Origin of the sequence: Peptostreptococcus canis (assembly GCF_014229965.1) — a bacterium.
GTDB classification, from domain to species: Bacteria; Bacillota; Clostridia; order Peptostreptococcales; family Peptostreptococcaceae; genus Peptostreptococcus; species Peptostreptococcus canis.
Genome location: NZ_JABGBW010000008.1, coordinates 1 through 56,632 on the forward strand (window position 1 = coordinate 1; position 56,632 = coordinate 56,632).

The following is a 56,632-nucleotide window of genomic DNA, read 5'->3' on the forward strand; positions in this document are numbered from 1 at the left end:
TGTCTGAGGCATTGGACCGTCTGTTGCTGCAACAACTAGTATAGCTCCGTCCATCTGAGCTGCTCCTGTTATCATGTTCTTTACATAGTCGGCATGTCCTGGGCAGTCAACGTGAGCGTAGTGTCTTTTTGGTGTTTCATATTCAACGTGAGCTGTTGATATTGTGATACCTCTTTCTCTTTCTTCTGGTGCCTTATCGATATTTGCGAAGTCTACCGCTTCTCCTAGCTTATACTTTTCATATAATGTCTTTGTTATAGCCGCTGTTAATGTTGTCTTACCGTGGTCAACGTGTCCTATTGTACCGATATTAACATGTGGCTTACTTCTTTCAAATTTAGCTTTTGCCATTTTAAATTTCCTCCCTATAAGAATATAAATATGTTTATTTATCGGGGAGATGATTGACATCTCCCTATTTTTACAAAAATTGTAAATCCTTTATTAGTATATCACTTTTTTATGTGTATTTCAACGTTTCATAGAAAAACAATACATTTTATAAAAAACTTTATTGATTTTCTAAATTACTTTCCTTCAATTATCTTTTTAGCTACTGAAGCAGGAACCTGAGAATAGTGATTAAATATCATTGTATAAGTGGCTCTACCCTGAGTAGCAGATCTTAAATCAGTCGAATATCCAAACATTTCAGATAGCGGAACGTGAGCTTTAATTACCTGTGCTCCATTTCTAGCTTCCATTCCCTGAATCATACCTCTTCTAGAGTTTAAATCACCCATAACATCACCCATGTAATCTTCCGGAGTAACAACTTCGACCGCAAATATCGGTTCAAGTAATACTGCATTCCCCTTCTTCATGGCTTCTTTAAATGCCATAGATGCTGCCATCTTAAAGGCCATTTCTGATGAATCGACTTCGTGGTAAGAACCATCATATAATTCTACACCGATATCAACAACCGGATATCCGGCCACGATACCTGACTGCATAGCCCCCTGAATACCCTGATCAACAGGACCAACATATTCTTTTGGAACAGATCCACCAACAGTCTTGTTTTCAAACTTGTATCCTTCGCCTGGTTCAAGTGGATTAACTCTAATCTTAACATGACCATACTGTCCTCTACCACCTGACTGCTTAGAATATTTATGCTCAACATCAACAGGAACTGTAATTGTTTCTCTATATGCAACCTGAGGAGCACCTACATTAGCTTCTACCTTGAATTCTCTTAAAAGTCTGTCAACGATAATTTCAAGATGCAACTCACCCATACCACCTATAATAGTCTGACCAGTTTCACTATCAGTTCTGACTGTGAAAGTAGGATCTTCTTCAGCAAGTTTTTGAAGTGCAACACCCATCTTTTCCTGAGCCGCCTTAGAAGCCGGTTCAATAGCAACAAATATAACAGGTTCTGGGAATTCCATAGATTCAAGAACTATCGGATTAGCCGGATCACAAAGTGAATCACCAGTAGTAGTATCCTTTAGACCTACTGCTGCAGCTATATCTCCTGCATAAACTTCAGTTATTTCTTCTCTTGTATTAGCGTGCATCTGAAGAATACGACCAATTCTTTCTCTCTTGTTCTTTGTAGCATTTAATACATAAGAACCGGATTCTAATTTTCCTGAATAAACTCTAAAGAAAGCAAGCTTTCCTACAAACGGGTCAGTCATGATCTTAAATGCCAAAGCTGAGAATGGTTCATCATCAGAAGCATGTCTTTCACTTTCTTCGCCATCCGGAAGTATACCTTTTATAGATTCTATATCTGTTGGTGCAGGTAAGTAGTTAATTACAGCATTTAATAATAACTGAACACCCTTATTTCTATATGCAGTACCACAAAGAACAGGGTTCATTTCACACGCTATTGTAGCTCTTCTTATAGCTGCTACTAATTCTTCTTCACTTATTTCTTCACCTTCAAGATACTTCATCATAAGATCTTCATCAGTTTCAGCAACTGATTCAATCATCAACTCTCTATATTCATTAGTTTTATCCAGCATGTCATCAGGTATTTCTGTAACTTCTATTTCAGTACCTTCATCATTTTTATAAATGTGAGCTTTCATAGTTATAAGATCAATAATACCTGTAAAATTATCTTCACTACCTATAGGAAGCTGTATTGCTACAGCATTAGCTTTCAATCTGTCTTTCATCATTCCTACAACATTTAAGAAGTCAGCTCCCTGTCTGTCCATCTTATTAACAAACGCTATTCTAGGAACTCCATAAGTTTCAGCCTGTCTCCAAACATTTTCTGACTGAGGCTCAACACCACTTCTAGCACAGAAAACTGCAACAGAACCGTCAAGAACTCTAAGAGATCTTTCAACTTCAACTGTAAAGTCGACGTGTCCTGGAGTATCTATTATATTTACTCTGTGTCCATCCCACTGACAAGTAGTAGCCGCAGAAGTAATTGTGATACCTCTTTCCTTTTCCTGATCCATCCAGTCCATCTGAGATGCACCGTCATGTGTTTCACCTATTTTATGAGTACGACCGGCATAGAATAAGATTCTTTCAGTAGTTGTAGTCTTACCAGCATCTATGTGGGCCATTATACCTATATTTCTAGTCTTTTCCAATGGAAATTGTCTAGCCATCTTTTTCCTCCTTATATCAATAATACTAAAAGACAGCTCTTACCATCTATAGTGAGCAAATGCCTTATTTGCTTCTGCCATCTTATGAGTATCTTCTTTCTTCTTAACTGAAGCTCCGGTATTGTTAGCTGCATCCATTATTTCCTTAGCAAGCTTTTCAACCATTCCCTTTTCGCCTCTAGCTCTTGTATATCTAACTAACCATCTTAAACCTAAAGTCTGTCTTCTGTCAGCTCTAACTTCAATTGGTACCTGATAGTTTGCACCACCGACTCTTCTAGCCTTAACTTCTAGTACAGGCATAATATTTTCCATAGCTTTATTGAATACTTCCAATGCATCTTCACCAGTTCTTTCTCCTACTAAAGCAAATGCATCATAAACTATCTTCTGAGCCTTTCCTCTTTTTCCGTCATACATTAAATTATTAATTAACTTTGTTACTACCTTACTCCCGTACATTGGATCCGGTAAAATTTCTCTCTTTGGAACATTACCTTTTCTTGGCATTTCGCTTCCCTCCTTAATTATTAAAGTTAAATCATAGGTACTCGACAAATATTGCCGTGATGCCATAAATATATATCTATTTAAAGCATCGAACTATAATCAATTGCTGTTATCCAGCTGTATTATTTGCTCAACTTAATGGCTTGAACCTACCTAATGCTAAAAAAATCTTATTTGTTATTTCTTATTACTTTTTAGCTTCTTTCGGTCTCTTAGCACCGTACTTAGATCTTGACTGTCTTCTCTTGTCAACACCTGCAGTATCAAGAGTTCCTCTTAAGATATGATATCTAACCCCTGGAAGGTCCTTTACTCTACCACCTCTTATAAGAACAACACTATGTTCCTGTAAGTTGTGACCTTCACCCGGAATATAAGCAGATACTTCTATCCCATTTGTCAATCTAACTCTGGCAACCTTTCTAAGGGCTGAGTTTGGTTTCTTAGGTGTTACCGTCTTAACTGAAGTACAAACACCTCTTTTTTGTGGAGCACTCAGGTTAGTAGACTTCTTATAAAGAGAGTTATAACCTTTCTGAAGTGCTGGAGCAGTAGATTTCTTTTCTACAGCTTTTCTACTCTTACGAACTAATTGGTTGATTGTTGGCATCAACTGCACCTCCTTTTTTAAAATTTTCGATCTTCATCAGTGACCGCCAACCATTCCAATATGCACCGCATATTGATTAATTGTTTTGATGCTTTTAGTATTCTACTAAAAAATGTAATCCTAACAATTTCCCAGATTACATACCTTATTATTTTATCACTTTAAATATTTAGTGTCAATTGCTTTTTTACAAAAAACAAGATTTTGTAATGTTTCTGTGCATCTCAAACATTAAATTTAGTATTCTTATTGGAATAAATTTATGTTATATTAATGATATAATCGGAATTTATAATTATATTTTATAAGTTTACCATTTATATGAATTGTAGGAGGAAAATCATGGACATCAAAGACGATAAACATTTAATTATTATCACTTTTTTAATTGTACTGGGATTCATAGGTTCTATCCCATTTATTTTTTCGGACTTCAAAAATCATTCCACTTCCAGTAGTTCTGCCGATAATATAAAAAAAGTAAGTTTTGTTGGAGTTGGAGATAATCTGATACACGACACAATTTATAAACCTGCAGATTATAAGGAAGGAATCTATGGAGATGGAAAATATAATTTTAATTATCTTTATGAAAATATAAAATCGGAAATAAATAAATACGATCTAAAGTATATTAATCAAGAATCAATAGTAGCAGGAGACGATTTCGGAATAAGCACTTATCCAAAATTTAATACCCCGGAAGATATAATACCCGCTCTTAAAAAAGCCGGTTTTAACATAATAAATATGGCTAACAATCACTCTCTGGATATGGGAGAAAACGGAATTATAAATACAATAAAAATCTGGAATAATACAAATCTTTACCACGTTGGCCTTTATAATTCGGAAATTGATAGAAATACACCATACATAATAGAAAAAAACGGAATTAAAATAGCTTTATTATCCTATACATATGGAACAAATGGCATGTTGCCAAGTAAAAACTATATGGTTCCATATCTAAACGAAGAAAATATAGTAAAAGATGTAAAAAAAGCAAAATCCATGGCGGATTTCATCCTGGTATCAGCTCATTGGGGAGAAGAAAATATAGAAGATATAGATGGCTATCAAAAAAAATACTCGGCATTATTTAATGAACTGGGTGTAGATGTCGTGCTTGGAACACATGCTCATAGAATTCAGAAAGCAGAATGGTTGAAAAATAAAAATGGCAAAAAAACTCTTATATATTACGGTACCGGAAATTTTGTCCATAATATGCTCACTTCCAAAACTTACCTCGAAGGAATGGCATCCTGGACATTTGTGAAAAATGGAGAAAAAAAATACATAGATAATCCTAAATTCACCCCTCTGGTCTTTCACTTAGAAAGAGGACCTTATGGATATGAAGGCTCAGTTTACAGATTGGACAAATATCCAATGGAACTGGCAAATAAACATATAGAAATGTGGGGAAATGGGAAGTACCATATTAATATGTACAAACAGACAGTAGAAAAATTAATACCGAAAGAAATGATAGATATGAAAATAGTGCAAGAAAACTAAACACACTTGTGATATTATATAAATTAGACTTATTGGAGGAATTTTATATGAATTTAAATGAAAGAATTGACAAATTTGCTGAACTTGCTATCAAGGTAGGCGTGAATATCAAAAATGGTGAAACTCTCTTGATAAGAGCGGATGTAGAAGCTGTAGACTTTACCAGAAGATGTGTAAAAGAAGCCTATAAAGCTGGTGCAAAGCATGTATACGTAGAATATTCGGATGAGGTAAATACCAGAGAAACATATCTAAATGCTCCTAGTGAATCGTTTGATGAATATCCACAATGGCAAGCAGACAAATACACTGCAATTGCCAAAGAAGGCGGTTCATTTTTATCGATAGTTTCGACAAACCCGGACTTGATGAAAGGAGTAAATCCTGATAGAATAGGTAGGTTCCAAAAAATATCAGGTCACTACTTAAAGGAGTGGAGATCATATACCCTATCCGATAAAGTAAAATGGTCTATAGTTGCTGTTCCCTCTATAGCTTGGGCAAAAAAAGTACACCCTGAACTCGATGAAAAAAATGCTGTAAAAGAATTATGGAATAATATACTGGACTGTTCAAGAATTACAGAAAATCCGATTGAAAACTGGAATGAACACAACAAAATGCTAAAAAAAAGAAAAGACTTTCTAAATGAAATGAATTTTAAGGAATTAAGATACAAATCTTCAAAAACAAATCTAGTAATAGGATTACCTGAAAATCATAATTGGTTAAGTGGAGCTTCAAGTGATCCAAAAGGAAATCCATTTAATCCAAATATACCTACAGAAGAAATTTTCGGTATGCCTCATAAAGACAAAGTTGACGGCGTTGTTTACAGCACCAAACCGCTTGTTTATGCGGGTAGCTTAATAGATAATTTCTGGATAAAATTTAAAAATGGGAAAATAGTAGATTATGATGCGGAAATAGGAAAAGAAAATCTAAAAAATCTTATAGAAACTGATGAAGGATCTACAAGACTTGGAGAAGTGGCACTGGTACCATATAACTCTCCTATTTCTCTTAAAAATATCATTTTCTACAATACTTTATTTGATGAAAACGCATCTTGCCATTTGGCAATAGGTGCCGCCTATTCGACTAATATAATTGATGGTGCAGAAATATCTGAAGAAGACAAAGATTCAGTCGGCATGAACTCAAGTATTACTCATGTGGATTTCATGATGGGGGACAAAGATTTAAATATAATTGGAATAAAGCAAAATGACGAAGAATTCCAAATCTTTAAAGATGGAGATTGGGCATTCTAAAACTTATATAAAACGGAGGTTTAGATGACAGTAGAAAAAAAATTAATTGCATTTGCTATTTTTGCATGCACATTTATGGGGGCTGTAGAAATCACCATAGTGACAACTGCAATACCATCAATCGTAAAAGACCTAGACGGATTCAATTTATCCAGTTACCTGTTCTCTATTTATCTACTGACATCGGCAATTGCGACAACAATTTTTGGTAAATTGTCAGATTTATATGGTAGAAAAAAACTTTTACAATTATCTATCATCATATTTTTAGCAGGATCTCTTCTTTGCGGTATCTCTAGAAGCATGATATTTTTAATTTTATCAAGAGGTATACAGGGGCTGGGTTCCGGAGCCATAAATACATTATCCATGGCCACGATAGGAGATGTATTCGAAGTGGAAGAAAGAGCCAAGATACAGGGTTATAACTCAACAGTATTTAGTATAGCGGGATTAATTGCTCCAGTCATAGGAGGAATAATGCTAATAAAATTATCCTGGCACTGGATATTCCTGATAAATGTACCAATAGGAATATTAAGTATGATATTAATTCATAAATCATATAACGCAGTAGAAAGTAGAAGTAACGAAAAATTGGATTTAAAGGGCCTTTCTGTATTAACTATATTCATTGTATTTTTAATTCAGGCAATGTCGGCATTGGAAAAACACCCATTTCTAAGTTTCAATGTAGGCGGACTTTTAATAATATCAATCATTACACTTATTATATTTGCTAAAATAGAAAAAAATGTAGAAGCCCCAATAATACCTTATAAGCTTTTTTCAAAAGAAATGTTTGTAATCATGGTAATTTGCTTTTTGAATTCATCAATACTAATAGCAATGGATGTTTATAATCCTTCTTTTATGCAAAGCATACAGGGGCACTCTCCTATAATGTCAACAGTACCTATAGTACCTATGTCATTATTCTGGGTATTTTCTTCATTCCTGCTGTCAAAAGTAATAAAAAAATACAGCACAAAAATAATTCTATCAGTAAGTCTACTCGTGCTAGCTATAGGATGTTTTGGACTTACACTGCTTAGACCGGAAAGTCACCCACTGTGGATGGGATTTTACGCCGCTATAATAGGTCTTGGATTCGGAGGAAGTTTTAATATGCTGCTATTTGTAGTACAAGAAACGGTCTCAAAAGAAAATATCGGTATAGCATCCGGAGCGGTTGCTTTTATTAGAACACTTGGTCAAACACTAGGTATAAGTGCATTTGGTCTGATATTAAATAATATAGTATCCGACTACTTTAAAAAATTTAATATGAATATAGACACTTCCACTATATTGACAAACACCGGTATTAAAAAATCGGACATAGTACAATCACTATTTATAGGATACAATAAAATATACATTACCTGCTTTATCGTAGGTATTATATGCGTATTGCTGGCATTTATGCTACCTTCCAGCAAAAAACTTAATAGTTATTAAATTGACTTTTCCACTTATAAAGATTAATATAATAAATGGAATACTTAATTAGGAGAGATAATATGAGAACAGACACTTTAAAGCAGATAATAGCATCAATAATCGTTGGACTTCTCTTTGCCGTACCATTAAATATAAGCACTTATATGAAAAAAGGTCCCGGAGAAACAATAGGACAATTCCTTTATATGTTTTCAATTCTGGCGGCCACTTATTTTCTTACAGGTATGATAAACAACAGACGAGGAAGAAAAACTTCCAATATGAGAATTTTTGCTAAAAAAATGAGAAATGAAGGAATCTTAAAATTGGATGCATCATCAGATATATTGGAAATTGGTGAAAGACCAAAAAGAGGTTGGCTATACTTGACAGATACTTTTGTCATATTTACAGGAAATCCGGATCCTGAACTTATAGAAAAAAAATCGGTAAAAATACCTCTTTCTAAAATTTCTAAAGTAGAAAGATTCAAACCTACATTTCTTACTAACGACGGAATTAGAATTAAACTTCAAAAGGGTCAACAATATGAGGTATGTGTAGGAAATACTCAAACTTGGATAGATAGCATTATTGAAGGTGCTAATAAAAAACAAAACAAAAAACATAAATCATAACCACTGGTCAAACGGGTGGTTTGCACAAGAGCTATAATCCCGAGGGTTCCAGGGTTGACTCGAAAATCCATTCTATGCAAAAAATTATCCACCGAAAGCAAGATTCACTTTACCTTCGGTGGATATGTGGACTTTTGAATCAACCTCTTTTACTCTCTCTAAAATCAACCTTTGACTCATCGCTACCATTAATTTCTACTTTTTCAGATAATATCTTAACAACCTCTATCACATCTAAAAAATCGAGTTCTTTTATATATGGATTATCTTTTATATAAACTTCCCACAACTTTTTTAAATAACTATCTTCTTTAATATCATTTATTATTTCTTTTTCCTCTTGAATGAAGGATATACTATTTCTTTTTCGTGCAGTTAATAAAATAGCCTGTTTAAGAACAGCAAAATCAATCTCTTCTTTTCGTAAATGATATAGGCTATATAAATCATAAAAATCTCTCATTCTTGTTGTAGATATATTCCTTTTTATAACACTTTCATATTTTTCCGCAAGTATCGTTTCAATAGGATATGCAAGAACTCTAAGTCCTTCTTCTTGAAACATACAAGGATATACATATTCTATTTCTTTTGGCGTAATTACATCTCCTGTTGTAATATCAATTTTCATTGCATTTCTTATTTTTCCAAAGATTGCAATTAGATGCACTCTAAAATTTTCATACTCATCTTCTTCTCGAATATAAGTTATATCAGTGACTTCAAAACATATTCCATCATCGACTTTTATGTCTAAAATTTCTAAAACTATATTTTTTATGACATCTTCTTTCAAAGGAATTCCTTTTACAGTAGTATCCATATCCATTGTTGTTCTATTATCTATACCAATCATTGAGGAGATTAACAATCCCCCCTTAATCACAAAATTAAATTTATATTTTGAATGAGATAGTCTTTCTAAAAATCTCTCAAAGAAAAACATCTGCAAAACTTCTTGTGAACTTAAATTTTTACTTTTTGCGATATTTTTTACTTTGCCTTTCAAACTCTCTGAATTCATCATTCTATAGCACCTCCATATATTTTCTTATTTCATTTTCAACACCTAATATTCGACTATATTTAATAAGATTCCTCATGTTTTTTTCCTTACTGTTAAAATATCTGGTTATCGAATCTACAAATATTTGTTTATCAATGACATTTCTTTTTGAAACAATGTCACAAATACTTCTTTCCCTATCATAACATTTTACTTCATTTCCAAATATAGTTCGCACTACTGTTATTCCTAAATCAAAGTTTTCTTTTTTTACATAATGCACCTTAATATTTTTCATTCGCTTTTTTATATGGTTAACATTATATCCTTGTGGAACGCTAATATGAAAAAAATTCGGAATTCTATCGCTAAGTCCTAACAAAAACAATGCCGTATGAAATGAAAATACAACTTTTTCATTATTAAACGATAGCAGTGCAAACTCATCATCTATATCATTTTTTTTCTTATATACTCCATTTTTTACTCGTTCAAGTTCTCCTTTATTAACAAGTTCAGCAAGTTTATATCTCTTAATACCAAGTTTTTCTGCTTCTTTATTTGTAATGAACCCCTGTTTTTTTAAATATTCATTTAAAATATCCATCATATATCACCCCCCGACATTTACGCTTTTATTATATAATATTAAAGAGTATATGTAAATAAACGAGCAAAAAAATAACCGGTGCAGCCCAAAGACCACACCAATCATATTCTACTTTTTAAAGCTTTTCAAGCTCCTCTTCCATCTTCAATCTTTCATTTACCCTTGATGAACAATATGCTATATCATCTTCATTTACATGTTCTCCTAATATCTTATATTTAAGCAAATTTTTTTCATCTAACATATGGGCTTTAAAAGCTTTTTCACCAACAGATTCCGCCTTCATATGTTTTATGCCTTCAAGAACTCTAACATCTATTTTCCCATTGCATAAGAAATATCCTATCATTTTACAACTTTCATGGATTAATCCAACCATGTTTCTAGAACAGTTCTCTCCATGCTCGGAATCCGGAAAATGGCCCATTGTTCCAAATAAAAATACCTTTTTATTTCTTAAATTTGATATAAACTCTTTCATTTCCTTATGTGGAAATGATTTATCAATCCAAAAACCTGAAATCACGACATCATAATCATCTATGTTTGGATTTTCCTTAATGTTAAACAAAGATTTTTCAAACCCCTGAATTTTATCAAATATACCTTTTGCCAATCTTTCTGTATTGCCTGAAAGAGATCCATAAACAACTGCTACTTTCATTTTATTTCCTCCAAAATTTAATTGTATTTTACAAAACCCTATTTATATTTTAACATACACATAATTATTATCAATTATATATTTTTATCAATTATTACACTATATTTAGTTTTTGATTTATTTTTTAACTCATGTCTTTATGATATAATCAATATATGACTATTATACAAAGAGGTGAATTATGAACGAAATACTATTAAAATTAGATAAAGAATTTGATATAGATATAAATATAAATTATAAAACGGTCTGTGAAATATTAATAAAAGGAGACATAGGTGAAGCCAAAAAAGAATTTCGTACTTTAACAAAGAAATACTTTAACAGCAATAATATTCTAATATATAGAATTTTCCTTAATAGTTTGGTATATGCAATATTTCATTATGTTTTATATACGCATGATATATCCTTATATAATAGCTGTCATCATTGCACCATAGCTATGCACAAAGATATTACAAAGGATGATTTTTTGCCTATTTCCGATAGTATAATAGAAACATATTATAATGAAATGCTGGAAAAGGGCATAATTGTTGTAAATCCTTTCCTGAAAAATGTATTCGAGTATATAGACGAAAACCTTGATAAACCAATTGGACTTGACCATATGTCCCAGGTCATACATGTAAATAAAAGCTATCTGTCACAATTATTCAAAAATAAAACCGGTATGACCTTCAGTACATATGTAAATAATAGAAAACTCAACAGAGCCAGAGAGCTTTTAATCAAAACAGATTTAAGCGTACCTGAAATAAGTAGAGAATGTGGATATAAAAATCCTAATTACTTTTCCACAATCTTCACAAAAAAAATGGGCATATCTCCGGGAAGTTTCAGAAAAAACAGCTCTGTACTACCCGCTCATACTGAAAAAGATTAATATTTATATAATCAAATTAAATTTGTAATTAATATTATACACAAATCCACAGAAATGAGGTGAATAAAGATGTTTGATGTGATTATAGTTGCAGCAGGTTCCGGAAAAAGAATGAATCTGGATAAAAATAAACAACTTTTAAAAATAAAAAACAAACCTATACTGGCATGGTCAATAGAACAGTTCTATAATAATGATAGAATTGACAATATTATAATAGCAATCAGAGAGCAAGACAGAAATGAAATAAATGATATTTTGAAAGAATATAATTTTGAAAACATACACCTTGTGCCTGGAGGAAAAGAAAGACAAGATTCTATCCATAATTGTATAAACAAATTGGATGAACTTCTAAAAAAACAAGTTGGCTATACTTATACTCAAAGTGATAGATACCTCATAATACATGATGGTGCCAGACCATTTATAGATAAAGAAATAATAAATAGAACTATTGAAGAAACAAAAATTCATAATTCAATTTGCATAGGTGTACCATCAAAGGATACGATAAAAATAATAGATGATGAAAAAATAATTTGTCAAACCCCTAAAAGAGAGTCGTTATGGTGTGCTCAAACACCCCAATCTTTTAGACTTGACATTATATTTGGTGCATACAAAAACGCATACGAAAAAGGATTTATCGGAACAGATGATGCATCTCTAGTTGAAAATATGGGTTCTAAAGTAAAAATGGTTATCGGAAGTTATGAAAACATAAAGGTAACCACAATTGAGGATTTAATATTTGCTGAAAATATAGCCAAAAACAGGCTGTAAATACACTTAAAATAAAATTGCAATCACATTTTATTATATACAGATATTAATACTATACATAAATCTTACTACGAAACTAAAAAAAATAAAAAATAATAAATTATTTACAAATACTTATAAATACTATTTGGAGGAAAAAATGAGAGTTGGAATTGGTTATGACGTACACAAACTGGTTGAAAATAGAGATTTAATAATAGGCGGTGTTAAAATTCCGCATGAAAAAGGATTGCTCGGACATTCAGATGCAGACGTTCTTACACATGCTGTTATAGACGCCATATTTGGCGCATTGGCAGTAGGAGATTTGGGAAGCCACTTCCCTGATACAGATGAAAAATATAAAAATGCCGATAGCCTAAAACTTATGGAATATACTTACAAACTTATGAACTATATGGGATATAAAATAGGTAACATAGATTGTACAATAATAGCACAGTCACCTAAAATGGCGCCCTATTTGGATGAAATGAAGGAAAATTTTGGTAAAATTTTAAATACTGATTTGAAAAATATAAATATCAAAGCTACTACTGAAGAAGGACTTGGATTCACGGGAAAAAAAGAAGGTATTGCATCTCAATGTATATGCTTAATCCTTAAAAAGTAGAATCTAATACATACACTCATATATAATGCATTTATATATTTATTATATATATTTTTATATCACTTCTATTTTTTGAGCAAATTTATTTTTAAGCGAGCATTAAAAATGCATAGATAACAAAAAAATTAAGAATAACATCCTTCACTTTAATAAGTGTCAAGAGTTATTCTTAATTTTTCTTTTTGAGTTAGCTCTACATTTTATTTAATTTTTAATAATTCATTATAAACCTGATTTGAAACGGATTTTTCTCCACCTATAATTATTACTTCTTTTATATTTTTGTTATTAACCAGGTAATCTCTTGTATCTTTATTCAATTTATTCGGTTGAGTAAGCAATACTACACCGCCTTTCGCATTGGCAACCACTCCTGATGATAACGCATCCGGGAATCTAGTTCCATCTACCAACACTACCGTTGTCGGATTAGTTTTAAAATACATTTTATACTTCTTCGCTATCTGTATTGCAGTTAAATATCTATCTCTTCCAGATATTCTTGAATTAACCGGATTAAATCCATCAGGGTAATTTACTGCCCTGAACTTCTTAGGAACAGAGTTGTATCCTCCTATAATAAATCCATATTCCCAACCAATATTGTCTCCGATATCTCTTGGATAATCAAATAAATAGTATCCATATTTTCCAGCTGTTATTCCGGCAAATGGAACAACAGATAACAAATCCGCGAATTTATCTTTATTAATTAAAATAGTCGAACTCGTATCACCTATTGTAGCATCATCACCGTATAAAATTTTGGCTATCTTCCAATTTATCATACCATCAAAAGAATCCCCATCGTCAATTTGTGATTCTGTTAAATAAAGTCTTTCATAATTTATATTTATATTTCTCAATTCTTGTTCCAGTTTTTTATTGACTTTTCTATAATCTCCAACTATATATATTTTTTTAACGCCCAATCTTTTCATATCATCTATAGTGTATTGTGGCAATTTCTTGTTATCGTAAATGAAATAAGGAGCCTCTAATGCAGTCGCCATATAACTGGCACTTAAAGCCGTTTTAAAATCATCACCATATGCAATTACACCTAATTGCCTTGGATTTTTATTTATAAAGACACTTGAAGCAAAATATGCAGTTGCATATCTATTAGGACCAGAAGTTCTACTGACAGCAAATCTTCCCTCAGCATTTGATTTTCCAGAATTAGTGATTGATGCACCTGAAATAATCAAAAATGCTACTAAAATAATCGAAAATAATTTTTTCATAACTATTCCCCCCTTAAATAAAAATATAAATACTATCATTGCATTACAATATACTTCTTACTTACTATATTATCATAAAATCACATGATTTTGATATTTATTTTTTAAATTTAGATAATTATTTTTCTGCACATTTATAAATCCATCAATTCACTCATTTTTATAACCCTGTCACAAACCCCCATAGTAGATTCTCTATGTGATACCAATACTATAGCTTTATCTTTTATTCCTTCTATCAAAGATTTAAGTATTATGGCTTCATTATGGGAATCCAAATTTGAAGTAGGTTCATCCAATAACAACAATTTACTATCAGTCAAAAAACATCTTGCCAAACCTATCCTTTGTCTTTCTCCCCCGGAAAAATTATCGCCAAGTTCAGAAACCCTTGTATTCAATCCGTTATCCAAACCGGATATATATTCATATATAGATGCTTTTTTCAAAGCCTCATTAATCTCCTGATCAGTAGCATCTTGTTTTGCAATTTTTAAATTATCCCTAATTGTACCGGCAAACAAAATTGTCGTCTGAGTCATATAATCAATATTATCGTAAATTGAATCTGTATTAATATCTCTCAAATTTATTCCATTGACAGATATTGTTCCCTTTTGAGGATCCCAAAATCTCATCAAAAGTTTAAGAATAGTAGATTTACCACTACCACTTTTCCCCATAATTCCAAGAGTTTCACCTTTATTTATTTCTAAATTAATATTATCGAGAATCTTTACATTATCGTATGCAAATTCTACATTTTCTAACGCTATATTTTCAAGATCTACATTGACTCCATCTTTCACTTTTTCAACCATTGGCTTTTCTTCCAATAAATTCATTACCCTATCTCCACAGGCAAGAGTTTGAGTAAGTGTTACCCCCAGATTTGCAAGAGCAATACATGGACCAAATGTACTCATTTGAGTAAGAACAGCGATAAATCCCTGAGAAGGAGTAATCGCTCCCGATATAGCCAATTTAGTACAAACCAGTGCTTGAATTACAGAAAATACAATTATTATTGTATCTGTATTTCCCTGCAAAGAAGCCACTTGTTCTTTTAATTTCAACTGATGAACTAATGTTTCTTCTGTAGTATTTTCAATATCTTGTATTGCATAGTTTCCGGCATCATACTGAATAACCTCTCTAATCCCTCTTAGTTCATCCAAAAATTTACCATTTAAATATCCAATATTTTTTCTTATATTAACTCCAACATCCTTACTTTTAGCAGAAGCAATATATGGAACTATCACTCCTATTGTTATATATGATGCAATAGCCACTAAAGCGATAAGGGGATGAATATTTATAAAAAATATTGCCAAAACTATAGTAACAAAAAATGCTATCATAATCGGTGATATAGTATGTGCATAAAAAACTTCCAACAACTCTATATCCCCCATTATAAGGGAAATTAACTTACCAGGATTTTCTCCCTCCAACTTTGCAGGTGCAAGTCTTCTCATAGCACTAAATATTTGCCCTCTAATTTCAGCAAGTATTCTAAATGCTATATAATGATTGCAATACTGTTCTACATAGTGAAATACTCCCCTCAATATAGCACATACTACAAGAGCTTTAATATAAAAAGAAAACTCATATCCGCCAAACGGAAGATTAACAAATCCCCGACTTATAAAATCAGGAAGTAAACTCAACATCGCATATCCGCCAATTATTCCGATACCAAATGACAAAATAAATCCGATTACCCCCAAGGTTATGGCCGCTAACATCTGTAATTTTAGAGGTTTGATCATTTTGACCATTTCCACCATCAACTTGGCAGCATTCCTTCTGCTACTCATCTAATCCACCTCTCTTTCTATAACTTTCAAGTTCTTCCTGTCTGCTGAATAATGACTCATAATGTCCTTTTAGTTTCATCAATTCATCATGCTTTCCGGATTCAACTATCTCACCTTTCTTCAATACATATATATTATCTGCATTCACAACTGACTGTAACCTATGAGAAATATATATAACTGTCTTTTTCTTTGAAATTTCTTCTATTATTTTGATAATAACCTCTTCGGATTCTACATCTATATTCGAAGTAGCCTCATCAAAAATATAAACTTGGGCATCGTGTAAAAGAGCTCTGGCAAGACTAAGTCGCTGTGCCTGCCCACCGGAAAGATTTTTTCCTTGTGAAAGAACTTCTGTATCCAAACCATCCAATTTGCTGAAAACTTCCCATAAACTCACTTTTTCCAGCACTTCAATCATTTCTTTTTCAGTGGCTTTGTCATTTCCAAGAATTAAATTTGATCTAACAGTTCCCTGGAAAATATGACCATCATGAGTTATTCTTATTATATTTTTGCTAATTTCCCCTTTGGCAAGGGAGAAAACTTCTTTACTTCCATAGTAAATAGAATTCTTTGGTTGTCTATATTCACTTGCTATCACTGAAGCCAGTGTAGATTTACCACAACCTGAAGGTCCTACTAGAGCAGTCATTTCTCCTGATAGAAATTTCATATTTAAATTCTTTAAAGCATGAGTACCATCCTGATAGAAATAGTCCATATCTCTAATAACAATATCTGAATTTTTTTCATACACTTCTTCTCCATATTCGACATCTTCGCTCTCATTCAAAAACTCCAACATCTTTTCACTGGCAGTTACTCCTGTCATAGCAATATGAAAAAGAGCCGTTAAAGTTCTCATTGGAACGAAAAAATCTGCAATTAAAAGAAATATAGCTATAAGTTGATAGTCCGATATATTACCTGTGACAAACTGATTAAGAGCCACTATTACACCGGCTGCAGCGCCACCATATGCGATCCAATCTATAATCATAATGGAATTAAGTTGCATAGATAAAACTTTCATAGTCTCTTTTCTAAAACCTTCCGCCATTTCATCCAGCTCTTTAGCCCTATATCCGTCGGCTTTAAATACCTTCAAGGTAGTTAATCCCTGTAAACTATCCAAAAATAAATTACCTACGTCTGCATACTTTGACCAATATTTCTTCTGTACACCCTTCACTATTTTCAATATCAATAACAAAAATAAAGGTATCATAGGTGCTAAAACCAAAAGCACTACTGCAACCCATATATTTATCGGTGCAATTACTAAAAATAAAATAAATGTAGATATAAAGCTATAATAAAATTGAGTAAGATAAGCACCAAAATAATTCTCCAGTTGCTCAACTCCCTCAACTCCCAAATGAACTATCTCCTGAGTAGTTAGTTTTTCCTGATACAAAGTTCCCATTGAAAGAACTTTCTCATATATAGCCTTTCTAAGGTTATGTTTCACCTCATGAATAACCAAACTGTTCTTCTGTGAAGCCAACCTAATACATACTTGTCTTACAATCAAGGATAATAATATCAATCCAAATGATAACTTCAAATCAAATATATATTTATTTAGTATAAAGTATGAAAGGACAGATGCAAACATAAACGAAAACAATATATTAGCTAAAAGTCTAATACAGTTAATAAATACCGCTTGTCCTATATACTTTCTCGTATTTCCGCAAAATTGAAATAATGCCTTTTCAACCAAAATATCACCTCCAATTTTCAATATTGCACTTACCGGTATATTTTTTACCAGCTAATTAAATAATATAATAATTGTTATCAATAAACAACACATTTCATAAAATTCGCAAAAATAGTTAAAGATATTCCAACAAAATTTAAAAAAGAACATAAAAAAAGCGTCGACAATAATATTTTCCATTTCTCATCTTAGGACGACTATGGATATATTACTATCAACGCTAAATACTACTTACATTAGATATTTTTTATATTATTAGAAATATTCACTGTATCTTTTTCTATCTAATATGAATAACGCTAGAGAAGATATTAAAAGAATAGTTGCATAAGTATAGATGTCATTTCCACTACCAGTCTGAGGAAGGAATCTGTTAACTACTATTTTGTCAACCTTATCATCTATTATCGTTGATCCATCCTGTGATTTTGGAATATCCTTCGTATTTGTTATTACATAACCTTCTTTTTCATCTCCGGTTATCTTTGTACTATAACCCGATACCTTTTCTTCTTCCACCTTATACTCATTTGCCTTTTCATCAGTTATATTATCCACTACCGGCAGTTTTTCAAATTTTCCTGTCCAGTTGTTTTCTTTATTTAACTTCAGGCTCTTATCCGTCTTCTTTCCATTTTTCAACAGATATACCGTAACTTCAGGTGCTTTATCGGATTCGATTCCATTCCATACCTTTGTAACTTTTACATCTATTGTCGACGGTACAAGCGGTGTCAATGGAATTTCCTTCGTATTTGTTATTACATAACCTTCTTTTTCATCTCCGGTTATCTTTGTACTATAACCCGATATCTTTTCTTCTTCCACCTTATACTCATTTGCCTTTTCATCAGTTATATTATCCACTACCGGCAGTTTTTCAAACTTTCCTGTCCAGTTGTTTTCTTTATTTAACTTCAGGCTCTTATCCGTCTTCTTTCCATTTTTCAACAGATATACTGTAACCTCAGGTGCTTTATCGGATTCAATTCCATTCCATACCTTCGTAACTTTTACATCTATTGTCGACGGTACAAGCGGAATTAATTCTCCTTGTTCTTTGTTAGTAATAACAAAACTTTCATTAGAATTCTTTGTATAACTTACTTTAAAAGTCTTTCCTTCCAATTCTATTTTGTTATTTTCTTCTCCAACTTCTTTAACCGAATAAACGTACTCCTTTCCCTGATCATCCGAAAAATCTAAATCACTCCAAGTATAGTTTAATTTTTCCTTTGTCAAATCCACTTCTTCCAAAATAGGAGTATCATCTCTATATAATCTAACTTTAGTATTAATACCATCTAAAGGCTGATTATCCTTACTTAACCATTCCTTCTTTACACTTATATTTATTTTTTTCTTCTCATTTTCAATAGAAAATTTTACTCCTACTTTATCGCCTGATTTCATTTCAAAATCTTTTACGATAGGATTTTCAGAATTATATTCTACCCATTTTGGAGCTTTTGTTTCTTTAACGCTGTAACTTTGAGGTTTTAAACCTTTAATGTTTGCAATTCCCTTATCATTTGTAGTTAATAATATCGATTTTCCTTTATTTACATAGGTCTCATTTTCTTTTACTTCTATATCCTGACCATCTTGTCTAGTTAATGTAAATTCAACGTCTTTTATTGGTATTTGAGTTCCCTTTATAAATTTCTCTATCTTAAGTTCACCCGGCTTTGTTCCCGATATCATACCACCTTGACGATTGATTTTTACTTTATCACCAAACTGAGTAGGATCTAATTTCCAATCAGCTCCTCTTAATTCCGGATTCGATGTATTTTCTACATATTTGATATCTTCATTATTCATTGTTTCTTCTGTAATTTTTGAAGAAAGCCTTACGACAACTTCTGTATTATTTAATGTCGGAGTATATCCACCACCATAATTTGCATATTCCGGTATAGTTATACTTAAGTTTTGTCCATTAAATTCAATAACTATTCCAACTTCTCTTGCTTTTTGAATATTTACCCATCCTCCTGTATTTTGAAATAATGTGGCTAAATATCCACCCTGAAATTGAACAACATACGGATTTTTGTTTATTTTTTCCAAATCCCATGTCATAGTAGATGGTAAATTATCCGTTACAAAAAAGCTTGCACTTCCATCACTTTCATTTTTCGCTGCATTAAAAGTAAATACCCAATCAACGCTATTTCCAGTAGGATCTTCGGACACCTCTACACCCTTTTTACTATAAACACTAGTTGTGACTCCTCCACCTTTTCTATAATCAACTCCTACAGTTTTTCTAGTTCCTTCGTATTCTATATAGATATTACCTTTTCCGTCTTGAGTCATGTCTCCATCATAAGTTCCTCTGATATTAAAATAAAAACTACCTTCAATATCATCCAGCTTAGCTGCCTCTTCATTAAAAACTAAAGTAGCCTTATTATCTGAAAACTCTACTTTTCCTAAGACTTGACCACCGCTAGATAGCGTTATTGGAGATGATGGCAACTTCACTTTTGCTTGATATGTACTAAAATTTATATCGCCCCTTTGATTTGCATAGACTTTTGTGCCAGATCCACCAAAACTTACTATTGCACTAAAATCTTCTCCATGATTAATATTCTCCTTGTCCAATTGAATTTCCTTAATAATCTTCTCCTCTGCAAATATGTTTTCCATATTTCCAAAAGCTTCGAGAAATATTGAAAAAAATAATGATACTGATAAAAATACGGATAAAAACCTTTTTACTCTTTTTTTCATATTAATTCCCCCTCTTTTTAATGTATATTAAATTTTTTATAATTTATAAAATTCTTATAAAATCAAACTTCTGAATTAAACAAGAATTTATATAAGACCCTTGATTTTTTTTCGTTATTATGTTATATTTAAGTTTATTTTTAAATTTTTTACCCTCTTTAAATATTTTTAAAACGCTTTTAATAAAATAAACGCCTGTTATAATGCACAATTGTCCGTTGACAATTTGAAAGCATTATAACAGGCGTTATATTTATTGAGAATTAATATTACTTTTTTTTATTAAATTTACACAAAAATTTAATCTTTTTTTCTTTTATTAATAAGTTTTTTTCTTATATACCATAATATTATAAAAATAATAAGTATAAAAGCCATCAACATATAATAAGTACTTCTACGGTGTGAAAGAGTTTCTTTCTTTTCTTTGTGTTGTACATAAGGTATTCTATGTCCTCTTACCAGTAATCTATGGGAATTTATCATATATGGGGTACAAGTCAAAAGAGTACAATAATCCTTATCGTTTTTTATCATTACCGGCTCAAAATTTGTAGGCTCAACCGTTTGTATATTATCTACTTCATATGCCAGCACTTTCTCTATATTATGAACGAAAAAAACATCTCCTTTTTTCATACGATTTAAGTTTCGGAACAACTTGGCTGTCGGCAATCCTCTATGTGCAGTCAAAACCGAGTGGGTTCCTTTTCCTCCAATCGGCAGAGAAGTTCCTTCCAGATGGCCTACCCCTTTTTGTAAAACAAACTCGGATGTTCCGGCATATATAGGAAGATCCTGATTAATTCTAGGTATATTTATATGACCTATCATCTCGTGTACTTCCAACATCCTCGCATATTCGGCCACGCCCTTCTTTTTTTCGGAATCACTATAAGGATCCGATAATTTTGTCGGCTTTAAATAGTGATTATATGCATCTGCAAGTCTTATTCTCTTTTTGATTTCCTCTGAATTCAATTTACCTGTCTTCTCTTCAAAATGCTGCATCTCCTGATTGGACTCTATTTTATAATAGAATTGAGATACTACCGGATAAATCATTATAGCAAATCCTATAATAAATATAAGAATAAATGGCAAATAACTATTTTTCAATTTTTTAAGTTTATTGTTTTTGCTAATTACATTATCAATTCTCTGAAATATTTTATTAATTGAAGATTTATTATTTTTCATATATGATATTCTCCTCCATATTTACAATTTTAGAATCATATAAATATTATGTTTAATTGATATGATTCTAAAATTGTAATTTTTAAAAAGGGGTTTTAAAAACCCCTTTTTAAATTACATTTATAATTGAATTAGATTTTACAATTCTTAAACTTCTTCAGCTCTTCTCTTTTTCATAGCGTATACTGAACCTGCCATGATTACAATACCTAAAGCTGTGAAGATTATAGTACCTATACCACCTGTCTGAGGTATAGTGACTTTTTTATTCTTTATTCGTGTAGCGTCATTTTTACCACCTAATTGCTGAGTTCCATAATCTATATCACCATTCTGTGTATAAGAATTTTCATCAACATCAAATTCTATTTTATCACTTCTTAAGGCATATCCTTCTGGAGCTTTTACTTCTTCTAAGTAATATTTTCCCTTAGCAAGTCCTGTCACTTCAAACTGACCTTTTTCATTTGAAGTATATTTTACTGCCTTGTCCTTTTGATTTGACCATTCAAAATCAGTTCTTGCTTTTATAAATGCTTCATCTCTTTTTTCTTTAGTATTTTTTATTTTTTCTTTTGCCTGAGTTCCTTCATTTCCTTGTTGCTGAGTTTTTGTCAATCTATTATATTCATCTATTGCTGCTTGATAAGCTGTTTCTGCGTCATCATATGCTTTTCTCTCAGCAGACTGTACACCAACCTCTTTCAATGTTAAATATTGTTTTTTATCATTCAATACAATAAATTCTGCACCAGCAAGAGATTTTATACCTCCTGAACTTACCACTCCATCATCTGTTTTTACAAACTTTTTACCATAAGTATACACTTTTGGTGATTCTGGTTTTTCAGGAGTAGGATTTTCAGTATCTATTTTATTAGTAATAGTTAGTTCACCATCATTAGTTTTTTTATACTCTGGAGTATATCCGGAAATACGCTCAATCACTTGATAAGTTGTGTTTTCATCTAGACCTTCAAACGTATGGCTAAAATCTGTATTCATTTCCTTGTTCTGAATTTTAACTACTGAATCAACAACTTCTTTAGTATTGCTCTTAATTAATGTATAAACTACCCTTACACCTTCTGGTGGCACACCTTCTGCCCACTCTTTTTTAATTTTAATCTGTTTATTCTTTGGTGTTATATCTTTTGGTTCTATATCTTTCTGTGGTCTATTGTTATATGTCAATTTAATTTCATTTGTTTCAGGGTTATTTACAATAGCTTCGCCATTTATAGTAGCAGAATATTTGATAGTAATTACTACTTCACCTTGTTTAGCATCATCTTCAAGTTTTTTAAGTCCCTCTGAAGTAAATTCAAGATTAAATCCATTATTATCTTCTATCAATTTATAATAGTTTGATGGCACATTATTAATTCCTGATATAGTTAAATTCAACTTGCCCTTATTATAAGTAAGTCCTTTTGACATTATATCTGACCATCTTAATGTCTTATACTTCGCATCTTTAGGAATAGTAGTTTTTACAGTATATGGTACCTCCTCACCAATTGTTTTACTTATTTCTTTCTTTTTATCATCTATTGTTTTTTCCACTTTTGGCTTATTTTCTGCATTTTTAGGATATACATGTGCATGCTCAACTATTCCATCCTCAGTAACTAAAGGAAGTGTAATTTCAACCGGCACTGCTTTTGACGATGTAAGTACCTCTTGATTTTTTCCTATATACGTAGATTTTTCAGGAACTTCAACTATTTTATATTTTCCTGCAGGTAATTTTGATGTATCAAAATTTGCACCATTTGCTTCGGTAAGCATACCATACGCTTGCTCTACGTCATCACCAACTTCTTGGCCTTGCTGATTAATCCATTTACCTTTTTCATTTTGCCATGCAAAGTAAACTTTTGGTATTTCTTCAAGCTTCTTATTTAATCCATTATTTTTAAGAAGCTCTTTCAACTGTTCCAAATTCTGAGTTCCGTTATAGCCTTTTTTCTGAATTTCAGCAGGATCCCATCCCTTTAGTTCATCTTCTGTCATAAGTAATTTATGTACTGTAACTTTTTTTGTACCTTGTTCTTCAGCATTAACCTTAGACAAACTTGGCATTAATACACCAACTGCCATTGCTAATGCTAAAAAAATTGATAATAATTTTTTCATTTTTTTCTCCTTTTTTCTCTTTCTTAAAATATAATTTATAGACTAGGTTAAATAATAAATTGATAACCTGAATACACTTTTCTATTTTTTAGTTTCTTATATAAATTGATTTCAAATTAATTATTTAATGCTCGGTGAATCAATTTTATCCAACCTAATCATTTATGTGATTAAAGCTGTATAAGATCTCTATCCCTCCTTCTTATTATCTACAACTTTAAATAATATTTCTCAGAATACCCAAATGAATTCATCTGAGTATTCTGTTAAAAACTAAATTCTACGTTTTTTTCTCATTATGAAAATTGAACTTATAGCCATTAATCCACCACCTATTACTGTGAATAGAAGGGTTCCTATTCCGCCTGTGTTTGGATATTCCACTCTCTTATTTTTTATTTCTATTGGTGATCCAAGCTCTATAGTGGAATTATTTGAATTTTCTTCATACAGAACTTGTTTTACACTATTTTTATCTCCTAATAGTTCAATTCTTCTATTTTCACTATCTATTCTTATTTTGTATTCTTTATTAGACAATTGGAAACCTTGCGGAGCTCTTATCTCTTTCAAAGTATATGTACCTGACTTAGTATTTACTGGTACTTCTATCTTTAATCCCTCTTTCTGAACTCTAGATGAATCATATTTTTCATAATCACTAGCTAAGTTAAATTCTTTTTCATCTTTTCCATTATTAAACTTAAGGTCTTTTATTTTTACTCCTAGTATCCCGTCTGATAGCTTCAATCCATTTGAATCAGTTTTGATTATATAGAATTTCATAGGTTTACGTTTATTGATTATTTTGCAAACATTATTACTTATTTTATTATACTGAATATTTTCTATATCTACATAATCTCCATTCTCTTTAACAGTGAATGTTATTATATTCCCGTCAATTTTTTCGAACCCTAGAGGAGCCTCTTCTTCTCTTACCACATATTTTCCCGGCTCAAGTTTCTCAAATCTAAATTTACCAGCCTCTCCAGTATGTCCTGATGAAACTATATAGTGTTCATTTTCTCTTAAATACTGAACATAACTATTATTGACTTCTTTGTAAAGTCCGAATTTGGCACCATTTAAAGGTTGTTCTGTACCACTAATATCTTTATAGCACTTTTCAAGTTCAATATAGTTTTTCTTATTCTGTATTTCTAAAGTATTTTGTTTTAATTCAATTTTATTGTCCTGTGTACTCTTTCCCTTATCATTATATAGCGGTTGTTTGTTATACAAAAGTTTTCCATCTTTTACGATTATTTTTCCAATGAAACCTTCTATTCTTTCATATCCTTTAGGTGGCTTAGTTTCTCTAAGCCAATATGTTCCATTAGTTAATCCATTAATAGTAACTTCTCCATCGCCATTAGTCATCCATTCTGAAACACCTTTAATTATTACTTCTTCTGTAGGATTATTTTTATCTGGTCTGGAATCATTTTTATATATTTTAAATGTTGCTCCCCTTAAAGGTTTTTGGGCACTTTCATTCCCTTCATATTTGAATAGAGTTAAATCTACGGCTTGAGGATGATTTATAATAATAGTATTTTTATCATTATTTGTTTTCTTATCAATTATGTTTCCATCTTTATTTACCGTAAATGTTGCAACGGGCTGATTATTATTTGGTGTGATAAATCCTTCAGGGGCTTTAGTTTCTATTAATCGATATTTACCCGGTGCAAGTTTCTCCATTTGGATTTTTGCTTCTAGATTATTAGAAGTAATATTTTTATATCTATCAACATCTTTCCATGTATTCGTCGACTCTTCTTTTTGAAGTTTAAATATTGCTCCTCCTAATGGCTGTCCTATGCTACTGACTTTGGTAAATTCAACATTATTTGGTTTATTTTTTACTTTCACCACAGGTATTTCTCTATTTATAATATCTGTATTTCCCTCTCCATCAGTATCAATTATAGGATCATATCCGTTTGGAACTCCTTTTTCTATAACTCGATATTCATAAATTTCACCATTATTATTAAAAGGTATTAAATCATTAAATGTATGGGTAAATTCCGTATTGGATATATCTTTAATCTTTTTTCGTATATATTTGTCTGCAATATCTTTATATTCTTCGTCTCCTTGACCTTTTATCTTTCTTTGAAGTTGGAAAGTAATTTCGTCGTTAGATGTTTTTTCACTCTGATTTTGCCATCTCTTTTTCAATTTGACATTTTTTAAAGTAGCTGATATTGCCGGTTCTGGGAATTTCCATTTTATATTATTATGTTGCCAGTGAGGCGTTAAAGTCGCACTTTCATTTGTTTTATAAAATTCACCAGATTTAATGTTTCCATTTTCTATATCCAAATGAACTTTATATGTAATTTCACAGTGTTCGTTTTCTCCAATATACAGATTTGATATAGTCAATTTTTTTTCATTTTTATCATAGTTTTTGTACACATATTGAGTTATATCATCATCCAAAACTCCGTCTTTAAAGCCTTTTATATCATAACTGTTTTCTTCAAAAATTACCTTCTCACCAATTTTATCTTCAATACTACCGTATTCAATAGTATCCATGTCTATTTTTTCCAAAATCTTTGTAAGATTGTCACTTAATAAATCTACATTTGTTGTATCATAGTAATAATCATCTCTTGATGACATCTTTTTCATAGAATCAGTTGCTGTTTTCTTATCTATTCCTTCCTTTTTGCCATCTATCTCAATACCTACTGTGTGTATCTCTACGCCTTTTTCCTTGAGATTATTACATGCATATTCACACGTAGTACCATGATTATTAATAGTATAATGTCTCACTTTGTATTCTTTTTCGTATTCTTTCTTCGATTTTCTTTTTAAAGAATACTCTTCTCCATTACCTTTTGTCTTTTTCTCATCAGATGAAAATTCGACATTAGGTCTAAATGAAACATCATCATAAGCATCTATTATCATTGGAGAATATGTAGGAGCTCCATCAGTTACCACAATCACAAACTTTCTATCATACTTATTTCCCGACTCATCAAGCAACTTCCGAGCTCTAACCAATGCTGCTGCAGTATTTGTTCCATGAGCAGCTTTTATATTTTTTGACTTTGGTAAAGCTTTTATGAAAGTATCTGCACTTGAAGTAAAACCATCAGTACATGCATTAGGGACTGTTTCATAATCCCTATCCTTATGATTATAATGTTCCTCGCCATCAAGTACATGATTACTGTATGTAACAAGAGCTGCTTCTACATTTTCATTACTCAGAAGAGTTCTAATGAATTTACTTGTGGCTGTATGTGCTTTACTATATCTGTCATTAGTATACATGGATCCGGAATTATCATATACCACGACTACCCCTATTTTATTTTCTTCTTTTATAGTATTACCTTTTACTTTTAAGTGAACTATATATTCACCAGGTTTCTTTGTAGGTTCAAGATATTTGTTTACTCCGGCAACATCCACTGATTTTCCTTTGAAATTTCCTTTGTAATTATAAAATCCATCCGTTATTTTAGGATTTTTATATTTTTCTCCTGTTCTTCCACTACTAGAATCCTGATACGTAAAAGAAGGATTAGGTTGAGCATTTTTATTATACAATCCATCCATGCTATTGCCACTTCTAGAGACTGGAATAATATTTCCCCTATAAAGTGATTTTAAACTTCTTGGTATATTATAAGAACTTGGGCTGGCACTTCTAAACCGTCTCTTACCGCTTTCTTCTGATGAATCTAGCGAATAAGATTTTGATGACTTAGTCGATTTTTCTACCCTGGTAAATCCATCCTTATCCACTGTTACGGTCCATTTATCAGTGGTTCTTATATATCCTGCTGGAGAACTCACTTCTTCTAACGTATAACTTCCTTCCTCTAGCTTTTCATATGTTATCTTTGGTGTTCCTTCTCCACTGGTTGGTTCAACTTGTTTACCGGTTTTGTCGTTCGTTAATTTAAATTCTGCGCCACCTAAAGGTTTCCCTTTATCATCTTCTTTTTCGATTATAAACTTTCCATATCTTTTAACCGGATGATTTACTACTGTTATCTCGGGAATTTCTTTATTTGTGATGGTTATGTTATCCCCTTCCTCATGAGTTGTAGGTTCATATCCTACCGGTATGTTAGTTTCTATGATTCTATAATTATAAATTTCCCCTTTATTATTAAAAGGTGGTAGATTTTTGAATGTATGTTCAAAATCTCCATCGGAAATATTCTTTGTGACATTTTGACTACTAACATCCTTATATTTACTATCATCTTCTGCTGATTTTTTTCTCTGAAGTTGGAAAGTTACAGTTCCATCCTGAGGCTTACTACCATTTTGTTTCCTCCATTTTTTAGTTAATTTTATATCCCTAAGTTTTGCAGAAATCGCCGGTTCTGGAAATCTCCAGTTAACATCTTTTTTGCCATATGGCTTTAAAGTAGCTTTTCCATTAGTTGGATACATATTTCCCGATACAAAGTTGCTATCCTCTATTTTCAGATTAACCTTGTATATCAATTCGCACGATTCATCTTTGCCAAGAATTAAGTTACTAACCTTAAATTTTCGATTAAAATTGTCATACTCGACTCTAGCTCTTGTAGACACATCAGAGGCTTCTATTCCATTTCTGTATTTTTTTAAATCATATCCCGAATTGCTATTATATTCTACTTGACTACCCAATGGGTCGTTTATTTCACCTTCATTTACGGTCTTATGATTAAGATCTACAAGTATCCTATCCAAATTTTTCTTGATATCACCTATTTTATTACTATTAAAATACTTACCTGGATTGGCAATACCTCTCATTACATTATGTGCATCTTCTTCTGTTGCACCTTTTTCCGCTGCAATCAAAATACCTACCGTATACATATCGATTCCTGCTTTTTTATTGATTTTAGCTTGATGTATAGTGGCTTGCCCATGATTTTCTATCCATACTCCATCGTATGAATGATAACTACCATTATCTAATGGAAATCTGGAACCATTCCCATATTTTGGTCCGTAGTCCAACTGAGGTATTCCAGCATATTCAACGGCAGGTGAAAAAGTAGGTATACCATCCGTAATAGTTATAATAACTTTTTTGTCAAAATGAGAATTTCTTAAAAGCTCTTCTGCCTTTTTTAATCCAGAAGCAGTATAGGTTCCAGCTTTTTGATTGTTTGGTTTTGTTGGACTTCCAGGCATTTTATTAATAATATTTTCCGGATCGTTAGTAAATTCAAAATGAGAATAATCATCATACCAACCTTCTTTATGATTATGTCCATCAAATAAGTCGCCTCCAAAGGTTACTAGAGCGGCCTGAACATTATTATTATTTGGATTTAAAATCTCCCTTAAAAATCCTTCTGTTGCTTCTTTTGCAACTTCAAATCTACTGTTACTGTTCCAACCATTGGGACTAAGACTCATGGAACCCGAGTGATCATATACTATTACTATTCCTAAACTATTTTTTTCTTCTATAGTGTTACCCCTTACTTTTAGGTGAACTTCATACTCACCGGGCTTATCTGTAGGTACTAAATACTTATTGATCTCAGCTACATTTGTACTACTATACTTGTCTCTTCCTCTATATTTGTACCAATCACCTTCATTAGTGCTTTTGTACTTTTCATTTTTTCTTTTGTTTTTAGTAACGTCTTTCTCAGAATAGCTAAAGTTAGGACTTGGAGAATTGTCTCTAGGATATAATTGATTAATATCTAGCTCGCCTGCACGTGCAGGATTAATATTTATAAAGTTAAATCCATTACTATCAAATAGCCCTCTTACAAATCTCGGCAGAATATAAGAACTCAAATCAGCACTTCTAAATTGCTTTTCAGCACCTCTTTCTGATGAGCTTTGTGAACGAGATTTTTTTGACTTAGACAATTTTTCTTCTACTTTAGTAAATCCATCCTTGTCTACTGTTACAGTCCATTCCTGATTGGTTTTTTCGTATCCGGCTGGAGGAGTTTTTTCTTTTAATGTATATGTACCTGGATCCAGATTTTCGAAAGTTATTTTCGAACTTCCTTCTCCACTAGACGGAACTATTACCGATTGATTACTGTTGTTTTTCAATTCAAAAACTGCACCATCTAAAGCTTTCTTACCGTCGGTCTTATTGATAATAAACTTCCCTTTTCCCTTTTCAGAAATTGAAGTTTCTTTTTTATTTATTATCTCTAAAATAGGAGTATCCATTGTTCCGCTATTAGTATTATCTCCTATAATAGTCTTTCCATTGTTTTCGACTTTTATATTCCAAGTTTCTTTGGACTTCGTATATCCTCTAGGAGATTCTATTTCTTCCAAAGTATAATTTCCTGGAGAAAGGTTTTCAAACAAAACTTTTCCTCCATTAGAAGATGTTTTTTCTTCATTATATGAAGTTCCTACTCCCGTTAATTTAAATTTTGCATTATCCAAAAATGAACCACTATTATTTTTCTTATGTATCATAAATCTTCCCTTATTGAAAGATTCTTTAGGATATTCAATTGTCTTTCCTGTAAAATCTGAACGATGGGATTCTCCCTCTATTGAAATATTTTCTGCAACGATTGTCCCATTAATATTGTGTTCTATTTTCACATTCGCCCCCGGAGCAAAAATCATTCCGGTAACAGCACCTTGATTTGATATTTCTCCTTTATAGATGCCATCTTCTTTAGATGAATCATAAAAGTTCCAAATAACATTTCCTTTTTCCCATTCTCTGACCTGACCAGTTGATGCTGTTGTATTGTCAGTATATTGTATAATTGAACTAGGTATTTTAAATGAATTTGTTCCTTTTAAATCAACATTTATGATTAATGTTTCATTCGTTCCTTTTTTAAAACCGTTTATGTCCATATCCGCGATATATCCACTGTAATAATCTTTAAAAGCAGAAAAATTTAAATTTAATACATTCAAGGATTTATTATTCTCTCCTTCAATTCCAACTTCTCTTATATATTTATTGTTATTGTATGATTGACTATATTTAACATCTATTTTATCTGTATTTTTATAATATCTAAATTTTTGATTAATTCTTATTGCTTCTTTTTTCACGTTTTCTAAACTAATAAACTCTTTTTTATCATCTTGCCATAATCTGGGATTATAATATTCTCTCTTAGGCTCATTTAGTTTCCAATCATTTAAAGACCATGAATACCCATTATCAGCCCCTCCAACTCTAATTCCCTTACCAACAACTAATATAGAATCTCTATGACCACCTGCAGTAATTGAATTATGTGTTTCTATATTTTTTATATAACTTACTTCCTTCAAATTCTTAGTGCCAAAGTTACTTTCATACTTAAGTTTATTAGTTAATATATTACCATTCGTATGAACCTTTGTTGTTACCGTTCCAAATCCTACAAGGTGAAACCCACCCATAATTCCTAAGGGATTATCCTTATTTTCTTCATAAAATTCAGTCTTTTCATATATAGATGAAGCATCGACCAACTTTTGATAAAACTCACCATAATTTTCGTCATCATCATAGTCACTACCATAATTATAATAATATCCATTTGCTTTCAAAGCAAAAGGAATATTTCTTTTCTTTGGCTTAGCCACTAAATTACTTGATGAATCAGAACCGATTTCCGGATTTGTAGTTGGAGATACATTTCCCTTTAATTCATCTCCACCTTTATTTTTTGATTCTTCTTTATTAAACTTTTCGTTATTAGAATCTTCTGAAGTTTTTAGGTGGTCAATAATTTTTTTAGGGTTAAAATGTCTCCATTCTTCCAAAACCCCCTTTTCAATCATTGAACTAATATCGGAATCAGATAATTCTGCATAATCATAATAGTATCCCTGATCCGTATATATAACTATGGCAAATACATCGCCATTAGTTATTTTTTGAGGTTTAGGATTTTTTATCTGTTCTAACTGTAGCTCTGAAATCAAAATATCTTGCTTTTTATCCTTATCTTTAGAGCTTACTTCTAAATCTATTGATTCAAAATTTTCATTACGTTCACATACAGTATCCATATTGCTGGAAACAATATTGTATCCTAGATTCTTCAAATAATTTGTACTAGATTCTGTGAGTTTTAATGATTTTTGATGAATCAGTTTAATATGACTAACTTTCACATCTTTTGCTTCTAATTTAAATTTCAGGTTATTTTCTTTATCTTTCTCAATTTTTATTACCTTATTATTTCTTTGTATATCTTCATGAAATTTCAATTTCTCATTCGTTTCATTTCCAAATACCAATGGTACTTGTAAGGATTGAAAGATTAATTGAAAAATTAATAAGAATATGAATAATAGTTTGAATTTTTTTATTAACTTTTTATAGTTCACCTTTTCTCCCTCCTTTACAAGTTTAATCATTGATTTTCACCCTCTTTTCTCTAATGCGAGCATTATAGATAATAAAAATAATCTTAATTATCAGTCCAATAGCTATTATAAACGAAACAATAGCCGTAAAATTTAATGCCCTTTTTTTCGCATTTACATCTTTGTCCACCGACTGCTTTTCTAAATCCTTGTCTATATCCTTTACTAATTTGTTTTGGTAATTTTTTTCATTTTTATGGTCAAAAGATTTAGATGTGTTCACTCTTCTGAAGTTAACCAGTAATCTTTTCCTGTTCGTCGGGTAAGGAGTACAAGTTAAAAGAGTTACAACATCTTCATTTTCCATAATATTTAACTTATCTTTTTCTGACGGGAAAATTTCCTCACTACTAAAAGCTCTGTATTCCAATCTTTTTCCAAAACTATATATGTATAACATGTCTCCCTTTTTTACCCTGTCAAGATATCTAAGCATCATTCGTCTATAGTACCCTCTGTGTCCGGCTATTACTGATCTACTGTTGTTTCCTCCTACGGGCAAAGATGTTCCGTCAATATGTGCCAAACCTTTGGATAAGTTTTCCTCGCTGGCTCCCAAATATAACGGCAGCTTTTCTCCAAGCCTGGGTATTATGACAAATCCGTATATATCATCTTTGAATTTTGGAATATCATTTTTGGTTTCATAATTTTCCACAGAAAAGGGATCAACCATGATAGAGTTATTTTCAACTACTGATTTATTGTATTTGTCTATTGATTTTTCTAGTTCTTTTGATTTTTTCGGATTTATATTTTCCAGATTTTTTTGATATATTTCAGTTTCTGTTTTGGTATCATAATTGGATTTCAATATTTGAACATATGGTGCCATAAATATTATGATTCCAACTAGTACTATCACCAGACCAAATATCTTTCTTTTCTCAACCTTAGTCATTCCCTCTCCTTTCCTTCTCAGATTTATTATGTTTTTTCTTATTAACTATCTTTTTTCTTATATATATCGCCAATATTATAATTATTGGTAATGCTATCAACATTATCTTCTTCCAGTTCCTTACTTTACCTTCCATTGTTTCTTTTTTATCTTTGGCCTTCACGTATGGAATTCTATGCCCCCTTACCAAAAGCCTATGAGAGTTTATCATATATGGCGTACAAGTAAGCAATGTAACGTAGTCGTGATTTTCACTGATCATTAAATCCTGAAATTCACTTGGTTCAATAACTTTTTTACTGTCTATCTGATATGCCAGAGGTTCTTTTATGTTGTAAACATAAAATGTATCTCCTATTTGTAATTTATCTAAATCAGTGAATAACTTTGCAGTCGGCAATCCTCTGTGTGCCGTTAATACAGCATGAGTATCCGGACCGCCTACCGGTAAGGATGTTCCTTCCAGATGTCCTACTCCTTTTTGAAGAACTTTTTCAGATGTTCCCGCATATATGGGTAGGTCTATATTTATTTTTGGAACTTTTATATGTCCCATTTTTTCATTTATTTCAAGCATTCTGGCGTATTCTTTTCTTCCCTCTTCTTTTTGCTTTTTTGAATAGGGATCCCTATATCCCGTTCCGCCGGATATTAGAGAATAATTGTATGCTTTTGCCAAATCTATTCTTCTATTTATTTCTTTGATGTCCAGTTTTGATTTTCCAGCTTCAAAGTCATTTATTACTGATGTAGAATTTATTTGATAATACATTCTACTTATCACCGGATAAGATAATATTCCTAATCCTATCAAAAATATAAATAACAAAAGATAGTCGCCAAATGTTTTTTTTCTTTTCTTATTTTTTTGCTTGCTCATTCCAACTCCATTTTCAAATGATGTTACATCATTTTCATTTTTGTCATATTATTCTTTGATTCTATATACATATGTTCCCATCAACATCATTGCGATTCCTGCAATTGAAAATAAGTATATCTGCACGTCTCCTGTCTTGGGAATTACAATTTTTTTCGAACCGCCATCTAAACCGGGCGTTTTTATGATATCACCTTTCCCGGGTTCAACAGGTATAAGTTTATTCACTATTCTTGAAATACTTTCACTTTCATCAGCTTTATTTGTTATTTCAAATTTATATGGTTCTTTTAATAATACGTAACCTGTTGGAGCATTAACTTCTACAAGGTAGTAAATACTGGGTTTTATTCCCTTTACTTCAAACTTACCGTCACTACCTGATTCCACCACATAATCTTTGCCATCTTTCTTGACTCTTATATATTCACCTTTTTCTTTTTGTGTAATCAAAAATTTTGCTCCAGGCAGATATTTGATACTATTTTCCGAATCGTCGGTTTTTACAAATTTTTTACTTCCGTATTCAGGTTTTTGAGGTAGTATACTTGCCTTTGGAAATACATGATCCACTATTTTCCCACTATCATCTACCATAGGCATTATGATTACAAATGACATTACCTTTATATTTTTATTGTTGCTTATTTCTCTTGCATAGTAGATGCCCTTTTTTATATCTTTTATAGTTGTTTTTCCTTCTTTGTCCGTTTTTTCTGATGTATATGTGTTTTTATACATCTTGTCTAAATCTTCTATGCTTTTATCTTTTAAATCTTCCACAATTTTGCTTGTATCAGACGTTTCTTCATAGTTTTCACTTATATTCCATAATTTAAAAACCAATCCCTCACAAGGAGTAGTTCCCTTTAATTCATTTATCAACTTTTTATCTTCATTACCAAATACGCTAATCGTCAATGTATATCCTTCAGCATATACTCTTGATAAAAAAGAAAATGCAATCATAAATATAAAAATTATTGCGAAAAAACTATTTGCAAACTTCTTTTTATGAAAATTTAAATCCATAATATACCTGCCTCTCTATTTTTAATCTCTATTTATCCTCTATAAAATTCACCTTTCAAAAACCTTTTGAGTACTAATTTATTTTAAACCTATTATAATTTACTCTTCAATATTTTTATATTACCATTATTTTTTATTTTTTTCAAGGCGGTAATTCCTACCATTTCGTTTTTTAATATTAGTTTTCTTTAATAAAACAATAGTATAAAGCTTTCGTTTTTTTATATTATAAAAAAGTCACCTTATATAAAATACATCAATTTTTATGCAAATGCAATGCATTTTTTGTTTTTTTTAAAAAAACTTAAGATTTATCTTTTATTTTAAATTATATTTTGATTTAATAAATCATTTAAAATACAGATATTATACTAATTATTTATTCTTTATTAAAGCATTAATAAAGCAATTATTTATATTTTTTTTGAAATAAAAAAAATAACCATTATTATTATAGGTAACCGAAGTTAAATATAATAATAATGGTTTTGAAAATCTCTTTAATTAAATAAATTCTATATTAAATTATAGTTATAATTCTTACTATTGATAATTTTTTAATATGCCTTAGCAAATATTACCATGTGATCTGCTTTTTCTCCACTGTAGAAACAAGTATCTCCCAAGTTTTCCTGTTCAAAAGGAATTACTCTTATTGTAGCTCCTGTTAATTCTTTGATTTTTGCTTCGTTTTCAGCATTTTCTTTCCACATTACCTTGGCAAATCCCTTTTTGTTTTCTATAATATCTACAAATTCGTCCATATTGTTAGCTACATATATTCTTTCATCCCTATATTTCTTTGCCTTACTAAATAAATTGTTCTGAATATCGTCTAGTAGCTCGACCACTGATTCGGCAATGCCATCTAATGATAATTCACTCTTAGTAAGTTCATCTCTTCTAAATGCAAGTGCTTGATTTTTTTCAATATCCTTAGGACCTATTTCAATTCTTACCGGTATACCTTTCATTTCTGAGTCATTAAACTTATATCCCGGACTATAGTTGTCTCTATCATCCACTTCTACAGAAATTCCTTTAGATTTGATTTCAGAAGCAATTTTGTCTACTACTTCCATTACTCCACCTTTATTTGCAGCAATTGGAACTATTACGACCTGAGTTGGAGCCATTTTTGGAGGCAGTACAAGCCCTCTATTGTCGGAATGAACCATTATAAGTCCACCTATAAGTCTGGTAGATATTCCCCAGGAAGTATGGTATGGATAAGCTATATTTCCTTCTCTATCGGAGAAAGTAATATCAAATGCCTTAGTAAAATGCTGTCCCAGGAAATGAGATGTACCTGACTGTAGAGCTTTACCGTCATGCATCATTGCTTCTATTGTATAAGTAGAATCCGCACCTGCAAATTTTTCGCTTTCAGATTTCTGACCGTCAATTACAGGTATCGCCATCAAGTCTTCAGCAACTTTTTTATATATTTCCAACTGTTGCAAAGTTTCTTTCATGGCTTCTTCAGCAGTTTCATGTATAGTATGCCCTTCCTGCCATAAGAATTCAGATGTTCTTAAGAAAGGTCTGGTAGTTTTTTCCCATCTTACAACTGAGTTCCACTGATTATATAAAAATGGTAATTGTCTATATGAGTTTAGCCATTTAGCATACATAGTACATATAATTGTCTCGGATGTAGGTCTGACTGCTAATCTTTCTTCTAAAGTTTTGTTTCCTCCCTGAGTTACCCAGGCAACTTCAGGAGCAAAACCTTCAACGTGCTCGGCTTCTTTAGTTAATAAACTTTCAGGTATTAATAGCGGGAAATATACATTTTTATGTCCTGTTTCTTTAAATAAGTTATCCGCATAATCTCTTATCTTTTCCCATAGAGCAAAACCATAAGGTCTGATTACCATAAAGCCTTTAATAGGTGCATAGTCAACTAACTCAGTTTTAGTTATTACATCAGTATACCACTGTGCAAAATCGTCTTCCATTTTCGTAATGTCTTCAACAAATTGTTTTTCATTCTTCGCCATTTCTAAAATCCTCCTAAAAAATTTTAAGTATACAGCCTTTAAAGGACAAAAGAAAAGCCTTTCATCTCTTAAAAGAGACGAAAGGCTGTTAGTTTCCGCGGTACCACTCTCATTAGCTATAGTTTTAGCTCACTCAAAAGAATATAACGGTTCAAACCGTGAGAATTTTTACCTCCCCAAGCTAAAAGGCTGGTTCGCTAGAGTCGATTTGGAATCTCTCACCACCGATTCCTCTCTGAAAAATCTAATCAAGTTACTTTTCCTTTATTACTGCCACTATTAATATAGTCATTATGATATAATATTTTTTTATAAAAGTCAATATATACCTGTTTATTAATATGTCTGATATAAAATAATATTTTTTATGATTACTTTTCTTTTATTTTTGCGAATATCATACGACCGGCCGGTGTTTGAAGTATTGATGTGACGATTACATTCATCGTTTCTCCTATACAGTCTTTTCCATTTTCTACGACTATCATGGTTCCATCATCAAGATATGCGACACCCTGCTGATTTTCTTTTCCTTCTTTCACAATAGTGACTATCATTTCTTCTCCAGGTATAGCTATTGGTTTTACGGCATTGGCAAGCTCATTTATATTCAAAACTTCAACCCCTTGAACCTGGGCTACCTTATTAAGATTATAGTCGTTTGTCACCACCTTGCCATTTAATACGGATGCCAATTTTAGTAATTTGATATCTACTTCCGCTATATTTTCAAAATCCTGACTTGTTACTTCCACATCTATATTTCCCTCTTCCTGAATCAGGTTCAGAATATCAAGACCCCTTCTACCCCTGACTCTTTTCATATCGTCTGCGGAGTCGGCAATGTGTCTTAGTTCATCCAAAACAAATTGCGGTATTATAAGTTTCCCTTCAATAAATCCCGTTTTGGTGATGTCTGCTATTCTTCCATCTATTATCACCGATGTATCCAATATTTTAGGTGGAATTTGTTTTTTATTTTTTCTTAGTTTTTCAATTTCTTTGTCTTTTTTTTCACCAAAATTTCTATGTTTCAGGAAATTTACAATTTCAGTCTTACTTCTGATACCTATCCTTATTCCCATCAAACCGAATATAATATATATTATTATTGAAATAACGGGACCTACTATAGAAATTTTTTCGATAATATTTGCAATTTGAGTGGCTATTAAAAATCCGATTAAAAGTCCTATTGAACCAAGTATAATGTCTACCTGTGAATATACGGACATTTCTTTATCAAATTTAATTCCTAACTTCTTTAATTTTTTGCTTATACCCGGTTCTGCTATAAATAATATTATTCCAAATATCAATCCCAAACATATTCCGATAGCATATCCATACTTGGGATTTCCAAATTGCAATTCTTTAAATGGCTTCATCAGTGATAGATAAAGCGTAGTGACTATTGCAAAACCGATAATCGCTAATAAAAATCTCTTTATTTTTCCTAGCACAAATTTCACTCCTTTCCTGATATAATTAGTTATACTTCTTATCAAGAGCATTAACGCTTATATGAGTCCTTATAAATATGAAATTATATTAATTGACGCCGGCTCTTTTACAAAAAATAAACTAAAATTAAAATATCTGTGTAAATCATATTAACTATCAACTGTACTAATTTTAACTTATTTACTTTAAATAATACTAATCCAAAATTGATTAATAATATCTTCTTAAATGCTATTTTACTAGAAAATCCTTAATAAAAACTATCTAAATACTATTTTTAACAAAAAAAATTAAAAAATTATCCACCTAATACTTCATAAATAGCTTGTCTTAAATTTGAAACCGGTACAATTTCAATGTTGTAATCTTTTGCGAAATCCTCGGAGTAATTTCCACGTGGAATCACCATTTTTGAAAAACCTAACTTTTCACATTCCACGATTCTTTTTTCAATAAAACTCACAGTTCTTAATTCGCCTGTAAGACCTATTTCTCCCGTTACTGCAACACTTGCATCTATTGCAATGTTTTTAAAACTCGATGCTACCGCCAATGCTATCCCCAAATCCATAGACGGCTCACTGATTCTTAGCCCGCCTATAATATTTACAAAAACATCCTGATTCTGAATTTGCATTCCTACTACTTTTTCCAGAACGGCTAATATCAATGCTACTCTATTGTTATCTACCCCGGTTGTAGTTCTTCTAGGGTATCCAAAATTAGTAGGTGCCACAAGTGCCTGTAATTCCAATAACATGGATCTTGTTCCCTCTACGGTAGATACAATTACTGAACCCGATACATCCGTTGGTTTTTCCGAAATTAAAACTTTGGATGGATTTTCCAGTTCTACCAAACCATCACTTTTCATTTCAAATACTCCCAATTCATTTGTGGATCCAAATCTATTTTTCACTGCTCTAAGTATTCTATACGTGTTATATCTTTCACCTTCAAAATACAACACCGTATCAACCATATGCTCCAGTAGTTTGGGTCCTGCCAAAGATCCTTCTTTTGTTACGTGCCCTACTATGAATGTAGATATGGCATTTTTTTTGGAAATTTTCATAAACTTTGACGTTGCCTCTTTTATCTGGCTGACTGTTCCCGGCGCCGAATTGATTTCAGGATTTATCATAGTTTGAACAGAGTCTACTATTATTACATCCGGTTTTACGTCTGAAATTACTACTTCAATCGCCGAAAGATTATTCTCCGTGTATATATATAAATTATCAGAGTCTACATTCAATCTTTTCGCTCTCATTTTTATCTGATTTTCACTTTCTTCTCCAGATATATAAAGAACTTGTTTTCCACTCTTTGCAATATTATCCGATACTTGTAATAGTAAAGTCGATTTTCCAATACCGGGATCCCCGCCTACTAATATCATTGAACCCGGAATTATACCACTTCCAAGCACCCTGTCCAATTCGGGTATATTAGTAGAAAAACGCTCTTCTCTATTAATTGTAATGGAGTTTATCTTCACCGGTTTGATATTTGATTTCAAAGCCGCATTTGCCATAGCTTGAACTTTAGGATTTATTTTCTCTTCAATTTCTTCCACAAATGTATTCCACTGTAAACATTCCGGACATTTTCCCAACCATTTTGGATTTATATATCCGCAATTTTGACATACATATTTAGTCTTTATCTTTGCCATAGAGTCTAACAACACCCCCTTAAATTTAGCTTAAAGTCTATTTTTACATTATATCACAAATACACAACAATATGACTTAATAGTTTTAGACTAATTCAGTACCGATTTTAAACTAATTTTGGACTTATTACATACTTATTTTGGATTAATTTCATATTTGACATCAATATTTACTTCTGTAATATTTGCTTTTCTAATATCAATATTTGCTTCCCGTTTTTTATTTAATTGTAAAAAGGGCTTAACCTTTACGATTAAACCCTCTTTGTATTTTATTTATTTGTTTGCTTCAGCAATTATCTTTTCGCTTGCACTTGCAGGTACTTCAGCATAACTATCGAATTCCATTTCAAAATATCCTCTACCTTGTGTCATGGATCTTAGGTCAATTGCATATTTGAATGTTTCTCCTTGTGGAGCCAGAGCTTCCAAAATCTGTTTGCCTTTTCCATTGGATTCCATACCTAAGATTTTACCTCTTCTCTTGTTCATATCTCCCATTACATCTCCCATATATTCTTCAGGAATTGTAATTGTAAGTTTCATTACTGGTTCAAGAAGTACGGGTTTTGCTTCTTCCATACCCTTTTTAAAGGCTATTGATGCCGCCATCTTAAAAGCCATTTCTGAGGAATCGACATCATGATAAGAACCATCGTATAGAACGGCCTTAATATTTGTCACAGGATATCCGGCAAGAACCCCCTTAAGCATAGAATCTTTCAATCCCTTTTCTACTGCCGGTACATAAGATTTTGGTACAGAACCCCCGAATAGTTCTTCTGAAAAATCAAATTCATCATCACTTCTGGAGAATCTTATTTTTACATGACCATATTGCCCATGTCCTCCCGATTGTTTTTTATGTTTACCTTCAACATCAGAGCTGCCTTTTATCGTTTCTCTATAAGCAACTTTAAGGTCATTTAAATCTACATCCAATCCGAATTTGTCTTTCATCTTATTTATCAGTGTTTTAATGTGAAGCTCACCCTGTCCTCCTATTAACGCCTGATTTGTCTCGATGTTTCTGAAATAATCTAGTGTAGGATCCTCTCCGACTAGTCTGGAAATCACGTTTGCCATTTTATCTTCATCATTTTTGTTCTTTGGAGATACAGCATAATAAATCTGTGGTTTAGGGAATACTATTTCAAAATCGGCTTCTCCATCTCTCTGAGTGGATATTGTATCTCCCGTTGCCAAACCGGTTACTTTTGTGACTACGATTATGTCGCCTGCATAAGCTTTTTCAAGCTCTATCAACTCTCCGCCTCTAATCGTATATATATTTGATATTTTTTCTTTATTCGAAGTTCTAAAGTTAAAAAGTTCTGTATCCTTGGAAATTGACCCTTGAGTTATTTTTATATATGATATTTTTCCAATGAATGGATCTATAAAAGTTTTGAATACCGTTCCTTTAAAAGGACTATCAATATCTGTGTATGAAGGATCTATATAATTTTCCAAAGATGCTAATATTTCAGCAGTTCCGATATTATTTATTGTAGAACCGGAAATAACGGGTATTATATCTCCTCTTTTGATTCCTATAGTAATACCATTTCTAATTTCATCTTCAGTAAGTTCTTCACCTTCAAAAAATTTTTCCAAATAGTTATCGTCTGTTTCAGCTATCAATTCCATTAATGCATCATATGCCTGCTTTGCCTGAATTCTAAATTCTTCGTCCAATCCTTCATAGTTTTCAAAAACATTGTGCAATTTCACAAATTTTCCATCCTTGAATTCCGGAGAAATCATTGGCACTATCTTATTTTCAAATTTATTGTTAAGCATTTCGATTACATCTTTGTATCTTGCTTTTTCATTATCTATTTTATTAATGAACATTATTTTAGGAATACCTTCAGTAAGTTCTAGAGCTTTTTCTGTACCTACTTGAACAGGATCAGTAGCATCAATTACTATTATTGCAGCATCACTTGCTGATAATGCAGATACCATATCACCTGAAAAATCAGTATAGCCCGGAGTATCTAAAAAATTAAATTTAAATCCCTCATACTCAACCGGCATAAGCCCCATGCTATATGTCATCTGTACATTGTTACTTAATTTGGGAATCTTATTTACATTAGCTGCATGAGCAATTGTTTCCAAAAGATTCGTTTTACCACAGCCACTGTGTCCCAAAACGGAAATATTTCTTATTTTTTCACTTTTATAGACTTTCATACGTGCACCTACCTTATAATTATTATTGGCTTTTACTAAAAATGTCTTTTTAAATAATATTATTTTCTATCGTCATAGCGAATAATTTATTGAACGGCAAATTCAGCAAAAAACACCAATTAATATATTATTCTACATATACCTGTAAAAATCCTTCTAAATTTTCTAAATTTTTTAAATTTTTTGTTACAAACATATTCACAGTATGTAAGATAGTAAATTTTGACATCCAGAGCAACTATTTATATATCATTACATATCTAATAGCCTATCTACAATCAAATCAGATACACTATTTTCTCCTCCTACTACAATCATCTCTTTTATATTCTTTTTAGCGATAGTATTGACAATTGAGTTTGACATATTCTTGGAACTCACTAATTGTATTGGTGCTTTTTGAATTGCTGCAATCCCGCCAATTACCAAAGCATCGGCAAAATTTTCTCCTGTTGCAATAAACATTTTTTCTGCATCTGGATATGCAAATTTCATAACATTAAGCGCTGTTTCATAGCGATTAGCCCCATATAGTCTCTTTTTCATAAATACGCCCGATTCTATATCTTTACCTACAGAACTATATCCTCCTACTATAAAAGTCTCATCGATATTTAAATCGGATAACACTCTTCTTATTTGATCAGGTATTTTATTATGTTGAACCAATAATATAGGCATATCATCTCTTGCAGCCATTGATGATGCAGTCAATGCATCAGAGAAATTTTCACCTGAAACCACTACAGCTGATTTTTTGGAACCTGTAATTGATACGATTTTTTTTGCAACTTCACTTGAAGTTTCATATCTATTACTTCCTGATATCCTTTCTACATTGCTATCGAGCTTTCTTAATTCCCTTTCAGTATTGCTACTTACCGAACTATTTCCTCCAATTATTATGCTGTTAGTTGCACCTAATCTTAAAATTTCATTTTTCACATCTTTTGAAATTCCATTCGATTTAGTAAGTAATATCGGTGCTTTTAAAAGTTTCGATAAAGTTGCCGCAGAAAGAGAATCCGGATAATCCTTGTCAGTCACTATTATTACCGTATCCGAAATTTCAAAATATTTTTTTGAAATTTCTACAGATGTTTTTATTCTGTCTTTTCCCATAATTCTAATTTTATTTCCATTAGAATCTTTTTTTATCTCTTCCTTCTTATCCTTTTCTATATCGTTTTCCGGCTTTATTGGGTCTGGGTTTGGTTTTATTGGGTCCGGGTTTGGTTTTATTGGGTCCGGATTTGGTTTTATCGGATCTGAATCGTCAGAATCCTGTATATCTTTAGCCTCTTTATCATAACCAACAGTTGATCTAATCATAAGTGAACCTTTTTTATTGCTAATATCTTTAAAAGATTTGAAATAGCCACCGTCGACTGAATATGAATGGTTTATCTGATCTTTTGCAGTAGAATCGATACCAACCACAAAAGATTTATTAGCATCAGGTTCTACTATTACATAATATGGTTTATCTATTTCAATATTATATCTCTCAAGATTAACAATAGTATCTCCAAGAGGATCTATGCTTGAAATCCTTGTACTTGGTAGTAAGGTTTTCATACGTTTGTTGTTGTTAAATGTCACTATAGATAATCTGGCTGAATTTGAAGTATGTTCACTACTGCTGATAAATCGTATTTTAACATCGTTAACAACCCCTTTTTTCTTTGGATTAAAACGAACTGCAACAGCTTTCTCACCTGAACTACCTACTATCTGATTTTTTTTATCTCCTTTATTTGCCTTACCATTGTCATAATATAATTCTTCTGATAATTGACCTATTTTGTCTTCCAATATCACTTCCAATTCTTTTGAATCTTCATTTAAAATGATTTTTTTGTCATAAAATTTGTATCCCTTTTTAAAAACTCTTATTGTATATTCACCTACAGGAATATTTTTTATATCAAAATTTCCCGTATCATCTGTTAATTCAATTCCCGTATCGTCATCTTCTACAAGATATACAGTAGCATTTGAAATAAGACTTCCATTTGAATTTTTTACAACTCCAGTCAAATTTTTTCTCAATTTTTCTTTTAAATCAAAGTCGATTTTGGTAGATTCATTTTTATTTATTTCAATTTCTTTAGTTTGACTTTCATAGCCATATGCTTTACAAGTCAATGTAATTTTCTCTTCTGCAGGATATTTTAAGAAAAATTCTCCCGTGCTTGAATTACTCTTAACGCTAATATCAGTACCGACTATAGAAATTTCAGCTTCTATCGGATTTCCATTAGATGTTATTTTCCCGGAAATAGTTCCGACATCTTTATCCAAAGCTCTGTTTACTGCTGCATAAGCATTTACTATACCATGTCCATATCCATGATTCGGGCTGGTAGTATATATCGAATCTGTAGCGGGAGTAGCTGTACTTTCCAATATTTTTTGTATATCTTTATCATCCAAGCTGGATTTTGCCGATTTGACAAGTGCTGCTACTCCGGATACATGAGGAGCCGCCATTGATGTTCCACTCATATATGCATATGATCCCTTTACAGAAGACCGAACCCGTACACCCGGTGCAGATATTTCTGGTTTAACTGTTGTTACATCATTAAATGGCGAAGGTCCTCTTTTTGAAAAAGATGCCAAAGCTCCATTTCTATCTACAGCCCCTACTGCCAATGATTCAAGATATGATGCCGGAGTTACAATACTTCCCGGACCCGGTAATGATTCACCGGGCATCTGGTTTCCCGCTGCAAATACAGGAAGTATATGAGCTTCTCTCCATCTTTTTACCGTTTCTCTAAACCATGGATCTTTGCTGTAGCTGGATCCTCCCCATGAATTATTTATTATTTGAGGTGCATTTGCCGGATTTCCTCCGGGAGCCAACATCCACTCTGCCGCTTTTATATAGCTGGAAGCATATGTGTTATGAATAGTATTATCAAAAATCCTCGCACTTATCCATTGAGAATCAGGGGCAACCCCTATCTGATTGTATTTTTCTCCATCTTCTGCTATTTCTGAACCAAGAATAATTCCCATACAGTGCGATCCATGCTCCATATCTGATACGTCTTTGGGATTTTTATTAGTTTCTAATGCATCAAAATAATTTTCGTCACTATATTCGACTTTGTCAGTTAAGTTATTATATCCTTTAAATTTTTTCCTTAGTATCGGATGCTGTGCATCAACGGCTGAATCCATAATGCCTATTGTAACACCTTTTCCGGTTATACCTTGTTTCCATGCCATATCAGCACCGATATTTTTTATGTTCCATTCAATTTCATCATTAGAACTGGATAAATTTTGTCTATCTACTACAGGAATAGGATTGTCATGTTCAATAGTTTCATTTATATCTATTTTTGATATTTCAGGATTCGATGCAAGTTTTTCAATAGTATGCTTTTTTGCTATCAAGTGTATACTATTGACAATATAAAAACTTTCGAATTCCCTGACATTCCCTGATTTTTTCTCATATTCAAGCCAATTCAATATATTATCTTGACTTTCCACAGCAGTTTGTGATAATTCAGCTATAATTGCTTTTCTTTCCTTATCATCCTGAGGTTCATCGTTTTTCATTGATGCACTTAATTTCTTTGCTTTTAATATGGATGCCTCATCCTTAAGATATATCATAACATCAAAAAAATCTTTTTCTTTATTTAACTCATCCATTAATTCTTTTGTGATGCTTGATTTATCTATTATTGCATTTATACTCGTGCCTTCAGTCGTTTCAAAATCTTCTGCCAGTGAAATAACTTTTCCACTAGTAAAAACAATTGCAGCTGTTAATGCTAAACTTATATAACGATTAAATATTTTTTTTCGCAAAATTATGCCTCCTTAAATCGTCTAATTTCATCTAAAGTGACTTTATGATATTTCTAATAGTTTCACTGACTGAGCTTTTTCCACCTAGTATTATCGTATCTTTTATATTTTTAGATTTAATATATTCTTTCTGACCTTCTGATATATTATTTCCAACTAGTTGAATCGGAGCCTTTTTACCGGCCGCTAGTTGCGAACCTGATAATGCATCAATCACTTTTTCATCTGTGCCAGCTGAAATTAGAATACTATTTATCTCTTTATAAAGTCTTTCTGATATTTTTAGCGAAGTTTCATATCTATCTTTTCCTGATATTCTAGATGTATTTTTTACGATTTTACTAATTTTATTTTCAATATTTCTTGAAATTGAGCTTGTTCCGCCTATGATAATCACTTCATCAGCATTCTTTATCAAATCCATATCTTTATCATCTATACTTATTCCATCTGATAAGATCATGCCAAAATTGTTTTGAGCACAATATCCCGATATAGAAATGGCATCAGCATAATTTATTCCATTTACAACCACATATTTTTTAGATTTTAAAGATGATTTTTGTAAAAGTTTTTGTGCAGTTTTATATCTGTTGCTTCCATAAATTCTTACAACATCTATTCCCATAGTCTTTAGTTTCTCATCTACGTCCTTACCTATAGTACTATATCCTCCTACAATAGACACCTCTTTAACTCCTAATCTTCTAATTTCATCTAATGTTTCTGTTGGTATGCCTTTTTTATTTGCTAATAATATAGGTGCATTTATTGATTTTGCATAAGTTGAAGTGGCAAGAGCATCTATCGGTGTTACTCCTGATGCAATAACCGCTTTGTCATTTGTTTTTGGGAATAATACTTCGCTTATTTTAGCTGCTGTTGCATATCTATTTTTTCCTTCTATGCTCTTAAATTCCTTGACCTTATCTTCTTTTAAATTTAATAATAACTTAGCCTCTTGTTCAGAATTCATAGCAGGTATAAATATTTTTATTCTTATTTCTTTTTCTATTTTGCCCGATTTGCTAAATTTAAATGTATTGTTACCATCCTCACTCTTTATCAGAGATGCTTCCTTGTAATCTTTACCATCGAGATACCATAATCTTGAAACACTTGATTTTGACTCTGACAAGGCTGCTCTTTTTTGTGGACCATCATATTTCTTAAAAGTCAATTCATAAGTAGATTCATTCTTTTCCTTATTATACATTGCTTTTATTGACTTATTTAGTAAGAAATCATTTGCCATAGATATCTTACCATCTTTTGTTTTTATCTCACTTTTTATTTCATTTAATTTTTCTTCCTGTTTTTTATCTTCTGATGAATTAAATGTATCAATTGCAGTATCAAGTTCTTTTACTGCAGCTTCTATTTCAGAATTTTTAGTAGCACTATTTAATTTTGATACTGCTTTTTCAATAGCACTTCTTAATGTGGCAAAGGCTTTATCTGTTTTATTTCCGATTTTTATTTTCTTAGCCGTTTCAATTTTATCTTCAAGAGGTTTTTTATTTAAGTTAGGAACTTCTTCTTTCTTTATAAGTAGTTTCTCGGAAGCTTCTATAGCTTTTTCGTATTTACTGCGTTCATCAATTCCTTTTTCTTTTTTTGCTCTTTCAACATACTCTTTTGATTTTTTGACTTCCGCTTTTAAATCTTCCACAGAATTTTCTTTATACTCTCCGCTGTTTATTTTTTCTTCAGCTGATTTTATTTTTGCTTCTAAAACCGAAACATCATATCTTAAATGTTTAATTGTCTCGCTTAGTAATTGAGCATTTAATTTATTTACTTTTTCTGCATCTACTTTACTTTCTCCTAATGCATTCAAAATCTCTTCACGTTGGTTTTTAATATATTTTTTTGCGTTATTTATACTTTCGGAAGTAAATTTTCCAGATAATTCATCTGATTTCAAATCCGCTTCAGTCTGATTTTTAGTATTCTCAGAAGTTATATATAGGTCTGCTAAAAGCTTTGCACTGGCAAGATTATTAAAAGCAGATTTAACATCCTGTTCTGTAAAATCTATTTTATTTCGAACTTCTTTGGCTTTTTTTAAGTTATTTATCAAAGCCGTATATGCTTTATCTGACATTATATTTTTCCATGAAGAATAATACTTTTCGTTTACAGAATTAATCAATGCTATTAATTCTTTTTTGTCAACTTCATTTTCCGAATACCCTTCTGATTTTCCATCATAATCAATCCTCAATAATATATTATGACCATGAACCTCCTCTTTAAAAACAGGACTCGCTGATTCTGAATAAATATGTAAATCCTTAGTCGTTCCATCAACTGGTATTTTCACTTTGGATGGATATGTATATTCTTTTGTAAACGATTCATGTGACATAGTTATTTTTGATTGTTTCAATACTTCAACATCCATTTTATTAGAATTTTTATCATTATCTTTATAATAATATAACTTACTTATGACCCCAGTTGGTTGACTATCAGAGTTATACATAGGATTTAATTTCAATGTTAAAAAGTTTCCATCTTTATCCGTTGTAAGTTTTGCCCTGCTTACTAATGTTGTACTAGCATGTGAATCTCCAGAAGCATCTTCTTTTAAAAATCTAACATTTACAGTATACGTCTTTGAAACTTGAGTTTCTGATTTTTGAACAAGTTTTCCTTCTAATTCTGACAATTTTATTATAAAGGCATCAATTTGCTCTTTTGATAAATCTTGAGAAATAACGTTTTCAATTTCAATAATAATATTATTTATCGCATCCAAACTCTTATCAGTGTATTTTTCGCTTAATACCCATTTATTATATTTATTTTTAGCCTCTTTAAGTTTTTTATTTAACTCTGTTTTATCTGACGGTTTATTAGGTTCTTCTAAATAATCTTCTTTAGAATCATAATCAACAATCAATTTTTCAAAAGATGTTGTTTTAATAGATCCATCTTTATAGTAATAATCTATTTGAACCGGAATACTTTCTGTCTGACCATCCACATTCAAAACGATTTGAGTTGGAGTATCAATTTTTTTATTCCAAATATTTACTAACTCTTTTTTAATAACATCAGCACTGCCAAATACATTACCTTTTCCAGTATAACTTAAAGATTTAACTAATTGTTCAATTTCTCCGTTATTATATATAGGTTTTAAATCTATATATAATTTTTTAGTTTTTCCATTATTGGAAATCTCATATTTCACTTTTGTATTCAAGAATTCCTTGTATAAGCTATCACTTTTGCCTGTATCATTTTTTAAATCTATATTTACCAAATAAACAGCATCATTTTCTTTCTCCTTATCTTCATAATTTTCAGTAATTTTTTCTTCTAATTTACCATCTTTTCTTTCTAGAGAATTTATGGCTTTTTTTAGTTTTTCAAATAGAGGTTTTGTATTATTATCTAATGTCTTTTTTTGTTTAGCAGTTTTTATCCACTTTTCAGACTCTTCTTTTACTGTTATAAATTCTGCTAGTGCACTATTTGCTTTATAATCTGATATGTTTTTCTCCTCAGCTTTTTCCAGTAGTTTTTCCAATTTTTTAGTATTATATCTTAAAAATAATATACTTGCATTTCCAATGGTTTCTATATCAGTAGTAAGCTTCATTAAATTACTATTTTCCATAGATTTATTTGTCTCATTTAGTAAATCTCGAATTTTATTTAGACTTTGGTTTGTATACGTTTTTTCATCATAAAAACCATCATCTATATTTGATTTTTGCAATGAAATTTTTGTTCTAAGTATTTCCTTAATAGTTTCCTTATATTCAGCTTCATATATAGGCTTTACTATTTCATACATTTCTGTTAGATTTTCTCTATCTGGAGTCTGAATACTTTGAAAGGTTTTAAGCTCCTTAACTGCATCACTAATTTTTTTCTGTTGCACTGGACTATCCATATGAGAATTTACATAGTCATTTCCTCTATTTATCCACTCCTTTATTCTATTTGAACCCTCTCCTTTTCTTCTTTGAGGATTATCATTCTGAAAAATAAATTTGCTATAATCCATTTCTATTCCAAAAGGAGTATTTAAAGTATGCTCCTGACTATTTTCATCTACGTATTTAAAATTTGTTATTACTAATTGATTTCCCTTAATCTCTCCGGGAATAGTTACATAAAATAATGGTGTATGATTATCAGCACTTGGTCTTAATATTTCTACCTTAGGATTTATACTAGCTACGCCATTTACAGATAATGATTTTATTTCTTTTACTTTATCGGTATTTGCCGACATTATCATTTCTATATTATTTCCTGATTTGTAAATCTGAACAGTAGAACCAAATAATTCCTTTAATTCATTATTTTCTTCTGTTTTCTCAAATAAATCCTGAGCCGGATTAAACTGACCAAGATTTTTTAAATTGAAAATCTTGAAATTGCCAGTTGTAGTTTCATAAAATCCATCTTTTTTCAATTCATTTCCTAAATCAAAACAATATGCTTTTTTATATTGATACAGTTCATTTATAGCATTTTTAGCCTGGTCTTCCGTATAGTTATCCACATTATTTTTATGATGTTGAGCTAATTGCCAAACTAAATACCATGAAGTTGCTTCTACTGCCTCTTTTGTTAACTTATTTCTATCTGAGTAAACATCAAAAGGAGTACCATTATCAGTCGTCCTTATAAATGGTGTTCCTATATATCTGTGCACAAGCTCTTTATTATTCAGCATCTCATCAATTAATTTATTTAATTCTTGTTTTGTTTTTTCAGTTATTTCTGTTTCTTGATTATTTGATTGCATGCTAAAAACAGAGTTATCTACACCATCACTATTTTTTATTGCAAAACTAGGAGCTACAGCACTACTAGTCATCATTAAAGATAATGTTATTGATAACATTTTTTTATTTAATTTACATTTTTTATTTTTCATTTTTCCTCCTATAATTTTAATATATTTTTAATTAATATTGTTTATCTTTATCATGTGTTTCCTAAAAAAAATCTCATTATCTTATTCCTTTCTTTCTTTGTTTTAGAAATTTTCTCAAATTTAATCACCATACTATATTGCTTTCATATTTAATTAATAATATGCTGTATATAATATAGATAATCACTATTATTTCACATTCTGTAGTATATCATAATTAATAACACATATCAATTGTTTTTATCTGAACATAAATACACGTTTTAAATCACTTACCTTATCATTTATCATCCAATATAAAAAGCCCATTTCTGAAATAAATCAGAAATGAGCCTTCACTTAATAATAAATCGTGTTATAGATTAACATATTTAATTTAATTTAATTTAATTATATTTTATATAATTTTTGTATTTTAAATTCTACTTACAATACTATAACAGTAAAACCCTACTCTTCAATTGAATCAAGTTGCATTAATAATTGCTTATCTATAACCATATCATTTACATCTACAAGTACTTTGCTTATCTTTCCGGCAGCTTTTGCAACTATATTAGTTTCCATTTTCATGGCTTCAATAACTATCAGCGGTTGATTTTCGACCACTTCATCCCCAGCTTTTACAAGTATCTTCACAACTTTACCAGGTATGCTTGCGCCAATTTGATTAGGATCATTCATATCTGCCTTTTCAACATTTACTACCTTACCTGAGTAGTTGTTGTCTTTTATATCTACATCTCTTAGCATACCGTTTAGTTCAAATGTAAGAGTTCTCATACCATCTTCTTTTGGTTCTGCGATATCTACTAATTTAATAGTAAGATTTTTACCTTCCTCAATTTCAACTTCACATTCTTGACCGATATTTAGTCCATAGAAAAATACATCACTTTCCAATTCACTGACATCATTATAGTCATGAATATGTGTAATAAAATCTTCAAATACTTTTGGATATAAAGCATAGCTTACAAGTTGTCTTTTTGTTGGATCTTTCATTCCCAAATCTTCAATTAAGTGCTTTCTTATAGCATCGAAATCTTCATCCGGTAATAATGAACCGGGTCTTTCAGTTATGGCCGGTTCACCTTTTAACACAACTTCTTGCAGCGCCTTTGGAACACCTCCCATAGGCTGTCCAATCATCCCTTTACAGTAATCTACCAGTGAATCCGGGAATGATAGATTTTTACCTTCTTCAATTATATTTTCTTCAGTTAAGTTGTTTTTAGTCATAAATATTGCCAGGTCTCCAACTACTTTGGAAGAAGGAGTAACTTTTATAATATCTCCAACTACTCTATTTGCAACTTTATAATTTTCCTTAACTTCTTCAAATCTATTAACCAGACCTAAGCTATCAGCTTGAGGTTTTAAGTTTGTATACTGACCACCTGGAATTTCAAAATCGTAAATTTCAGCATTTGAATTTATTAAATCACTTTCAAATTTATAGTATATTTTTCTCAAATCCCTATAATATTTTCCTAATTCATTATATCCAAATATATCTATTTCGGGATCTCTTTCTGTAAATTTTAACCCTTCAATTACTGCATTTAATGATGGTTGAGAAGTAATTCCTGCCATAGATTCAAGTGCAGCATCTACTATATCTACTCCTGCCTGAGATGCCATCAATAAAGTAGAAACACCATTACCACTTGTATCATGAGTGTGCAAATGAATTGGAACACTTATATTTTCCTTAAGTGCTTTTATAAGTTCATATGCGGCATAAGGTTTTAGTAATCCTGCCATATCTTTAATTCCAATTATGTCTGTTCCAGCCTCTTCTAATTCTCTGGCCATATTTACATAGTAGTCTATAGTATATTTATCTTTATTTGGATCTAATACATCTCCGGTATAGCACATAGCTGCTTCAACTATTTTTCCTGTTTTTTGCGCTATAGAAATAGATTGTTTCATATTTTCAACCCAGTTAAGTGAATCAAATATTCTAAATACATCTATTCCTGAATCGGCACTTTGTTTGATAAATTCTTCAATTACATTATCCGGATAATTTTTATAACCTACTGCATTTGAAGCTCTTAAAAGCATCTGGAAATTGATACTAGGTATTGCTTCTCTTAATTTGTGAAGTCTTGTCCAAGGAGATTCTTTAAGAAACCTATATGCGACATCAAATGTAGCTCCTCCCCACATTTCCAGTGAGAACATATCTTTTTGATAATATTCAGTAGCTTTTGCTATGTTCATTAAATCAAAAGTTCTAAGTCTAGTAGCTATCAACGATTGATGTGCATCTCTCATGGTAGTATCTGTAAAAAGAAGTTTCTTTTCTTTCTTTATTTCATCCAAATATTCCTTTTTTCCAATTCTTAATAATTTTTCTCTACTACCTTCAACCTTTTTAATATCCCTTATTCTAGGTTCGTATAAGGCATCAAAACTTTTTCTTTCTTCACATTTATTATCGTTTACTACTACATTACCGATAAATTTAAGAAGTTTTGTACCTCTATCTTTACTTTCTTTTATGTCAAATAGTTGAGGATTTTCATCTATAAATTTAGTAGAACACTTTCCTTCTTTAAATTGAGGATCTAATAATACATTTACAAGAAAACCTACATTTGTCTTGACCCCTCTTACTCTCATTTCTTTTATAGATCTTACCATTTTGTTAATAGCGCCTTGAAAGGTTCTGTCATATGATATAGTTTTTACAAGTAGTGAATCATAGTATGGACTGATTGTCGCACCGGTAAATCCATTGCCTCCATCTAGTCTAATACCTGCTCCTGATCCCGATCTATATACCTGTATTTTTCCAGTATCCGGCATAAAATTCTTCTTTGGATCTTCTGTAGTTATTCTACATTGTATTGAATATCCCCTTAACTGAACATCTTCTTGAGATTGAATGTCTATTTCAGGATCAGATAATTTATGTCCTTGAGCAATCAAAATTTGACTTTGAACAATATCCACTCCCGTAACAAGTTCTGTAACAGTATGCTCTACCTGTACTCTGGTATTCATTTCAATAAAGTAATAGTTTCCATGCTTGTCCACTAAAAACTCCAAAGTTCCCGCACTGCTATATCCTACATGTCTTGCTATTTTAACAGCATCTACACAAATTTTGTCCCTTAATTCTTTTGGCAAAGAAAACGCAGGCGCATGTTCGATTATCTTCTGATGTCTTCTTTGAACAGAGCAGTCTCTTTCATATAGATGAACTATATTTCCATGCTTATCACCTAATATCTGAACCTCTATATGTTTAGGATCTTCAATATATTTTTCGACAAAAATTAGATCCTCTCCAAATGCTTTTCTTGATTCACTTCTGGCATTTTCAAATTCAATTTCTAAATCCTGTGGACGATGAACTATTCTCATACCTCTACCACCGCCACCATTAGAAGCTTTCAGCATTACAGGATAGCCGATTTCCTCAGCCACTCTTTTTGCCTCTTTTATAGTTTTTAATGACTTTTCCACTCCCGGTATAGTTGGAACACCTGCTTCATGGGCAACTATCTTGGAATTTATTTTATCTCCCAGTCTTTCCATTATTTCCGAATCCGGTCCAATAAAGGTAATTCCATTTTCCTCACATTTTCTAGCAAATTCCGCATTTTCTGATAGGAAACCGTATCCCGGATGTATTGCATCTACTTTTTTTCTCTTTGCCAGTGATATAATACCTTCTATATCCAGATATGCATCTACAGGACCTTTACCTTCACCAATTAAATAAGATTCATCTGCTTTAGTTCTAAAAAGGCCATATTTATCTTCTTCACTGTAAATACCTACACTTCTAATTTGAAGTTCTGCACAGGCTCTAAAAATTCTTATGGCAATTTCACCTCTATTGGCTACTAATATCTTGTTAAATTTTTTAAGCATATTATTACCTCCACTTTAATTATTTCATTAATGTTTCTATTATATCGCAATATGACTTTATTTTGAATAGTATTTTTTAAATTTTTTCATATGTTAATTAATTTTTTACAATTTTTTAAGTTTAATTAAATTTTTTTATCAACCAGTTTAAAAAGAAATTTTTACAATATATTTTATTCGTAATATATAATTTCTTAAATGCACTAAATATTATACTATTCTTTATTTTCAGTGCATAATATTCATTACTATATTATAACTTATTTTGTGGAAAAATTCGATATTATAACGAATTTTTTTAATGTAATAGATTATATAATTCGACATTTTATTCTAATTGAATTCTTTTTTCAAATATATTGACTTTTTGAGTAAAAATATAATATATTTGTATTATCTATAATAATAATTGGGTATATAGATATTAACTATAAAAATTGGAGGTTATTAATATGGCAGAAGAAAAAAAACCATTTGGCTGTGGCTCAAAAAGCACTCCAAAAGAAAATATTGATAAAGTAGTTGAAGAAAAGAATATTATTGAAAAAGAGAAGGGAGTAAAGAAAATGTTACAAATAGGAAGACCAGCTCCGGATTTCGAAGTTCCGGCATATCACAATGGAGAATTTACAAATGTTAAACTTAGCGATTATAAAGGAAAGTGGGTTTTACTTTGCTTTTACCCAGGAGACTTTACATTTGTCTGAGCTACTGAAGTATCAGCAGTTGCTGATAGATATAAAGAATTCCAAGAGCTTGGAGTTGAAGTTATCTCAATGAGCGTTGATAGCGTATTTGTTCATAAAGTATGGAATGATACTGAACTTTCTAAAATGGTAGATGGAGGAATTCCATATAAAATGGGTTCTGATGCCGGCGGAGAAGTAGGTAAAATATATGGAATTTATGATGAAGATGCCAAAGTAGATACAAGAGGTAGATTTATAATAGATCCTGATGGAATTGTTCAAGCATTTGAAGTACTAACTCCTCCTGTTGGAAGAAATGTGTCTGAAGCTTTAAGGCAAGTACAGGCATATCAACATGTAAGAAAACATGGTGGAAGTGAAGTTACTCCTTCAGGCTGGCAACCTGGAAAGAAAACATTGAAACCTGGTCCAGATTTGGTTGCTAATGTTTGGAAACACTGGACAGTAAAAGATGCAAAGTAGAGAATTAAGTAAGTAATTAATATAAAACTACTTAAACTTTTAATAGTTATTCAAGTCTATAATTTATAACGTTGATAGTAATAAAAAAATCCATGATCATCAGTCAGATGAAAATGGAAAAATTGCTATCGGCGTTATTTTTTTTAGAAAAAATTAGTTTATAAAAAACTCCGGAAAAATCCGGAGCTTGTCACGTAGCTACGTCCTATTCTCCCGGGCAGCTTCCCGCCAAGTACCTTCAGCGCTAAAGAGCTTAACTTC

At 31.3% G+C, this 56,632-nt stretch carries 32 protein-coding genes and 1 other annotated feature; of the genes, 8 read left to right on the forward strand and 24 right to left on the reverse strand.

Annotation, left to right across the window (positions count from 1 at the left end; genetic code table 11):
• The 4 genes from HLB29_RS07815 to rpsL all read right to left on the reverse strand — a co-directional run.
• A partial coding sequence (locus HLB29_RS07815; protein ID WP_185624619.1) for a GTP-binding protein occupies positions 1 to 351 on the reverse strand: 351 nt, incomplete at its 3' end.
• Between the two features lie 176 nt (positions 352 to 527).
• Complete coding sequence (gene fusA / locus HLB29_RS07820; RefSeq protein WP_185624620.1) at positions 528 to 2,594, reverse strand: elongation factor G; 2,067 nt, start codon at positions 2,592 to 2,594, stop codon at positions 528 to 530.
• A 39-nt stretch (positions 2,595 to 2,633) separates the two neighbouring features.
• Positions 2,634 to 3,104, reverse strand: a complete 471-nt coding sequence (gene rpsG, locus HLB29_RS07825) for a 30S ribosomal protein S7 (protein ID WP_185624621.1) — start codon at positions 3,102 to 3,104, stop codon at positions 2,634 to 2,636.
• A 187-nt stretch (positions 3,105 to 3,291) separates the two neighbouring features.
• Positions 3,292 to 3,714, reverse strand: a complete 423-nt coding sequence (gene rpsL, locus HLB29_RS07830; protein WP_154538082.1) for a 30S ribosomal protein S12 — start codon at positions 3,712 to 3,714, stop codon at positions 3,292 to 3,294.
• 342 nt (positions 3,715 to 4,056) lie between these two features.
• On the opposite strand from rpsL, the gene HLB29_RS07835 reads away from it, so the two are divergent.
• The 4 genes from HLB29_RS07835 to HLB29_RS07850 all read left to right on the forward strand — a co-directional run bounded on the left by HLB29_RS07835 (position 4,057) and on the right by HLB29_RS07850 (position 8,593).
• Positions 4,057 to 5,238, forward strand: coding sequence for a CapA family protein (locus HLB29_RS07835; RefSeq protein WP_185624622.1), 1,182 nt, complete (start codon positions 4,057 to 4,059; stop codon positions 5,236 to 5,238).
• 47 nt (positions 5,239 to 5,285) lie between these two features.
• Positions 5,286 to 6,512: an aminopeptidase gene (locus HLB29_RS07840; protein WP_185624623.1), complete on the forward strand. Its 1,227-nt coding sequence runs from the start codon at positions 5,286 to 5,288 to the stop codon at positions 6,510 to 6,512.
• A 24-nt stretch (positions 6,513 to 6,536) separates the two neighbouring features.
• Positions 6,537 to 7,973 carry an MDR family MFS transporter gene (locus HLB29_RS07845; protein WP_185624624.1) on the forward strand — a complete coding sequence of 479 codons (1,437 nt, stop codon included), beginning with the start codon at positions 6,537 to 6,539 and terminating at the stop codon, positions 7,971 to 7,973.
• 62 nt (positions 7,974 to 8,035) lie between these two features.
• A complete protein-coding gene (locus tag HLB29_RS07850) occupies positions 8,036 to 8,593 on the forward strand; it encodes a GRAM domain-containing protein (protein WP_185624625.1) in 558 nt (185 codons plus the stop codon).
• Between the two features lie 139 nt (positions 8,594 to 8,732).
• Here the strand turns inward: HLB29_RS07850 and HLB29_RS07855 are convergent, their stop codons facing one another.
• From HLB29_RS07855 to HLB29_RS07865, 3 genes are all read right to left on the reverse strand, one after another.
• Positions 8,733 to 9,620 (reverse strand): nucleotidyl transferase AbiEii/AbiGii toxin family protein, encoded by an 888-nt coding sequence (locus HLB29_RS07855; RefSeq protein ID WP_185624626.1) that lies wholly within the window; start codon positions 9,618 to 9,620, stop codon positions 8,733 to 8,735.
• 1 nt (position 9,621) lies between these two features.
• The gene (locus HLB29_RS07860) at positions 9,622 to 10,209 is read right to left on the reverse strand and encodes a type IV toxin-antitoxin system AbiEi family antitoxin domain-containing protein (protein ID WP_207719543.1); all 588 of its coding nucleotides are present in this window, start codon (positions 10,207 to 10,209) and stop codon (positions 9,622 to 9,624) included.
• Positions 10,210 to 10,324: 115 nt separating this feature from the next.
• Positions 10,325 to 10,873 carry a flavodoxin family protein gene (locus HLB29_RS07865; protein ID WP_185624627.1) on the reverse strand — a complete coding sequence of 183 codons (549 nt, stop codon included), beginning with the start codon at positions 10,871 to 10,873 and terminating at the stop codon, positions 10,325 to 10,327.
• 181 nt (positions 10,874 to 11,054) lie between these two features.
• Between HLB29_RS07865 and HLB29_RS07870 the strand changes: the two genes are divergently transcribed.
• From HLB29_RS07870 to ispF, 3 genes are all read left to right on the forward strand, one after another.
• Complete coding sequence (locus tag HLB29_RS07870) at positions 11,055 to 11,762, forward strand: helix-turn-helix domain-containing protein (RefSeq protein ID WP_185624628.1); 708 nt, start codon at positions 11,055 to 11,057, stop codon at positions 11,760 to 11,762.
• Between the two features lie 69 nt (positions 11,763 to 11,831).
• Positions 11,832 to 12,548 carry a 2-C-methyl-D-erythritol 4-phosphate cytidylyltransferase gene (gene ispD / locus HLB29_RS07875; protein ID WP_185624629.1) on the forward strand — a complete coding sequence of 239 codons (717 nt, stop codon included), beginning with the start codon at positions 11,832 to 11,834 and terminating at the stop codon, positions 12,546 to 12,548.
• Positions 12,549 to 12,687: 139 nt separating this feature from the next.
• On the forward strand, positions 12,688 to 13,161 hold the full coding sequence (gene ispF, locus HLB29_RS07880) for a 2-C-methyl-D-erythritol 2,4-cyclodiphosphate synthase (RefSeq protein WP_185624630.1): 474 nt from the start codon (positions 12,688 to 12,690) through the stop codon (positions 13,159 to 13,161).
• A gap of 200 nt (positions 13,162 to 13,361) precedes the next feature.
• On the opposite strand, the gene HLB29_RS07885 is transcribed toward ispF, so the two are convergent.
• From HLB29_RS07885 to HLB29_RS07965, 17 genes are all read right to left on the reverse strand, one after another.
• Positions 13,362 to 14,408 (reverse strand): cell wall-binding repeat-containing protein, encoded by a 1,047-nt coding sequence (locus HLB29_RS07885; protein WP_185624631.1) that lies wholly within the window; start codon positions 14,406 to 14,408, stop codon positions 13,362 to 13,364.
• A 134-nt stretch (positions 14,409 to 14,542) separates the two neighbouring features.
• Complete coding sequence (locus HLB29_RS07890) at positions 14,543 to 16,234, reverse strand: amino acid ABC transporter ATP-binding/permease protein (protein WP_185624632.1); 1,692 nt, start codon at positions 16,232 to 16,234, stop codon at positions 14,543 to 14,545.
• On the reverse strand, positions 16,227 to 17,966 hold the full coding sequence (locus tag HLB29_RS07895) for an ABC transporter ATP-binding protein/permease (protein ID WP_185624633.1): 1,740 nt from the start codon (positions 17,964 to 17,966) through the stop codon (positions 16,227 to 16,229). The genes HLB29_RS07890 and HLB29_RS07895 overlap by 8 nt, the downstream gene beginning before the upstream one ends.
• A 255-nt stretch (positions 17,967 to 18,221) precedes the next feature.
• Positions 18,222 to 20,708, reverse strand: coding sequence for a Cna B-type domain-containing protein (locus tag HLB29_RS07900; protein ID WP_185624634.1), 2,487 nt, complete (start codon positions 20,706 to 20,708; stop codon positions 18,222 to 18,224).
• Positions 20,709 to 21,008: 300 nt separating this feature from the next.
• Positions 21,009 to 21,908, reverse strand: coding sequence for a class C sortase (locus HLB29_RS07905; RefSeq protein WP_185624635.1), 900 nt, complete (start codon positions 21,906 to 21,908; stop codon positions 21,009 to 21,011).
• A 147-nt stretch (positions 21,909 to 22,055) separates the two neighbouring features.
• Complete coding sequence (locus HLB29_RS07910) at positions 22,056 to 24,047, reverse strand: isopeptide-forming domain-containing fimbrial protein (RefSeq protein ID WP_185624636.1); 1,992 nt, start codon at positions 24,045 to 24,047, stop codon at positions 22,056 to 22,058.
• Between the two features lie 273 nt (positions 24,048 to 24,320).
• Entirely contained in the window at positions 24,321 to 32,366 is an 8,046-nt protein-coding gene (locus HLB29_RS07915; protein WP_185624637.1) for a SpaA isopeptide-forming pilin-related protein, read from the reverse strand.
• Between the two features lie 22 nt (positions 32,367 to 32,388).
• A complete protein-coding gene (locus HLB29_RS07920; protein WP_185624638.1) occupies positions 32,389 to 33,306 on the reverse strand; it encodes a class C sortase in 918 nt (305 codons plus the stop codon).
• Positions 33,299 to 34,186, reverse strand: coding sequence for a class C sortase (locus tag HLB29_RS07925; RefSeq protein WP_185624639.1), 888 nt, complete (start codon positions 34,184 to 34,186; stop codon positions 33,299 to 33,301). The genes HLB29_RS07920 and HLB29_RS07925 overlap by 8 nt, the downstream gene beginning before the upstream one ends.
• A 48-nt stretch (positions 34,187 to 34,234) precedes the next feature.
• Positions 34,235 to 35,218: a SpaA isopeptide-forming pilin-related protein gene (locus HLB29_RS07930; RefSeq protein ID WP_185624640.1), complete on the reverse strand. Its 984-nt coding sequence runs from the start codon at positions 35,216 to 35,218 to the stop codon at positions 34,235 to 34,237.
• Positions 35,219 to 35,775: 557 nt separating this feature from the next.
• On the reverse strand, positions 35,776 to 37,221 hold the full coding sequence (proS, locus tag HLB29_RS07935; RefSeq protein ID WP_185624641.1) for a proline--tRNA ligase: 1,446 nt from the start codon (positions 37,219 to 37,221) through the stop codon (positions 35,776 to 35,778).
• A gap of 70 nt (positions 37,222 to 37,291) precedes the next feature.
• Positions 37,292 to 37,501: a binding site (T-box leader), on the reverse strand.
• Between the two features lie 91 nt (positions 37,502 to 37,592).
• On the reverse strand, positions 37,593 to 38,684 hold the full coding sequence (locus HLB29_RS07940; protein ID WP_185624642.1) for a PIN/TRAM domain-containing protein: 1,092 nt from the start codon (positions 38,682 to 38,684) through the stop codon (positions 37,593 to 37,595).
• A 299-nt stretch (positions 38,685 to 38,983) separates the two neighbouring features.
• Positions 38,984 to 40,363, reverse strand: a complete 1,380-nt coding sequence (gene radA / locus HLB29_RS07945) for a DNA repair protein RadA (RefSeq protein ID WP_185624643.1) — start codon at positions 40,361 to 40,363, stop codon at positions 38,984 to 38,986.
• A 276-nt stretch (positions 40,364 to 40,639) separates the two neighbouring features.
• Positions 40,640 to 42,565, reverse strand: coding sequence for an elongation factor G (locus tag HLB29_RS07950; protein ID WP_185624644.1), 1,926 nt, complete (start codon positions 42,563 to 42,565; stop codon positions 40,640 to 40,642).
• A gap of 252 nt (positions 42,566 to 42,817) precedes the next feature.
• Complete coding sequence (locus HLB29_RS07955) at positions 42,818 to 46,399, reverse strand: S8 family serine peptidase (protein WP_185624645.1); 3,582 nt, start codon at positions 46,397 to 46,399, stop codon at positions 42,818 to 42,820.
• A 31-nt stretch (positions 46,400 to 46,430) separates the two neighbouring features.
• Positions 46,431 to 51,305: a cell wall-binding repeat-containing protein gene (locus tag HLB29_RS07960; RefSeq protein WP_185624646.1), complete on the reverse strand. Its 4,875-nt coding sequence runs from the start codon at positions 51,303 to 51,305 to the stop codon at positions 46,431 to 46,433.
• Positions 51,306 to 51,755: 450 nt separating this feature from the next.
• Positions 51,756 to 55,199, reverse strand: coding sequence for a pyruvate carboxylase (locus HLB29_RS07965; RefSeq protein WP_185624647.1), 3,444 nt, complete (start codon positions 55,197 to 55,199; stop codon positions 51,756 to 51,758).
• 452 nt (positions 55,200 to 55,651) lie between these two features.
• Here HLB29_RS07965 and prxU point away from each other — a divergent pair, with 452 nt between their 5' ends.
• Positions 55,652 to 56,371, forward strand: a complete 720-nt coding sequence (prxU, locus tag HLB29_RS09690; protein ID WP_243155116.1) for a thioredoxin-dependent peroxiredoxin — start codon at positions 55,652 to 55,654, stop codon at positions 56,369 to 56,371.
• Positions 56,372 to 56,632 lie beyond the last annotated feature (261 nt).

Excerpts from the sequence above, each read along its gene's own strand:
- fusA (WP_185624620.1), bottom strand. The coding sequence starts at position 2,594 with ATGGCTAGACAATTTCCATTGGAAAAGACTAGAAATATAGGTATAATG.
- rpsG (WP_185624621.1), bottom strand. The coding sequence starts at position 3,104 with ATGCCAAGAAAAGGTAATGTTCCAAAGAGAGAAATTTTACCGGATCCA.
- rpsL (WP_154538082.1), bottom strand. The coding sequence starts at position 3,714 with ATGCCAACAATCAACCAATTAGTTCGTAAGAGTAGAAAAGCTGTAGAA.
- HLB29_RS07835 (WP_185624622.1), top strand. The coding sequence starts at position 4,057 with ATGGACATCAAAGACGATAAACATTTAATTATTATCACTTTTTTAATT.
- HLB29_RS07840 (WP_185624623.1), top strand. The coding sequence starts at position 5,286 with ATGAATTTAAATGAAAGAATTGACAAATTTGCTGAACTTGCTATCAAG.
- HLB29_RS07845 (WP_185624624.1), top strand. The coding sequence starts at position 6,537 with ATGACAGTAGAAAAAAAATTAATTGCATTTGCTATTTTTGCATGCACA.
- HLB29_RS07850 (WP_185624625.1), top strand. The coding sequence starts at position 8,036 with ATGAGAACAGACACTTTAAAGCAGATAATAGCATCAATAATCGTTGGA.
- HLB29_RS07855 (WP_185624626.1), bottom strand. The coding sequence starts at position 9,620 with ATGATGAATTCAGAGAGTTTGAAAGGCAAAGTAAAAAATATCGCAAAA.
- HLB29_RS07860 (WP_207719543.1), bottom strand. The coding sequence starts at position 10,209 with ATGATGGATATTTTAAATGAATATTTAAAAAAACAGGGGTTCATTACA.
- HLB29_RS07865 (WP_185624627.1), bottom strand. The coding sequence starts at position 10,873 with ATGAAAGTAGCAGTTGTTTATGGATCTCTTTCAGGCAATACAGAAAGA.
- HLB29_RS07870 (WP_185624628.1), top strand. The coding sequence starts at position 11,055 with ATGAACGAAATACTATTAAAATTAGATAAAGAATTTGATATAGATATA.
- ispD (WP_185624629.1), top strand. The coding sequence starts at position 11,832 with ATGTTTGATGTGATTATAGTTGCAGCAGGTTCCGGAAAAAGAATGAAT.
- ispF (WP_185624630.1), top strand. The coding sequence starts at position 12,688 with ATGAGAGTTGGAATTGGTTATGACGTACACAAACTGGTTGAAAATAGA.
- HLB29_RS07885 (WP_185624631.1), bottom strand. The coding sequence starts at position 14,408 with ATGAAAAAATTATTTTCGATTATTTTAGTAGCATTTTTGATTATTTCA.
- HLB29_RS07890 (WP_185624632.1), bottom strand. The coding sequence starts at position 16,234 with ATGAGTAGCAGAAGGAATGCTGCCAAGTTGATGGTGGAAATGGTCAAA.
- HLB29_RS07900 (WP_185624634.1), bottom strand. The coding sequence starts at position 20,708 with ATGAAAAAAAGAGTAAAAAGGTTTTTATCCGTATTTTTATCAGTATCA.
- HLB29_RS07905 (WP_185624635.1), bottom strand. The coding sequence starts at position 21,908 with ATGAAAAATAATAAATCTTCAATTAATAAAATATTTCAGAGAATTGAT.
- HLB29_RS07910 (WP_185624636.1), bottom strand. The coding sequence starts at position 24,047 with ATGAAAAAATTATTATCAATTTTTTTAGCATTAGCAATGGCAGTTGGT.
- HLB29_RS07920 (WP_185624638.1), bottom strand. The coding sequence starts at position 33,306 with ATGACTAAGGTTGAGAAAAGAAAGATATTTGGTCTGGTGATAGTACTA.
- HLB29_RS07925 (WP_185624639.1), bottom strand. The coding sequence starts at position 34,186 with ATGAGCAAGCAAAAAAATAAGAAAAGAAAAAAAACATTTGGCGACTAT.
- HLB29_RS07930 (WP_185624640.1), bottom strand. The coding sequence starts at position 35,218 with ATGGATTTAAATTTTCATAAAAAGAAGTTTGCAAATAGTTTTTTCGCA.
- proS (WP_185624641.1), bottom strand. The coding sequence starts at position 37,221 with ATGGCGAAGAATGAAAAACAATTTGTTGAAGACATTACGAAAATGGAA.
- radA (WP_185624643.1), bottom strand. The coding sequence starts at position 40,363 with ATGGCAAAGATAAAGACTAAATATGTATGTCAAAATTGCGGATATATA.
- HLB29_RS07950 (WP_185624644.1), bottom strand. The coding sequence starts at position 42,565 with ATGAAAGTCTATAAAAGTGAAAAAATAAGAAATATTTCCGTTTTGGGA.
- HLB29_RS07960 (WP_185624646.1), bottom strand. The coding sequence starts at position 51,305 with ATGAAAAATAAAAAATGTAAATTAAATAAAAAAATGTTATCAATAACA.
- HLB29_RS07965 (WP_185624647.1), bottom strand. The coding sequence starts at position 55,199 with ATGCTTAAAAAATTTAACAAGATATTAGTAGCCAATAGAGGTGAAATT.